This window comes from Pseudoalteromonas haloplanktis ATCC 14393, from assembly GCF_000238355.1.
GTDB classification, from domain to species: domain Bacteria; phylum Pseudomonadota; class Gammaproteobacteria; order Enterobacterales; family Alteromonadaceae; genus Pseudoalteromonas; species Pseudoalteromonas haloplanktis.
In genome coordinates, this window is the sequence record NZ_AHCA01000004.1 from 288,357 (window position 1) to 346,027 (window position 57,671).

58 protein-coding genes and 1 riboswitch (2 of these 59 cut by a window edge) are annotated in these 57,671 nt (G+C 40.2%); of the genes, 18 read left to right on the top strand and 40 right to left on the bottom strand.

Annotated elements, in window-relative coordinates; genetic code table 11:
- Together PHAL_RS0110235 and msrA are read left to right on the top strand one after the other, a co-directional pair.
- Positions 1–326, top strand: the final stretch of a protein-coding gene (locus tag PHAL_RS0110235; protein WP_016708310.1) for an efflux RND transporter permease subunit. Its footprint begins 2,773 nt before the window's first position; 326 of the gene's 3,099 nt are visible here — the last part of the coding sequence; its start codon lies off the left edge, out of view; the stop codon is at positions 324–326.
- A 138-nt stretch (positions 327–464) separates the two neighbouring features.
- Positions 465–1,001: a peptide-methionine (S)-S-oxide reductase MsrA gene (gene msrA / locus PHAL_RS0110240; protein WP_016708311.1), complete on the top strand. Its 537-nt coding sequence runs from the start codon at positions 465–467 to the stop codon at positions 999–1,001.
- Positions 1,002–1,093: 92 nt separating this feature from the next.
- On the opposite strand, the gene PHAL_RS0110245 is transcribed toward msrA, so the two are convergent.
- Together PHAL_RS0110245 and PHAL_RS0110250 are read right to left on the bottom strand one after the other, a co-directional pair.
- Positions 1,094–2,941, bottom strand: coding sequence for a TonB-dependent receptor domain-containing protein (locus PHAL_RS0110245; protein WP_016708312.1), 1,848 nt, complete (start codon positions 2,939–2,941; stop codon positions 1,094–1,096).
- Positions 2,942–2,975: 34 nt separating this feature from the next.
- Positions 2,976–3,142, bottom strand: a riboswitch (cobalamin riboswitch).
- A 211-nt stretch (positions 3,143–3,353) separates the two neighbouring features.
- Entirely contained in the window at positions 3,354–3,836 is a 483-nt protein-coding gene (locus PHAL_RS0110250; RefSeq protein WP_016708313.1) for a YajQ family cyclic di-GMP-binding protein, read from the bottom strand.
- A 154-nt stretch (positions 3,837–3,990) separates the two neighbouring features.
- Here PHAL_RS0110250 and PHAL_RS0110255 point away from each other — a divergent pair, with 154 nt between their 5' ends.
- Positions 3,991–4,341 (top strand): VanZ family protein, encoded by a 351-nt coding sequence (locus tag PHAL_RS0110255; RefSeq protein ID WP_016708314.1) that lies wholly within the window; start codon positions 3,991–3,993, stop codon positions 4,339–4,341.
- Entirely contained in the window at positions 4,334–5,242 is a 909-nt protein-coding gene (locus PHAL_RS0110260; protein WP_016708315.1) for a ketopantoate reductase family protein, read from the top strand. The genes PHAL_RS0110255 and PHAL_RS0110260 overlap by 8 nt, the downstream gene beginning before the upstream one ends.
- A 31-nt stretch (positions 5,243–5,273) precedes the next feature.
- Here PHAL_RS0110260 and thiI read toward each other — a convergent pair whose 3' ends face one another.
- Together thiI and PHAL_RS0110270 are read right to left on the bottom strand one after the other, a co-directional pair.
- Complete coding sequence (thiI, locus tag PHAL_RS0110265) at positions 5,274–6,731, bottom strand: tRNA uracil 4-sulfurtransferase ThiI (RefSeq protein ID WP_016708316.1); 1,458 nt, start codon at positions 6,729–6,731, stop codon at positions 5,274–5,276.
- A 102-nt stretch (positions 6,732–6,833) separates the two neighbouring features.
- Positions 6,834–7,487 carry a TetR/AcrR family transcriptional regulator gene (locus PHAL_RS0110270; protein ID WP_016708317.1) on the bottom strand — a complete coding sequence of 218 codons (654 nt, stop codon included), beginning with the start codon at positions 7,485–7,487 and terminating at the stop codon, positions 6,834–6,836.
- A gap of 249 nt (positions 7,488–7,736) precedes the next feature.
- Here PHAL_RS0110270 and coaD point away from each other — a divergent pair, with 249 nt between their 5' ends.
- Both coaD and PHAL_RS0110280 read left to right on the top strand, forming a co-directional pair.
- Positions 7,737–8,219, top strand: a complete 483-nt coding sequence (gene coaD, locus PHAL_RS0110275) for a pantetheine-phosphate adenylyltransferase (RefSeq protein ID WP_016708318.1) — start codon at positions 7,737–7,739, stop codon at positions 8,217–8,219.
- The gene (locus PHAL_RS0110280) at positions 8,216–9,610 is read left to right on the top strand and encodes a capsule assembly Wzi family protein (protein WP_016708319.1); all 1,395 of its coding nucleotides are present in this window, start codon (positions 8,216–8,218) and stop codon (positions 9,608–9,610) included. The genes coaD and PHAL_RS0110280 overlap by 4 nt, the downstream gene beginning before the upstream one ends.
- A gap of 25 nt (positions 9,611–9,635) precedes the next feature.
- Here the strand turns inward: PHAL_RS0110280 and PHAL_RS0110285 are convergent, their stop codons facing one another.
- From PHAL_RS0110285 to argC, 8 genes are all read right to left on the bottom strand, one after another.
- Positions 9,636–10,127 carry a hypothetical protein gene (locus PHAL_RS0110285; protein WP_016708320.1) on the bottom strand — a complete coding sequence of 164 codons (492 nt, stop codon included), beginning with the start codon at positions 10,125–10,127 and terminating at the stop codon, positions 9,636–9,638.
- Between the two features lie 5 nt (positions 10,128–10,132).
- On the bottom strand, positions 10,133–10,666 hold the full coding sequence (locus tag PHAL_RS0110290) for a hypothetical protein (RefSeq protein WP_016708321.1): 534 nt from the start codon (positions 10,664–10,666) through the stop codon (positions 10,133–10,135).
- A gap of 16 nt (positions 10,667–10,682) precedes the next feature.
- Complete coding sequence (locus PHAL_RS0110295) at positions 10,683–10,892, bottom strand: hypothetical protein (RefSeq protein WP_016708322.1); 210 nt, start codon at positions 10,890–10,892, stop codon at positions 10,683–10,685.
- Positions 10,893–11,162: 270 nt separating this feature from the next.
- Positions 11,163–13,028: an argininosuccinate lyase gene (gene argH / locus PHAL_RS22950; RefSeq protein WP_016708323.1), complete on the bottom strand. Its 1,866-nt coding sequence runs from the start codon at positions 13,026–13,028 to the stop codon at positions 11,163–11,165.
- Between the two features lie 54 nt (positions 13,029–13,082).
- Positions 13,083–14,285, bottom strand: a complete 1,203-nt coding sequence (locus PHAL_RS0110305) for an argininosuccinate synthase (RefSeq protein WP_016708324.1) — start codon at positions 14,283–14,285, stop codon at positions 13,083–13,085.
- Between the two features lie 10 nt (positions 14,286–14,295).
- A complete protein-coding gene (locus PHAL_RS0110310) occupies positions 14,296–15,216 on the bottom strand; it encodes an ornithine carbamoyltransferase (RefSeq protein WP_016708325.1) in 921 nt (306 codons plus the stop codon).
- 7 nt (positions 15,217–15,223) lie between these two features.
- A complete protein-coding gene (argB, locus tag PHAL_RS0110315; protein ID WP_016708326.1) occupies positions 15,224–15,985 on the bottom strand; it encodes an acetylglutamate kinase in 762 nt (253 codons plus the stop codon).
- A gap of 6 nt (positions 15,986–15,991) precedes the next feature.
- Positions 15,992–16,996 carry an N-acetyl-gamma-glutamyl-phosphate reductase gene (gene argC / locus PHAL_RS0110320; RefSeq protein WP_016708327.1) on the bottom strand — a complete coding sequence of 335 codons (1,005 nt, stop codon included), beginning with the start codon at positions 16,994–16,996 and terminating at the stop codon, positions 15,992–15,994.
- Between the two features lie 213 nt (positions 16,997–17,209).
- Here argC and argE point away from each other — a divergent pair, with 213 nt between their 5' ends.
- Positions 17,210–18,358 carry an acetylornithine deacetylase gene (gene argE / locus PHAL_RS0110325; RefSeq protein ID WP_016708328.1) on the top strand — a complete coding sequence of 383 codons (1,149 nt, stop codon included), beginning with the start codon at positions 17,210–17,212 and terminating at the stop codon, positions 18,356–18,358.
- 49 nt (positions 18,359–18,407) lie between these two features.
- Here argE and panP read toward each other — a convergent pair whose 3' ends face one another.
- Positions 18,408–20,036 carry a pyridoxal-dependent aspartate 1-decarboxylase PanP gene (gene panP, locus PHAL_RS0110330; RefSeq protein ID WP_016708329.1) on the bottom strand — a complete coding sequence of 543 codons (1,629 nt, stop codon included), beginning with the start codon at positions 20,034–20,036 and terminating at the stop codon, positions 18,408–18,410.
- A 257-nt stretch (positions 20,037–20,293) separates the two neighbouring features.
- Between panP and PHAL_RS0110335 the strand changes: the two genes are divergently transcribed.
- Complete coding sequence (locus tag PHAL_RS0110335; protein WP_016708330.1) at positions 20,294–22,231, top strand: EAL domain-containing protein; 1,938 nt, start codon at positions 20,294–20,296, stop codon at positions 22,229–22,231.
- Here PHAL_RS0110335 and trmB read toward each other — a convergent pair.
- Genes trmB through mpl form a run of 5 tightly spaced genes read right to left on the bottom strand, consistent with a single transcriptional unit; the run spans position 22,152 to position 26,511 of the window.
- A complete protein-coding gene (trmB, locus tag PHAL_RS0110340) occupies positions 22,152–22,829 on the bottom strand; it encodes a tRNA (guanine(46)-N(7))-methyltransferase TrmB (protein WP_016708331.1) in 678 nt (225 codons plus the stop codon). The two genes, PHAL_RS0110335 and trmB, sit on opposite strands and share 80 nt — an antisense overlap.
- Positions 22,829–23,596, bottom strand: a complete 768-nt coding sequence (locus tag PHAL_RS0110345) for an ABC transporter permease (RefSeq protein WP_016708332.1) — start codon at positions 23,594–23,596, stop codon at positions 22,829–22,831. Before PHAL_RS0110345 ends, trmB begins: the two co-directional genes overlap by 1 nt.
- A complete protein-coding gene (locus PHAL_RS0110350; RefSeq protein WP_016708333.1) occupies positions 23,597–24,523 on the bottom strand; it encodes an ABC transporter ATP-binding protein in 927 nt (308 codons plus the stop codon). It abuts the gene before it with no gap.
- Positions 24,520–25,143, bottom strand: a complete 624-nt coding sequence (locus tag PHAL_RS0110355; protein ID WP_016708334.1) for a flavin prenyltransferase UbiX — start codon at positions 25,141–25,143, stop codon at positions 24,520–24,522. The genes PHAL_RS0110350 and PHAL_RS0110355 overlap by 4 nt, the downstream gene beginning before the upstream one ends.
- Positions 25,144–25,158: 15 nt before the next feature.
- Positions 25,159–26,511 carry a UDP-N-acetylmuramate:L-alanyl-gamma-D-glutamyl-meso-diaminopimelate ligase gene (mpl, locus tag PHAL_RS0110360; protein ID WP_016708335.1) on the bottom strand — a complete coding sequence of 451 codons (1,353 nt, stop codon included), beginning with the start codon at positions 26,509–26,511 and terminating at the stop codon, positions 25,159–25,161.
- A gap of 573 nt (positions 26,512–27,084) precedes the next feature.
- Here mpl and PHAL_RS0110365 point away from each other — a divergent pair.
- On the top strand, positions 27,085–29,994 hold the full coding sequence (locus tag PHAL_RS0110365; RefSeq protein WP_016708336.1) for a TonB-dependent receptor domain-containing protein: 2,910 nt from the start codon (positions 27,085–27,087) through the stop codon (positions 29,992–29,994).
- Between the two features lie 69 nt (positions 29,995–30,063).
- On the opposite strand, the gene PHAL_RS0110370 is transcribed toward PHAL_RS0110365, so the two are convergent.
- The 5 genes from PHAL_RS0110370 to folB form a co-directional block, all read right to left on the bottom strand.
- A complete protein-coding gene (locus PHAL_RS0110370) occupies positions 30,064–31,149 on the bottom strand; it encodes a hypothetical protein (protein ID WP_016708337.1) in 1,086 nt (361 codons plus the stop codon).
- Positions 31,150–31,206: 57 nt separating this feature from the next.
- Positions 31,207–34,854, bottom strand: coding sequence for a hypothetical protein (locus PHAL_RS0110375; RefSeq protein WP_016708338.1), 3,648 nt, complete (start codon positions 34,852–34,854; stop codon positions 31,207–31,209).
- Positions 34,855–34,976: 122 nt separating this feature from the next.
- Entirely contained in the window at positions 34,977–35,777 is an 801-nt protein-coding gene (locus tag PHAL_RS0110380; protein WP_016708339.1) for an undecaprenyl-diphosphate phosphatase, read from the bottom strand.
- Entirely contained in the window at positions 35,774–36,262 is a 489-nt protein-coding gene (gene folK / locus PHAL_RS0110385; protein WP_016708340.1) for a 2-amino-4-hydroxy-6-hydroxymethyldihydropteridine diphosphokinase, read from the bottom strand. Before folK ends, PHAL_RS0110380 begins: the two co-directional genes overlap by 4 nt.
- A gap of 1 nt (position 36,263) precedes the next feature.
- Entirely contained in the window at positions 36,264–36,620 is a 357-nt protein-coding gene (gene folB, locus PHAL_RS0110390; RefSeq protein WP_016708341.1) for a dihydroneopterin aldolase, read from the bottom strand.
- Positions 36,621–36,872: 252 nt separating this feature from the next.
- Here folB and plsY point away from each other — a divergent pair, with 252 nt between their 5' ends.
- Positions 36,873–37,478, top strand: coding sequence for a glycerol-3-phosphate 1-O-acyltransferase PlsY (gene plsY, locus PHAL_RS0110395; protein ID WP_016708342.1), 606 nt, complete (start codon positions 36,873–36,875; stop codon positions 37,476–37,478).
- Positions 37,479–37,480: 2 nt separating this feature from the next.
- On the opposite strand, the gene tsaD is transcribed toward plsY, so the two are convergent.
- Genes tsaD through PHAL_RS0110410 form a run of 3 tightly spaced genes read right to left on the bottom strand, consistent with a single transcriptional unit; the run spans position 37,481 to position 39,481 of the window.
- A complete protein-coding gene (gene tsaD, locus PHAL_RS0110400; RefSeq protein ID WP_016708343.1) occupies positions 37,481–38,494 on the bottom strand; it encodes a tRNA (adenosine(37)-N6)-threonylcarbamoyltransferase complex transferase subunit TsaD in 1,014 nt (337 codons plus the stop codon).
- Positions 38,495–38,544: 50 nt separating this feature from the next.
- The gene (locus tag PHAL_RS0110405) at positions 38,545–39,135 is read right to left on the bottom strand and encodes a YjaG family protein (protein WP_016708344.1); all 591 of its coding nucleotides are present in this window, start codon (positions 39,133–39,135) and stop codon (positions 38,545–38,547) included.
- Positions 39,128–39,481, bottom strand: a complete 354-nt coding sequence (locus PHAL_RS0110410) for a putative signal transducing protein (RefSeq protein WP_016708345.1) — start codon at positions 39,479–39,481, stop codon at positions 39,128–39,130. Before PHAL_RS0110410 ends, PHAL_RS0110405 begins: the two co-directional genes overlap by 8 nt.
- Before the next feature lie 76 nt (positions 39,482–39,557).
- Here PHAL_RS0110410 and PHAL_RS0110415 point away from each other — a divergent pair, with 76 nt between their 5' ends.
- The 4 genes from PHAL_RS0110415 to PHAL_RS0110435 all read left to right on the top strand — a co-directional run bounded on the left by PHAL_RS0110415 (position 39,558) and on the right by PHAL_RS0110435 (position 43,232).
- The gene (locus PHAL_RS0110415; RefSeq protein ID WP_016708346.1) at positions 39,558–39,965 is read left to right on the top strand and encodes a DUF2721 domain-containing protein; all 408 of its coding nucleotides are present in this window, start codon (positions 39,558–39,560) and stop codon (positions 39,963–39,965) included.
- A 50-nt stretch (positions 39,966–40,015) separates the two neighbouring features.
- The gene (locus PHAL_RS0110420; RefSeq protein ID WP_016708347.1) at positions 40,016–41,539 is read left to right on the top strand and encodes a DUF3369 domain-containing protein; all 1,524 of its coding nucleotides are present in this window, start codon (positions 40,016–40,018) and stop codon (positions 41,537–41,539) included.
- 120 nt (positions 41,540–41,659) lie between these two features.
- Positions 41,660–42,493 (top strand): LysR family transcriptional regulator, encoded by an 834-nt coding sequence (locus PHAL_RS0110425; RefSeq protein WP_016708348.1) that lies wholly within the window; start codon positions 41,660–41,662, stop codon positions 42,491–42,493.
- 118 nt (positions 42,494–42,611) lie between these two features.
- Positions 42,612–43,232, top strand: coding sequence for a 2OG-Fe(II) oxygenase (locus PHAL_RS0110435; RefSeq protein ID WP_016708350.1), 621 nt, complete (start codon positions 42,612–42,614; stop codon positions 43,230–43,232).
- A 2-nt stretch (positions 43,233–43,234) separates the two neighbouring features.
- Here the strand turns inward: PHAL_RS0110435 and ubiA are convergent, their stop codons facing one another.
- Both ubiA and PHAL_RS0110445 read right to left on the bottom strand, forming a co-directional pair.
- The gene (ubiA, locus tag PHAL_RS0110440) at positions 43,235–44,113 is read right to left on the bottom strand and encodes a 4-hydroxybenzoate octaprenyltransferase (RefSeq protein ID WP_016708351.1); all 879 of its coding nucleotides are present in this window, start codon (positions 44,111–44,113) and stop codon (positions 43,235–43,237) included.
- Positions 44,110–44,655, bottom strand: a complete 546-nt coding sequence (locus PHAL_RS0110445; protein WP_016708352.1) for a chorismate--pyruvate lyase family protein — start codon at positions 44,653–44,655, stop codon at positions 44,110–44,112. The genes ubiA and PHAL_RS0110445 overlap by 4 nt, the downstream gene beginning before the upstream one ends.
- Positions 44,656–44,809: 154 nt before the next feature.
- Here PHAL_RS0110445 and PHAL_RS0110455 point away from each other — a divergent pair, with 154 nt between their 5' ends.
- The gene (locus PHAL_RS0110455) at positions 44,810–45,217 is read left to right on the top strand and encodes a flagellar basal body-associated protein FliL (protein WP_016708354.1); all 408 of its coding nucleotides are present in this window, start codon (positions 44,810–44,812) and stop codon (positions 45,215–45,217) included.
- Here the strand turns inward: PHAL_RS0110455 and glpG are convergent.
- The 6 genes from glpG to PHAL_RS0110485 all read right to left on the bottom strand — a co-directional run bounded on the left by glpG (position 45,211) and on the right by PHAL_RS0110485 (position 50,453).
- On the bottom strand, positions 45,211–46,041 hold the full coding sequence (gene glpG / locus PHAL_RS0110460) for a rhomboid family intramembrane serine protease GlpG (RefSeq protein ID WP_016708355.1): 831 nt from the start codon (positions 46,039–46,041) through the stop codon (positions 45,211–45,213). The two genes, PHAL_RS0110455 and glpG, sit on opposite strands and share 7 nt — an antisense overlap.
- On the bottom strand, positions 46,038–46,355 hold the full coding sequence (gene glpE / locus PHAL_RS0110465) for a thiosulfate sulfurtransferase GlpE (protein WP_016708356.1): 318 nt from the start codon (positions 46,353–46,355) through the stop codon (positions 46,038–46,040). The genes glpG and glpE overlap by 4 nt, the downstream gene beginning before the upstream one ends.
- A gap of 57 nt (positions 46,356–46,412) precedes the next feature.
- Complete coding sequence (gene tdh, locus PHAL_RS0110470) at positions 46,413–47,438, bottom strand: L-threonine 3-dehydrogenase (protein ID WP_016708357.1); 1,026 nt, start codon at positions 47,436–47,438, stop codon at positions 46,413–46,415.
- Between the two features lie 54 nt (positions 47,439–47,492).
- On the bottom strand, positions 47,493–48,689 hold the full coding sequence (locus PHAL_RS0110475; RefSeq protein WP_016708358.1) for a glycine C-acetyltransferase: 1,197 nt from the start codon (positions 48,687–48,689) through the stop codon (positions 47,493–47,495).
- A 154-nt stretch (positions 48,690–48,843) separates the two neighbouring features.
- Positions 48,844–49,398 (bottom strand): D-glycero-beta-D-manno-heptose 1,7-bisphosphate 7-phosphatase, encoded by a 555-nt coding sequence (gene gmhB / locus PHAL_RS0110480; RefSeq protein WP_016708359.1) that lies wholly within the window; start codon positions 49,396–49,398, stop codon positions 48,844–48,846.
- Positions 49,395–50,453 carry a glycosyltransferase family 9 protein gene (locus PHAL_RS0110485; protein ID WP_016708360.1) on the bottom strand — a complete coding sequence of 353 codons (1,059 nt, stop codon included), beginning with the start codon at positions 50,451–50,453 and terminating at the stop codon, positions 49,395–49,397. Before PHAL_RS0110485 ends, gmhB begins: the two co-directional genes overlap by 4 nt.
- Before the next feature lie 127 nt (positions 50,454–50,580).
- On the opposite strand from PHAL_RS0110485, the gene PHAL_RS0110490 reads away from it, so the two are divergent.
- The gene (locus tag PHAL_RS0110490; RefSeq protein WP_016708361.1) at positions 50,581–51,309 is read left to right on the top strand and encodes a 3-deoxy-D-manno-octulosonic acid kinase; all 729 of its coding nucleotides are present in this window, start codon (positions 50,581–50,583) and stop codon (positions 51,307–51,309) included.
- On the opposite strand, the gene hldE is transcribed toward PHAL_RS0110490, so the two are convergent.
- The 3 genes from hldE to PHAL_RS0110505 are packed head-to-tail and all read right to left on the bottom strand — an operon-like array spanning position 51,306 to position 54,823.
- The gene (gene hldE / locus PHAL_RS0110495; protein ID WP_016708362.1) at positions 51,306–52,745 is read right to left on the bottom strand and encodes a bifunctional D-glycero-beta-D-manno-heptose-7-phosphate kinase/D-glycero-beta-D-manno-heptose 1-phosphate adenylyltransferase HldE; all 1,440 of its coding nucleotides are present in this window, start codon (positions 52,743–52,745) and stop codon (positions 51,306–51,308) included. The genes PHAL_RS0110490 and hldE overlap by 4 nt on opposite strands.
- Positions 52,745–53,335, bottom strand: coding sequence for an SIS domain-containing protein (locus PHAL_RS0110500; RefSeq protein ID WP_016708363.1), 591 nt, complete (start codon positions 53,333–53,335; stop codon positions 52,745–52,747). Before PHAL_RS0110500 ends, hldE begins: the two co-directional genes overlap by 1 nt.
- Before the next feature lie 33 nt (positions 53,336–53,368).
- Entirely contained in the window at positions 53,369–54,823 is a 1,455-nt protein-coding gene (locus PHAL_RS0110505; protein WP_016708364.1) for a capsule assembly Wzi family protein, read from the bottom strand.
- Positions 54,824–54,976: 153 nt separating this feature from the next.
- On the opposite strand from PHAL_RS0110505, the gene waaA reads away from it, so the two are divergent.
- Positions 54,977–56,248, top strand: coding sequence for a lipid IV(A) 3-deoxy-D-manno-octulosonic acid transferase (waaA, locus tag PHAL_RS0110510; RefSeq protein WP_016708365.1), 1,272 nt, complete (start codon positions 54,977–54,979; stop codon positions 56,246–56,248).
- Complete coding sequence (locus tag PHAL_RS0110515; RefSeq protein ID WP_016708366.1) at positions 56,241–56,804, top strand: DUF1415 domain-containing protein; 564 nt, start codon at positions 56,241–56,243, stop codon at positions 56,802–56,804. Before waaA ends, PHAL_RS0110515 begins: the two co-directional genes overlap by 8 nt.
- A gap of 25 nt (positions 56,805–56,829) precedes the next feature.
- On the opposite strand, the gene PHAL_RS0110520 is transcribed toward PHAL_RS0110515, so the two are convergent.
- The 3 genes in view from PHAL_RS0110520 to PHAL_RS0110530 are tightly spaced (at most 9 nt apart) and all read right to left on the bottom strand, a layout consistent with a single transcriptional unit that may run on beyond the window.
- A complete protein-coding gene (locus tag PHAL_RS0110520; RefSeq protein WP_016708367.1) occupies positions 56,830–57,165 on the bottom strand; it encodes a YdbL family protein in 336 nt (111 codons plus the stop codon).
- Between the two features lie 9 nt (positions 57,166–57,174).
- Positions 57,175–57,357, bottom strand: coding sequence for a YnbE family lipoprotein (locus PHAL_RS0110525; protein WP_016708368.1), 183 nt, complete (start codon positions 57,355–57,357; stop codon positions 57,175–57,177).
- A protein-coding gene (locus PHAL_RS0110530; protein ID WP_016708369.1) for a YdbH domain-containing protein crosses the window boundary here: on the bottom strand, positions 57,350–57,671 show its end. It continues 2,120 nt past the right edge of the window; only the last 322 of its 2,442 coding nucleotides appear in the window; its start codon lies beyond the right edge, outside the window — the gene reads right to left on this strand; the stop codon is at positions 57,350–57,352. Before PHAL_RS0110530 ends, PHAL_RS0110525 begins: the two co-directional genes overlap by 8 nt.

The following is a 57,671-nucleotide window of genomic DNA, read 5'->3' on the forward strand; positions in this document are numbered from 1 at the left end:
AATTTACCAATCAGCTGCGAGACCAAGGTGTTGAGTTTAGTGAAGCAATACTACAAGCGGCAACAATGCGACTGCGCCCTATTATTATGACTTCATTAACCACGGTAATGAGCGCCGTGCCGCTAGTATTAGCATCAGGCCCTGGTGCTGAAAGCCGAATGGTAATCGGTGTAGTTGTATTTACCGGCGTGATTGTTGCGACCATACTCACACTATTTGTGGTGCCTGCCGCCTACTATGCGCTCGCTCGCAACACCCAATCACCTGAGTTTTTACAACAAAAACTTAATCAGCAAGAAGCTGAAAAACCACTTAAAGAGCTTTAAGCAACTTTTAGCGTTGCTGCACTATGCAGCAACGCTTTTCCCTTTCCTCATTCTGATCCGTGAAATAAAACACCGTCTTAGCCGTTCTTCTGCTAGGCTAGAACATCTGCGTAATTTAACGTTTTTAGGAGTACATATATGAGCAAAGCAATTGAAACTGCTACCTTTGGTGGCGGCTGTTTTTGGTGTATTGATGCCGCATTTAGACGGGTAAAAGGCGTTACCCATGTAAGCTCTGGTTACACCGGTGGCGAAACAACAGATCCAACCTATAAACAAATATGTACAGGGCTTACTGGCCATGCCGAAGTAGTTAATATCGAGTTTGATAGCAGCCAGATAAGCTTTGAGACCTTGCTCGCAATGTTTTTTACACTACACGATGCCACACAGCTTAATCGCCAAGGCAACGACGTGGGGACGCAATACCGCAGCGTAGTTTATTACCATAATACTGAGCAACAGACGCAAACAACTGACTACATTGCTAAATTACAAAGCCAAATACGCGAAAAAATCGTCACAGAAGTGAGCCCTGCAACCACCTATTACCCGGCAGAGCAATACCATCAAGACTATTACAACGAAAATCCAGAGCAGCGTTATTGCAGTTTATTGATTGCACCTAAGCTGCAGAAATTTGCTAAAGACTACAAAGCGTTTTTAATAAGTTAAATAAAACTCAGCCCACATAATATTTTCATATCAGTACGAAAAAGCCCGACGCACAAAAGGTGTCGGGCTTTTTTATTTAGGTTGAAACGCGATTAAAACTGGTAACTGGCGCCAACAAAGAACTGCCTACCAGCTGCATTGTAACCAAGTAAGTCACCGTTAGCGGCAAACCCAGTACCTGCCGTAAAGTATTCTTTATCTGTAATATTCTCAATTCGAGCCTGAAATGATAACTCATCCAGTAATTGATAATTTGCGGCTATATTGAACACTGTATAAGCAGCCAACTCAGTATCATAATAAGCGATTGATGGACGTGAAGAGCGATATTGCATTGCGATATTAGCGTCAAAATCACCCCAGCTTTTGCCAAGGGTGTAATTAAATGTTTCAGATGGTCTGCGCGGTAAATCTGTATTGGTTGTTTCATCTTTAGCGTCTAAGAAGCTAAGGTTGATGTTATGTTGAAATCCCAAACCTTCAAAATCAGCAGATAACTCAACACCTTGCATAGAGACTTTATCAATATTCGTTGCTACATACTTACCAATTTCAGCATCATATTTATTATCAATTAAGTTATCAATGTTGTTGTCGAAAATAGCGATATCGTAACGCCCCCACTTTGTATCTAAAGTAACACCAAACTCATTATTAACTGACTCTTCAGGTTTAATATCACTATTAGGGGCATACCAAAGACTATCCGTGACAAAGGCATTGATCAGCGATGGTGCTCTAAATGCGGTTCCGTGGCTAAGGCGTACACTAAGATATTGATTTGCCTTATAGCCTACACCTGTTGTATAAGTATTTGCGCGGCCATGAAATTCGTAATCATCTGTTCTAACAACTGCGTTACCAAGCCAAGTTTCATCATCATAAAATACACCAACGAACACTGCATTATTATCGCGCTCTTCTTCAGATGAAGAAGCTGATGATGCAGATAAGTCTTCATTTAAGTAATTAAACCCACCAGTAAGATCTAACGATTTTGTTACTGTATAAAGTCCACTGTATTCAAACTCAACACGCTCTGTGCTATAAATTTGTTGATCATCAGTCCCTGTTTGAATATTTTCTTCTTGGGATACACTCACTGATGCGCTTTGCGTATATACGTCCGAGCTTTTTTTCCAGCCAAGTTTTGCAATATAGTTTTCAAAATCGTACGCGTCATTACCCCATGCATTATCATACTCACCTTGGCCTTCGCTATACTGGCTAAGTAAGCTAAATTCACCTGCATTCAATGTTCTATATGCCAAATTAAAGCCAATGTTTTTATTAGTGTAACCGTCATCATCATGATCTTTTGTCACTGCTAATGATGGATCTTTACCTGTTACATCATAACCATCAGTATCTTCATAACCTAAGTTATAATTAAAAGTGATAGCATCTTTTACAAGCCCGCCAGCTATTTGGTAGTTAGAATAATTATCACTACCTAATGTGGCTGACACAGTATTTTTACTTGCTTGGCGGGTAATTATATTGATAACCCCAGCCACTGCATCTGAACCATAAATTGCCGCTCTTGCGCCTTTGACAATTTCAACGCGTTCAATACTATTAACTGGAATATTGGTTAATGATACACTACCGGAACTTGCATCACTTACACGCACGCCATCAACTAACACTAGTGTATGCTTTGCACTGGCCCCACGAACAAATACATCAGCTTTTTGACCAAAGCCACCATTGCGAACAACATCGACACCAGCAATAGTGTTTAGAAGCGATGGTAAATCTCGATAATTATTCTTTTCGATTTCTATACGATCAATAACATCAACAGTCGCTAGCGTATCAGTAATTGATTGCTCAAATTTGTTAGCTGTTATCGTAAGACGCTCAATTGATTGCTCTGCAGACACAGAAAAAGATAACGCAGCAGCGATTGCTACGCCTAAAGTAGATTTGTTTAACATGATATCCCCTGACCCGCGCCCACCGCACAAGTGATAGTAAATTGACTTCAAGGCCGGTCTCCGGACTTAACAAATATACGTGTATATATTATGTATCACCGTTGCGGGGGCAGTGTTGGACTGTATTTGTATCCTACAAATATCACCAACTTCCCGATTATCTTGCTGTACCTATCAACAACCTTGAAAAGTAACTACAAGCACCTTAAAAATAGGTGGTTATTGTGATTATTTTAGGGATAAAAGTCAATGGACGGCTATACATCTAAATATTCGAACTTCGAGCAAGCATAAGTGCCAAAATACAAAAGCCAAACAACAAAAAGTCATTTGGCTTCAATAATATCTTCAAAAATAAAGAGTGCAGCTGGATAAACTCGGGGCTCGCAGCTCGTTACTCGCAGCTTAGTTTTTAATCGCGGAAGTTTTTGAACTGAAATGGCTGGCCAAGGTCAGCATTACGCACAACTTGCATTGCTTCTTGTAAGTCATCACGCTTTTTACCTGTCACGCGTACTTCTTCACCTTGAATTGCTGCCTGTACTTTTACTTTAGAGTCTTTAATGGCTTTAACTACTTTTTTCGCTACGTCTTTTTCGATACCTTGCTTTAATGCAACATTACGAAATACATTTTTACCTGCACGAGAAATATCTTGTAGCTCTAAGCTAGCTACATCCATACCGCGTTTTGATATTTTACTTGCTAAAATATCAAACAACTGCATAACCTGTGAATCAGCTTCTGCCTTTAATTTAATCGTTTTGTCGTTAAGTTCAATCGATGCATCTACACCTCTAAAGTCAAAACGGGTTTCTAATTCACGGTTAGCATTATCTACCGCATTCTTTGCTTCGTTCATTTCCACTTCTGAAACAATATCAAATGAAGGCATGGGTCTCTCCTAACAAGATTTTTTAAAATTAATATGAGGGAGATTATAACGCCTATTTTAAAAATCTTTACATTTTTATGCACTTTGTTCAGGTGCGATACGAAATTTGTTTGATATACTGCGGCTCTGTTTTTAAACGATTTTAGGATTTATCGTGACTCGGCGTGTTTACCAAGCACTATTTTTAGTGAGTATAGTGGCGTTTACTTTTTTGTTTGCCAAGGAAATTAAAGGTGCTGCGAACTTATTTCCGCATGTTGATAAAGTAGCACATTTTGGTATTTTCTTTATTCTTGCCGTGGTGATGGATAAAGCATTCAAAATCCCGCTACTTATGCAAATTTTGTTGCTAGCAAGCTACGGCGCTGCAATTGAAATAATGCAAGATATGCTACCGTATCGCCAAGCATCCGTTGCCGACTTTATTGCTGATTTTGCCGGTGCTGCGAGCTACTTTGCCATTAAGTTAATGTTCCATATTGGTACAAAACCAAATCATGGCTAATATTGTTATTGTTGGTGATGGGGCAATTGGCCTACTATATAGCCACTTTTTAAGTACAGGTAATCAACTTACTATTGTCACTAGACGTGGCTGCCGCCAAAACAAATATTATTACCAACAAAATCAGCAACAACACCGTATAACAGCAAAGGTATTAACCACTCAACAATTACCTGAATTAGCTCATCAACCGATTGATATGGTGATTTTTGCAGTTAAAGCCTACCAAGTAAGCGATGCTTTTAAGCAGCTGAAACCTTACTTTTCTGCGCAGTGTAGTATTGTATTATCTCATAACGGCTTGAGTAACCTTGCACCACTACAACGCCAATTACAAAGCCAGCAAGCCCTGTTTTTTTTAACAACTCGATTAGCTGGCTTTAAAATCACACCGACTACTGTCACTCATACCGGCAATGGTGAAAGTGTCTTGGGCAGTTGTAATGCAGTAGCTGCTGCTCGCTACCAAGATGTAATGCAACAACTACAAGGTTTACCCAATATCAGCTTTAGTGAGCACATTACTCTATTACGCTGGCAGAAGCTGTTAGTGAACATTGCAATCAACCCACTTACAGCTTTACATAATGTAAAAAATGGCGCACTTACAGCACCACAATTTAGTGGAAAAATTGTAAATGTCTTGAATGAAGCCTGTCATGTAGCCAATTTATTAGGGGTCAATGTGCAGCTAGCCGATGCATTAGCAAACGCCTACCAAGTAATGAGTGACACCAAAGACAATTATTCATCTATGCACCAAGATATCGCTCATAACCGTATGACTGAAATTGATGCTATGTGTGGTTATATTTGTCAACAAGGCCAGCACCTCGGTATCAGTACACCTCATAATCAATCGCTTGTTGATGCGATCAGGCATAAAAAAAGCGCGATTTAACTCGCGCTTTCCAATAATTCTATCAACTAATTTATGGGCGATATACTTTTACATTGGCAAAGCCATTTTCATGTAAAATAAGCGCCTGTAGCTGACTCATGACCCCTTTAGCACAATATAAGTAGTAATCCTTATCCTGCGGCAAATCACCAAACTTTGTGGCAAGGCGGAAAAACGGTAAATGCACAACTTCAATCCCGTCAATTTCAAGGGGGCTGGCGTCTTCTTCTTCTGGGGAGCGAATATCAACAACCACCGCATCAGCTGGTAAATCTGAAACCGATTCAGCTTCTTTAAGCTCTTGTTTTGCTTCAACGTCAATGTCACGTACATCCATAATACGCGCATTTTCAACTACCGTATCCAGCACATCAAAATCAAATTTTTGTTCTTCAGCTTCTACTACCGCAACTTTCGCTTTAACAGTAGGCTTTTTAGAGATCACACCACAATACTCAGGCATGGTTTCAGCCATTTCTGCCGTGCCAATTCTGCGGGCAATATCGATAATCTCTTGCTTATCATGCTGAATGAGCGGGCGTAATATCAGTGTTTCAGTAACACGGTCAATCACGCTTAAGTTGGCTAATGTTTGACTTGATACCTGACCAAGACTCTCACCGGTAACCAAGGCTTGGATCCCCATTTTTTCAGCAATTTTGCTACCAGCACGCATCATCATACGTTTTAAGATCACGCCCATTTGGCTGTTTTCAACATTCTCTAGGATTTCGGCAACAACGGGTTCAAAGTCAACACTGATAAATTTAACTTTGTGCGTTGAGCTAAACTGCTTCCAAATATAATAGCTGGCTTGTTTAACACCGATTTCGTGCGCCGCACCACCGAGGTTAAAAAACAAAAAGTGAGTACGTGCGCCTTTGCGGATCATTTGATAGCTGGCAACGCCTGAGTCAAAGCCACCTGACATTAACGAAAGTACATCTTCTTGAGTAGGTAATGGGAACCCCGCCATACCAAGATGAGTATGCGTGACGATATACGCTTTATCATCTTTTATTTCAAGACGAATAACGACTTCAGGATTTTTTAATCTGACGCTTGCACCTTCTACATGCTGATTCAAACCGCCGCCAACATAGCGCTCAACATCGGTAGAAGTAAAATCATGATTACCTTGGCGCTTACAACGCACACAAAATGTTTTCCCCACTACAGTGTGACCAATCATATCGAGCGCTTTTTCGTAAATATCATGCAGGTTTTCGTAACGAGTTTCGGTCACCTCAATAAATTGCACTATACCGGGGATGCGTTGCAGGCCATTAATAAAATCAAGGCGCGTTTGTGCGTCATCAGATTTAGTTACAACCGATATATTGTCCCAGTTGTTTTGTACTTGTACTTTTTCGTCAATCTTACGTAATACAATTTTAATGTTATTTTCTAACAACTTAGTAAAACGTTTACGCACAGAGCGGCTTTTAATGGCTATTTCAGGATGGAGTTTGACGATAAATTTAAGCATAGTTTACTCGTTAGACAATATTTAAGGATTCACGCACCCACGTGTTGGGCGCGCGATTATAGCAAAAAATCTAACGTCTAGGAAATAAACAAAAGCCAATGCTTAGCTGGCAGGCTCTGTCTGCGCAGCGAGCGCGCTATATTTCTCACGTAATAGGTTAATTTGTGGGATGCTTTGCTCTGTGCCAAACGCTTTAAAAAGTGCTAATACTTTCAAAATACCGTTATAAATATCTTGCTGCATGAGCTCACCGCTTAAGCGTCTCGCTTTAATATAAGGTGTCCAAAAGCTTACCGTGATTTTTAACATGTGAGCAAGTTCAATGGCATCCTCATCATCAATCGTGATCATGCCACCTTCACGTAAACCAATCACAATTTCACGAACTTGGCTTAGCAAAGCCGCTTGAAATTCAATGTAGTCTTTTTTCAGTACTTCATCACGAGATAAAATATCTCCCAAGTTGTCATAGAAAAAATGAAAACGCCACATCAATTCAAATAAGGCATCAAGGTACCCAGTTAAGTGTGTCAGTGCTTCATCATGCTTGGCCATAGGCACAAATTGAGTGTGTAAATGCTGGCTGTATAAAGCAAAAATATGACGAATAATGTCTTCTTTATTTTTAAAGTGGTAATAAAGATTACCGGGACTGATCCCCATATGAGAAGCGATATGGTTAGTCGTAATTGCACGCTCACCGTGTTGATTAAATAGCATGATGCTAGTTTTAATAATTTTATCCTTGGTACTCATATCCTGCTGCTCTGGTTGTTTTAGTTAAGTAAATGCTCAGAATTCACTCAGTATTATTAGCCGCGCAGTATATACAAATATAATCCAATAAAATACCACCTTGAAAATTTCTAACCCATAATTCGTAGTTGTTGCTTATAAATGAAATTAACTCATTTACAATCGAAGCTATGCAGTCGCAATTTGCAGGCTGATCTAGACAACAAAGACTGGTAATATGACAGCCCAAATAACACTAAGCCGATATTTATGAAAGTCACCGCAATTTACCCAGGCACCTTTGATCCATTAACCAATGGACACACAGATTTGATCCAGCGGGCAGCAAAAATGTTCGACACAGTAATTGTTGCAATCGCTCATAACCCTAGTAAACAACCTTGTTTTAGCTTAGATGAACGTGTCGCACTTGCTAATAGTTTACTGACCCACATAGATAACGTTAGTGTTATTGGCTTTTCCGGATTACTGGCTGATTTAGCACGCGATCATAATGCCAATGTACTGATAAGAGGTATTCGTGCGGTGTCTGATTTTGATTATGAATTTCAGCTTGCCAATATGAACCGCCGCCTTAACCCTGATTTAGAAAGTGTATTTTTAACCCCAGCTGAGAAAAATTCATTCATTTCTTCAACATTAGTGAAAGAAGTTGCTCGTCATAAAGGCGATGTCAGTGAGTTTGTACACCCCATTGTTGTAAAAGCATTACAGGAAAAGTTACACGGATGAAGTTAAATGCCTATCTAAGTCTGCTAGCTATCAGCGCTGCACCTGCATTTGCAACCCCTTGGATTGAAAGTGATGATCCATTACTACGCGCATCAATTGAAATGTTGTTTAATCAAGGCATCATTAAGCAACCAATTAATAGCTATCCATTGATGTGGCAAGGTATTGCTAGAGATTTAAATACAATTGAAGCCGGTTCGCTAGCAGCGCAAAGCCAATTTGCTTATCAGCATGTAAAGCACGCATTAGAGAATGCCAAACAAAGCACCAGTTCCGGTGTTAGGGTTAATTACAATAGCGATCCTGAGCTACAGCAGAGCTTTGGTAAACGCGATCAACAACAAAGTGGCATCAATAGCTATGGTGCCATAACTGGCAACCGCGTTAGCGCCAAAGTAAGTGTAAATTACGCTGATGACGCACTGGATGATGAGTACACAAATTATCACGGCAGTTATTTGGCTGTATTAATGGGTAATTGGTCTGTCAGTGCCGAGCAAGTCAGCCATTGGTGGGGGCCTAGCAACGATAATGCCTTGCTGCTTTCAAATAACGCATCACCAATGAAAGGTCTACGAATAAACCGCGCCAACACACACTATGTGGGGCCAAGCTGGCTATCCTTTATTGGCAACTGGCAATTAACTGGAATATACGCCAAACAAAAGCCATATTTAGATAGCAGTGAAAAAGGTGACTATTGGGCTTTACGCTTTGCCAGCACTCCACTTGCTGGGCTTGAGATTGCATTTAGCTCAGCGGGCTCTGACTATTTAACCAGCACAGTAAAAGACCCCAACTCGCTTGAACTAATAACAACTAAACAACGATTAACCAGTTTAGATGCTAAGTACTCGACCAGCATCGGCAATCAACCCGTTGCTTTTTATACTGAGCTAATGGGTAAAAATGACAGTGGTGTAGCACCCAGTGATCCTTTTTATACCCTAGGTATAGAAAGTTTTTTTGGTGATCAAAAACAGTTATTAAAAACTTATTTTGAATATTCAAATACCCAACAAGATTGTACAGCCCAACTTAGCTGTAATGAGGCTAATGAGAGCTTTACCAACTATGCCCAAGCCTATAATCATAAAGATCGCTTAATTGGCTCTGCAACGCCGCTGCAAAGTAAATCAGCCGTATTAGGTGCCCATTACCATACTATGAATGGTTATGCCGGTTATGCGAAGTTACGTTGGTCACAAAGTGACATGCTCGGCCTAATAGACACACCGCAAACATTTGATCGTCTGCAATTAGAACTTGGCTATCAACAGGCTATTTTTAATGGTTTGTGGAAAATCAGTGGCTCTGTGTATAAAGACGAATTGAGTGACGAATCTGAGACTAACAGCGCATTAAAAACCAGTTGGGAATATCGATTTTAAGCTCCACTAAAGGCTTAATATTTATTTAGGCCTTTAGTAAACCTGCTTTTCGTAACAACCTCATTAGCCCTAAGTAGTCTTTATTTAAGACTAAGGCCGTGATCATCATAATATCCACCAGATTGACACCAAAAGAATAAACAGGCCAAAGCCACCAATACTCTACATTTAAACGAATACACAAATCGTAATAAATAGCAGCCATTATCAAGGCATTTAAGCTTAGCCCACAAACAACATAGCAAATAGCTGGAAACGAGCTGATTCTTTTATGTTTGATCCATAAGCCTAGAGCCACAATGGTGAGAAGATCATATACCAGCCAGTTTAAATAATTTGGCGACACAACAGGAAAGAGATCGCTAATTACATAAGAAATAGCCATCATCATAGAAAGTATTACGATACTTTTATTTGGATTATTTATATACAACACTAGGTTGTACAAAAAAACCATTAGAAAGCCCCACTCGATAAAAACACCGATATAAGGGCCTATAATGTCGTTTATATACATAAACGCTAAAGAGAATGTCTTATTTGTTGTCCTTTAAATAATGCTTTAATTCCATTTTTAAGCCTAATCAAACCTAAAATATCCCGATCGACAATTAGAGCTACAATCATCGTAAAGTCGAGGAAATAAACACCAAAAGAATATATATCCCACAGCACCCATGGAGTAGTATTTCCTGCAATTCGCAAATCATAATACATCAAAGACGACAAGATTGTATTAACACTTAAAACAAAAATAACATAGAAAAATGCTGGGGGCTTGCAATTGTTTTTTACGAAATGAGCACTAATAGTTATTAGTGTTATTGTTATGATATCGTAAATAGCCCAATTAAGATAAACATTCGAATTAGCAAACCACGTGAATAAATGATCACTTATAAAGTAAGACAAGAATACAATAAAAGAAGAGAGCAACAGAACATTATTTCTTTTTAAATCTGCAATCCATAGAAAGAGATTAAAAAAGAAGGCCATCATCAACCCCCAAACAACCAGCGCTGATAACGAAAGTCCGAAATGTTCTGTTAAATACATCTATAACTCATTGCTATTATTTTGGGCGCTTATCTGGATCTAAGACAATAATCCCGCCACGTTGAATTTCAGCTTCGCCTTTTGATGCTAGCAAAGCCTCATTAGATATAGACACTGTATCAGATTGTAGGGTTTTATTACTAGCGCTTTGTTCAAGTGCTGGCTTTGATTGTTGCATAGAGTTGTATGCTTGCATTTGTAGCTGGCTGTTTGCAGTAATTTGCATGAGATTGATCCTTTCAATAAATGTTGAATTAGTAACTAGTTAGTAAGTTACAGTTGCTTTAGCGCTCTGATTATTTTTTGGCGCTTTTAAAGATGAACTCACGCTGAGCCACCTTACACTTTATATAAAGCAATTACCGATCCAACATTTTTATAAACGATCTATTTTGATCCTTATTCGTACAAAAAACAAACCAACAGGTCATACCAGATGAATTTGGACATAAAAAAACGCACAGGGGTAACCGTACGTTTTTTACATCCAGGGATTTTAAGCTACGTTTTTACACGGGATCTCCGTATTCCGACTTGGCTTCAAAATAAATTCCATTGCGACTTCATCACAATTGTCTCTGCGTAAACATAGTTCACAATCTTTCATTACCTTTTCAGGTAAGCTGTCTTTAGTACAGAATGTGAAACCTTGTTTTTCAAAGAAATCAGGTACTCGCGTCAAAACGATGATGCGATTAAGTGCCAATTTTTTGGCTTTAACTAATAAGTGTTCAACCAATTGGCGGCCTTGCCCAGTAATTCCTGTATCAGGATCTATACCAAGAGAACGAATTTCAGCAAGGCCAGTATCATAAATATAAAGCGACGCACAGCCTGAAACCTTTCCAGCAACTTCTGTCACAGCGAACTCATTAATTGAGTGCACCATATCACTTTTAGCTCGCGGTAAGTTTTCACCTACAGTAGCCCAGTGCTGGATTAGCTTAGCTATCGACTCAACATCATCAAGATTGGCGTCACGAACCGTTATTTGCTGTTTTTTTTTGGCATCTTTGACAGCAATAGTTACTTGCTCTAAAGATGTACCACCAAGTGCTTGACGTGCTTTTAGACACGCGTCTATTTCTAATACAGGATATACATCTTGTTCAAAAATACTATGCACAGACTTAAATTGTTCTAAACTTAAATCTTCTAAGTTATTCCCTTGCGCAATAGCCATTTGTACCAGTACGCCAACGATATGATGACCTTCTCTAAAAGGAATACCTTTAGCAACTAGATAGTCAGCCAATTCGGTCGCATTTGAATGACCACCTTTAGCTGCTGCAAGCGTACGTTCGCCATTAACTTTCACGCCTTTAATACATGCTTGCGCCATATGAATACAAGCAAGCCAAGTTGGCATAGCGTCAAACAAGCCTTCTTTATCTTCTTGCATATCTTTGTTATAGGCCAATGGCAAGGCTTTCAACGTCATCATCATAGCGCTAAATGAGCCAAATACTCGGCCCGTTTTGCCACGAATAAGCTCTAGTGCATCTGGGTTTTTCTTTTGCGGCATCAATGATGAGCCTGAAGTGACATTATCTGCCAATTCAATAAAACCAGCTTCACCCGAGTTATAAAAAATTAAATCTTCTGCCATGCGAGATAAATGAATCATGGAGATAGACGCACAACTTAATAGCTCAACAACAAAGTCACGATCTGATACGGCATCTAAACTATTTTTAGTTGCAGCGGTAAAACCTAGCCCAACGGCAAGTGCTTGCCGATCAATTGGGTACGCAGTGCCGGCAAGTGCACCACTGCCAAGCGGACAAAAATTCATCCGGGCTTTCGCATCCGCTAAGCGACTTTCATCACGCTCAAGCATTTCAACGTATGCCATACACCAGTGGCTAAATAATAATGGCTGTGCACGTTGCAAATGAGTATAACCTGGTAAAATTGTACCCAGCTCACGCTCTGCCAACGCAATAAACTCACCTTTTAATTGCCCTAACGCTTCTAAAAGATGATCCGCAGTATCACGACACCATAATCTAAAATCGGTTGCAACTTGGTCGTTACGGCTACGCCCTGTGTGTAATTTTTTAGCAAGATCGCCTACTTTTTCAATTAAAGCAGCTTCAACATGTGAATGAATATCTTCAGCGCCTGACGTCGCCACAGCTTGTGGGTCCGCTTTTACTTCATCGAGTAATTCATATAATGCAGCCACGAGCGATTGATGCTCATCACTTGTTAGTACATCAACTTGCTTAAGAGCACCTGCCCACGCAACAGAGCCAACAATGTCTTGCTCTGCGAGTTGATAATCGAAGGGAAGTGAGTCGTTAAATTGTTTAAACGCCTCATCTGGACCCGTAGAAAAACGTCCGCCCCATAATGCCATGAAATATCTCCAAACCCTGAAATTGCCCCGCTTGTTGACGGGGCTGTAGTAAAATTACTTCTTCGCTAGTGCTGAAATTCTGCTTGAAAGCGAGAATAAACGAATAAAGCCTTCAGCATGCGATTGGTCATACACATCATCTGCACCAAACGTTGCAAAATCTTCGCTGTATAAACTATTTGGTGATTTCTTCTGTACTGCTGTTACTTGACCTTTGTACAGCTTCAGCACAACTTCACCGGTCGCCACTGTTGATAGCGCTTCAGCACCTGCTAAAATTGAATCTTTAAGCGGTGTAAACCAGCGACCGTCATACACTAAGTGTGAGAACTCGCCGCCCAGTACTTCTTTCCATTTACGGCTGGCTTTATCAAGCACAAGCTCGTCAATTGCTTGTAATGCCGCCATGATCACTGTTCCACCTGGTGTTTCATAACAACCACGAGACTTCATACCCACTAAACGGTTTTCAACGATATCAACACGACCAACGCCATGCGGGGATGCAATATCATTAAGCTTAACTAAACAATCATACGGTTTAAGTTGCTCGCCATTAACAGCAACAACTTCACCTTCAACAACATTTAGGGTGACAAATTCTGGCTCATTAGGCGCTTGCTCTGGTGAGTTAGTCCATGTCCATACTTGATCACTTGGTTGACACCACGGATCTTCAAGCTCACCACCTTCGTGAGAAATATGCCATGCATTTGCATCACGGCTGTAGATTTTAGTTGCCGATGCTGAACATGGAATATTACGCTCAGCTAAGTAATCAAGTAACGATTCACGGCTTGATAAATCCCACTCACGCCACGGTGCAATCACTTGCAGATCAGGGGCAAGCGCGGCAAAACAAGACTCAAAACGTACTTGGTCATTACCTTTACCAGTACAACCATGAGACAGAGCATCGGCACCTACTTTACGGGCAATTTCAACTTGCGCCTTTGCGATAATAGGACGCGCCATTGATGTACCCAGTAAATAAGTACCTTCGTAGATTGAACCGGTTTTTAAGGTTGGGTAGATGTAATCACTGACCATTTCATCTTTTAGGTCAACAACATAACATTCTGATGCACCTGATGCGATAGCTTTTGCTTCAACGCCTTCAAGCTCTTCAGCGCCTTGACCTACATCGGCCACGAACGCAATAACTTCACAGCCGTAATTTTCTTTTAACCATGGCACGATGGCCGACGTATCTAAACCACCAGAATAGGCTAATACAACTTTTTTAATAGAACTCATTGGTGATACCTTACACAAAATTTGGATTTAATAATGAAACAAGCAACGCGTTTTGCGCATGCATACGGTTTTCTGCTTGTTGAATAATTTTTGACGCCGGGCCATCCATTACTTCTGAAGTAATTTCAAACTCACGGTGTGCAGGCTGACAATGCAAAACAGTATCTGCCCCTGTTTGTTTAAGTAATGCGGCATTTAATTGATACGGCATATACTTGTCTTTTACTTGTTCAAGCGGCGTGTCATCACCCATTGATACCCATGTATCTGCATACACGGCATTTGCACCAACAGCGGCTTCAACACGGTCGCTGACCATTACTGATGCGCCATTCATTGCTGCAATTTGCTCTGCTTGCTTCAGAATTTGCGAATCTGGTGAGCTGCCTTTTGGGCATACGGCAACAAAATCAGTTCCTAAGGTTGCAGCGAGTAACATCAGTGAATGTGTTACATTATTACCCTCACCTAAATAAGCTAACTTTAATTGGCTTACATCACCGTATACTTCTTGCAATGTTAAAAAGTCAGCCAAAGCTTGGCACGGGTGGTATAAATCACACAAACTGTTGACCACAGGAACGCTCGAAAATTCAGCAAGTGTGGTTAACGTTTTATGCTGATATACACGTGCAACAATACCATCTGCCCAACTTGCAATGTTTAAAGCAAAATCTTTTACAGATTCACGCGCGCCCATAGCGCCATTTTGTGAATCAAGATATACAGCATGGCCACCTAACTTATTGATACCTATATCAAACGATAAACGCGTACGTAAGCTTGGTTTTTCAAATAAAGTAACCACTGACTTACCAGCCAATGCTTGGCTAAAATCAATAGGGTTTGCTTTAATTTTTTGCGCTAAATTAAGTAATTTCAGTGCGCCTTGTTGGTCTAATTCTAGACCCGATAAAAAATGATTAAACATATAAAACCTATGGTGTAATTTTTGTTCCGACGTGCTCACCCGCAAGTAAAGCGACTAAATTCTCTGGCTTTTGCCAGCTCGAGATGTAAACGCCACGTCGTAAGTGCTGGGCAGCAAGAAGACTGGTCTTAACTTTGACCTCCATCCCACCCAAAATTACTCCTTCTGCGATCAACGTATTGATCTGATTTGTATCAAGCTGATGTAACGGCTGCTTATTTGCATCAAGTACAGCTTCTACATCAGTCATAAAAATAATTTCAGCATTTAGCTCTTTAGCAATGGCTGCTGCTGCTTCATCTGCATTTACGTTATACCAAAGCCCATCTTCACCAAAACCAATAGAACTAACTAAAGGAAGACGACCTAATTTTAACAATTGCGGTATTACACTTTGTACACCACCGTCACATTGTCCAACTTGACCAAGTGCTTTTAGCTTTTGTGATGAAATAATGCCCGCTTCATATAAACTAAGACCTACAGGTTTATGCCCTGCGACAATTGCCTGACTCATCAATTGTTTATTTGCACAGCCTGCTAATGCGCCGACTATATATGGCATTTGCTCTTTAGGGCTAATACGTAAGCCCTGATGTTTTGCACTGGCAAAGCCCGCTTCTTTTAGCCAGCTATCAACCAATGCGCCACCACCATGCACAATCACAAACTGTGCTTGAGTTTGTGATGCCAGCGCCTCAAATAACGCTTTTGCCGCGTCTTCCGTATTGAGTACTGCACCACCGAGTTTAATGACCCATGTTTGCATTACTAGTTACCCTTTTAAACCTTTGCTATGAGGTAAACCCATCGCTAAATTAATACATTGCAGCGCTTGCCCAGCGGCACCTTTTAACAAGTTATCAATAGCTGCCATTACAATTAGCTGAGAGCCTTGTTGTTGCCAAGCAATGTCCACATATGGCTGCTTTGCAACCCCTTTAATTGACGGGATTTTACTACCAAGCAATCTGATCAATGGCTCATCAGCAAGCACTTGATAGGCTTGAGTAACTTGCTCAGACGTAACATCAGCTTTTAATTGCACATAAATAGTTTCTAAAATACCGCGTGGGAAATTACCTAGGTGCGGTGTAAATAACACTTTGTGGCCTAAATGCTGCTCTATCTCAGGGCTATGTCTGTGATTGAACAATCCGTATGGTGCAAGCGACACTTCACAAAAATGCGTGCCTACGCTTGCTTTACGTCCAGCACCTGTGACACCCGATACCGCATTAATAATCACTGGCTGCTCCGCAAGCAAGCCTGCTTGCTGAAGTGGCTTTAACGCATTTAATGCAGCTGTTGGGTAGCAACCTGCCACAGCAATAAGTTGTGCTTTGGCAATAGCTTCGCTGTTCCATTCTGCCAAGCCATACGCAGCTTCATTTAGTAACTCAGTATGTTGGTGCTCAAAGCCATAATAAGTTTGATAATCTTCATTACTACTTAAGCGGTAGCCACCTGATAAATCAAAAACTTTTTTGCCCATGCTTAAAAAACGTGGCGCTAAATCAACACTCACTTTATGATCAGTGCACAAACAAACAAAATCAGCTGAATTTTCGATATCGCTATACGCACGTTCGCTTAGCGGTAATAAAGGAGTGTCAAGTAAACCAAGGTGCTCAGGATACAAGTCGCTTAATAGTTTGCCTTTATCTAAGCTTTGCTCAGATACATAGCATGCTGCTAAAGTTAACTGTGGATGTTTTACTACTAAACTTGCTAATTCTGCGCCGCTATAACCACTTGCGCCAATAATTACTACTTTCATTCGTTACTCTTTTTGGGTTTTATTACTACATTTACATTCAAATCGGGTTAAACAGCGTGAAACACACTGTTTGGGGAATGAAACTGAATTATCGTCGTTTTATATTCATTGCGTCGCTTTAATATATTTATGCTTAAAAAGTGAATTGATATTCATAATAAATACTTTTATATTGTTATGCAATTAGATTGAATAATTATTTTGGATTTTTTTATGTCTTTACCCTCTTTTTTGTCCATGTATCAGCAGTTAATTGCCGCCCCTTCCATTAGTGCTATGGATGAATCTTTAGCCATGAGTAATAAAGGCGTGATTGATCTACTTGCAAACTGGTGCACCAGCTTAGGTTTTGAATGTGAGATCACCGAATTATCAGGGCCTAAAGGTCGTTTTAATTTACTCGCCAAACGCGGCCACGGTGATGGCGGATTAATGCTTGCTGGCCACACTGACACCGTTCCTTTTGATGATAGCCGTTGGAATTATGATCCATTTAAATTAAGTGAATATGACAACAAATTATATGGTTTAGGCAGTATCGATATGAAAGGTTTTTTCGCTTTTGTACTGCAAGCAATTAGTGAACTTGATAAAAACGAACAAACTCAACCTATTTTGATTTTAGCCACCGCCGATGAAGAAACAACTATGGCCGGTGCGCAACAAATTTGTAAACATCCAAATTTAAAACCGGCGCGTTGTATCATAGGTGAACCCACTGATATGACACCAGTATTTACTCACAAAGGTCACATGAGTACAGCGATTCGAGTGGTTGGCCGTTCAGGTCACAGCTCCGATCCTGAGCGCGGTTTAAATGCCATTGAAGTCATGCATAAAATCATTGCGAAGTTATTACTGTTAAAAGAAGAGTTAAAGAATAAATATTCAGTAGAGCATTTTGTCATTCCCTACCCAACATTAAACCTCGGGCATATTCACGGTGGCGATAACGCTAACCGTATTTGCGGCTGTTGTGAAATGCACATTGATATGCGCCCATTACCGGGTTTGAGCGTACAAGAACTACAAATGATGCTGTTAAAAATAGCCGCTGAAATCAACAACCAATACCCAGATGCAGTGAGTGTAATGGATATGCACGAGCCTATTCCTGCGTTTACAGGGAGTACTGACACAGCATTAGTACAATTGGCAGAAAAGATATCAGGGGAGCAAGCCGTTGCGGTAAATTACTGCACCGAAGCACCGTTTATTCAGCAGCTTGGTTGTGAAACGATTGTTATGGGACCGGGCTCTATCAATCAAGCTCACCAACCAGATGAATTTTTAGCGATGGAAAAAATCAAACCATCACAACATATAATTAGTGAAATGATTAAAGCTAGTTGCTTTGGGTGATCACTAAAAGCGATGGCGCTTCTTTACGATAAGAAGCGCCACTGCGTTGCTAATCCATATATTTAGATAAGAATTTTTTAAATACAGGATCGGTTTTCGCGAGTGCCTTTTGCTCTGCCAAGATTTCTTGAAGAATACTCTCTGATGTCAGAGGGTTGGCAAGTACAACGCGAAAAACCACTGTTGGCTGATGAGCATATTGAGCTGGCGTCAATCGCGTACGTGATACAAATGAACGCCCAGCTTCACGTTGACGCTTTTGCATACTGGCGGTGAAACGGTTTAGTGAAGCAAATATATCCAAACGCGTTTGTTCATCCGCTTGCGCTATTTTTTGCTTAATTTGCTTTGGTACATAACGATAAGTTAAAAGGCACAGCTCAGGCTCTGAGATCAGTTCAAAGTCATCATCTGCTTTTATTAAGTCAGCAAAGTAACGGGCTTTTTCAATGCCTTTGTCGATTAAAATTTCATAGCCTTTACGGCCAATAACACGTAAGCAAGCATGCACTAACATTGCCATACCTGGGCGGCTACCTTCGAGAGTATGACTACCTAAATCTTTTGAGCCTTTACGCAAAATATATTCAGCATGATGCTCAATGGCATCTGTCGCTGCAGGATCTTTAAACAGTACAAGACCTGCCCCCATTGGCACGTACATTTGCTTATGTGCGTCAATGGTAATTGAATCAGCGCGCTCAATCCCTTTTAATAAAGGGCGGTAAGTATCAGAAAGTAGCGTTGCTCCTCCCCATGCAGCATCGACATGGAAATGACAATTAAGTTCCTGACTTAAATCAGCCATCTCATCAAGCGGGTCAATATTACCTGTTTCGGTCGTGCCAGCCACAGCAACAATTGCCATCACTTTGATCCCTTTAGCCGCTAATTGCTGCGCAGTTTCACGCATGGCTGCAATATCAACTTTATTATCATCGGTGGTTTTCACCGCAACAAAGTTATCACGGCCGATACCTAATAGGTCGGCTGTTTTACCTAAAGAATAATGACCGCGTTCTGATACTAAAACAGCTAAACCTTTATAGCCATAATGTAACATTGCACTGACAATGCCTTCAGCTGCAATGCCTTTAAAATTACCATCAGCTTTTAATAATCGGTTTCTGGCAATCCACAAAGCAGTAATATTCGCCACGGTGCCACCGGAGCAAAAAGCACCAAGTGAAGTTTTGGCACTGTGCATCCACTTACTATAAAAAGCGTCATCTTGGCCATAAGCTAAATGATGCATCATGCCCAAGACTTGGCGTTCAAGTGGCGTAAATGCTTTAGAGGTTTCAATCTTGACTAAGTTTTGGTTAAGACCCACCATCAACTTCGACAGTGGTAATACAAAATGCGGGAGCGCTGATGTCATATGGCCAATAAAACTTGGCGCGGCAGTGTGCACTGAATGAGCAACTAATTGCTCCATAATATCCTGCGCATAAGCTGAAACAAAAGTCGGATCTTCTGGGATCACTGCCGATTGAAAATCTTTCTCAATCTCATGCAATGGCTTTTCAATTGCCGCGATATTCTCATTCAGAAAACCAGCTAAATTGCTCGAGATCTCAAGTTCGATTTTACTCAAAGTTGAGTCAGGTGCTTCAGGCACAGTAAATATACGCATCAGAGTTTCTTTAGAGGCGACGGCACAACGCTTTTGATCCATCTTAATACCCAATAAATGTAGTTTTTTTGGCTAAAGCCCCTAAGCTGGGCTTCATTAACAATAACATCAACTACAATGATTCTACGAAATGCGTTAACTTTACTGCAATAGAGTAGAAATGTCTCGTATTAAGCCATAAAAGCACTCAATTGCATGACAGATTGATGATAGTTTGATTAAAAAATGCTTAACTATATTTTTATAGGTGATGTAGTCTTTTTTTGTATAATGGGGAGGATAATAAATAAAGGATGAGCATGATAAACACAAATTTACGGACGAATTGGATAATCGCAGGCTTCATACTGTTTTTTATCAGTTTATTAGGCTATATCTATTACACTTATCACAGTACCCGCAATGATATAATGCAAAGCGTTGATACTCGCTTACTTAATGCTGCATTAAGTGTTAAGCATATATTGGGAGATGACTACCATAAAAAAATTAATGCAGGCCTTCGCATATCACCATCTGCATATCAACAAACTAGTCGGCAACTTTCAGAGTTTGCTAATGCGTTAAATATCGCTTACGTTTATGCCATGGTACTAAAAGACGACAACGTATATTTTAGTGCTTCGAGCTATACACAAAACGATCAAAATAGTGGCAAAGTAACCCAGTTTCTCGATTTATATCCGGAAGCCACCGCTGCGAATATAGGTGCGTTTTACTCAACTGAACCGGTATTTGAAATATCAAGAGATCAATGGGGCCATTTTAAAACTATTTTTGTGCCCTTTGTTGATGCCAACGGCGTAACCTACTTAACCGGTGCCGATATTACAATCTACGATCTCAATCAGCGATTAGCTGAGAGTGTTTCGAAAGCAGCCGCCATGGCGGCATTCTTCTTTTTTATTGCTCTATTAGTTGCTGGTATTTATGTGTATTTGTTAAAACGCGCAATTTCTACCGACACCAGCAGCGGTTTTGCCAACCACATTGCGCTGGAATACTATATTAAAAAATCGTCGAATCATCATATGCAGTTAGCGGTTATTTGGGTCAATGAAATTGAAGATATTAGTAGTTTTTATGGTACTGAAATTAGTGATCGGGTGATGAACACCTTATTGCATTACTTTAGAAAAAATCGCCCAGCTGCAAGCCAAATATTTCGCTTAGCAACTAATAAAATTGTGCTTATAGCTCCTTTTAATGACGATGATATGAGCTTTAACGATGTGATCCAAGCTTATAATTACAGTACACCACTTCTTACTGATCCGTTTATTTACATCACTTTATGTGCGGGCATCGCCAGCGGCAATAAATCTATGTTACTTGAAAATGCCCATATTGCAGCACTGCAAGCGAAACAAGGACGCCACACTGTAGTTAATTATTCGAGCGCGCTTCATGATGTAAAAAATCAATACCAATACAATGTAGCGATGGCCAAGGAAGTACGAGAAGCATTTGAAAACAATAGAATTGTCCCATACTTCCAAGCTATTTATAATAGTGACAACAAGACGATTATTCAATATGAGTGCTTGGCTCGAATGATCACTTGTCATGGCGAAATTCTTAAGCCTGACTCTTTCTTGGACGTTGTAAACCGCTCTAGAATGGATGGCATGTTAACCCGAACTATGCTCACGCAATGTTTTGCGCGTTTTAGAAAAACCAGCATTTGCTGGAGTATTAATATTACCGTTCAAGATATGCTCGATCCTAGCTTAACTGAGTTTTTGGAAGATGAACTCAAGCGCTACCCCCTACCCGGTAATATCACCTTAGAGCTTTTAGAAACCGAGGCAATTGCTAATTTTTCTGAAGTTAAAGCATTTATCACCCTAGTAAAAAACCGAGGAGTACGAGTAGTTATTGATGATTTTGGTACGGGTTATTCAAATATATCTAATGTACTGAAATTAGAGGTAGATGGAATTAAACTTGATGGCTCCTTAATTCGTCAAATAGTTAATGACCAAGATATTTATTTATATATTGAGCACATCGCCAGTTTCGCAAAACAACTCAGTTTACAACTAATTGCAAAAAATGTGGAAAGCCGACCCGTCGTAAATGCGCTCCGTAAAGCGAATGTGGCGCTGATGCAAGGGAATCATTTTAGCGAAGCAGCGCCACACGTTAACCTCGACGTTAGGACTGCCCTGTCAAAGGGACCACTAACCGATGACTCTGTTGCCCACTCGCCCAATATTTTCGCTCAAAAGGAGTGATAGCAATATCACTTTCATAGTGCGCTACTTCGCAACTATATCCGGCTAAATTAAGTGCTTGCGCAAACTCTTTTACGTAGATATCCCAGTTACTGCGTACTTCTAGCAAGCCTCCCAGTTTAACGATGAATGGGAAAATAGCTGCACCGTGCCAACGCCGTTGAATATGCTTAGCTTTAGGCCATGGATTTGGGTATAACAAATAATGATGTGTTGGCTGCCAGTTAGCGGCCACAGCTAAACGCCAAAAATCATTCAAGTCGGCTTGCACTAAAATATACTGGCCTGAGTCAGTTTGTTTGTACTCGATATCATGTTTATCTAAACGGTGCGACGATTTATCAATGCCAATGACAAGTGCATCAGGATGACGCTTGGCTAAATTCGCCGTGCTTTCACCTACACCACAGCATGAATCTAAAATGATTGGCCCCGCAAAAGCCTGCACTTTTTCATTTACTTGGTCAAAAGCCGTTTGCGTGTGCGCTGCAATCGGCTTTTTAAATTCAGCAGTTAAATGCTTATTAACTATCTCATCCAGCTTTTCGTGTAAGCTTTGTTGATTCGATACAATACTACGTGAATTTGCATCACTCATCAGTGTCTTAACCCCACACCTTTTTTAATTAGCGTTAATGCTAACGTAAATAAGGCTGTAATAAATATTAACAACACGCCAAATGCGACTGACAAATCAACATCAGACACACCTAAGAAACCATACCTAAAGGCATTAACCATATAAATAATAGGATTAACCTGCGACACACCCTGCCAAAATTCAGGTAATAAGGTGATGGAATAAAACACCCCACCTAAATAAGTAAGTGGTGTTAATACAAAGGTCGGGATAATACTAATATCATCGAAGCTATTGGCGTAAATTGCATTGATCAACCCACCTAATGCAAATACCGCAGAGGTGAGTATTACCGTCGCAATGATCACAAAAATGTTATGAATTTGAATATCAACAAACAGTAACGATACGCAGGTTACAATTAAACCCACCAGCATACCGCGGGTCATCCCGCCGCCCATATAGCCAAGCACAATGATGTAGTTTGGTACTGGTGCAACTAATAATTCTTCAATGCTTTTTTGAAACTTGGTTGAATAAAAACTGGATGCAACATTGGAATAGGAGTTAGTAATCACCGACATCATAATAAGGCCAGGCACAATAAACTCCATGTAACTAAAGCCGCCCATATCGCCAATGCGCGAACCAATTAAGTTACCAAAAATCACAAAATACAAGCTCATGGTAATGGCAGGCGGTACTAACGTTTGCACCCAAATACGCAAAAAGCGAATACACTCTTTGATCCATAAACTTTTTAAGGCTACGCCATATTTAAACATCTACTTGCCCCGCCCTTGCTCTAATAAACCAACAAATAACTCTTCTAATCGGTTTGCTTTATTACGCATACTGAGTACTGTATTTCCCTGCTCAGTCAATGCTGTAAATACGGCATTTAAGCCTTGCGACTTTGCCACTTCCACTTCAATTGTATGATCATCAGCCATAGTAAACTTATAACCATCAAGCGTTACTGGCTGCACTGGCTGTTTTAAATCGAGAATAAAGGTTTCTTTATCTAATTTAGCCAATAAAGCCTTAATAGTGGTATTTTCAACGATAATACCAGAATCAATAATGGCGATATTTTTACACAGTAATTCAGCTTCTTCTAAATAATGGGTGGTGAGAATAATCGTTACACCCTGTTCGTTTATTTGTCGTAAGAAATCCCACATTGAACGACGTAGTTCAATATCAACACCTGCAGTAGGCTCATCTAAAATAAGCAGCTTTGGTTCATGCATTAACGCACGGGCAATCATTAAGCGGCGTTTCATGCCTCCGGATAACGTACGCGCTTGTTTATCTTTCTTTTCCAGCAAGCCTAACTGCGTTAAATATTTATCCGCACGCTGATGAGCCACTTTTCGTGGTACACCATAGTAACCCGCTTGGTTTACCAGTATTTGTGTCAGCGTTTCAAACTGGCTAAAGTTAAACTCTTGCGGTACCAGACCAAGCTGCGATTTAGCCGCTTCTAAGTCACTATCGATGTCGTGACCAAACACTTCGACTTTCCCTTGGCTTTTATTAACCAGTGACGAAATTACGCCGATAGTCGTTGATTTACCCGCACCATTAGGGCCAAGTAGGGCAAAAAAATCGCCTTCATAGACTTGAAGGTCAATGCCTTTAACGGCTTCAACGCCATTTTTATAAACCTTGGTAAGGCCTTCAATATTCAAAGCTACTGCTTTACTCATGATTTACCTTCTCCATAACCCCAACGTTTCGTTAGTGTATGTTCAATATTTAAGTGATCTAAAATGCGTGCAACCATAAAATCGACTAAATCATTGATGGTTTGCGGTTGATGATAAAACCCTGGTGCTGCAGGCATGATAGTCACCCCTAGCTTGGCCAGTTTAAGCATGTTCTCTAGATGTATTTCACTAAACGGGGTTTCTCGTGGTACTAAAATAAGCTGACCACGCTCTTTAATCACCACATCTGCAGCCCGCTCAAGTAGATTATCTGATGCCCCCACCGCAATGGCTGAGACTGATCCTGCACTGCACGGGCAGACGACCATTTTTTTCGGCGCTGCTGAGCCTGACGCAACTGGGCTAAACCAGTTATCTTTACCAAACACTTGTAGCTGACCTGCCGATGCATTAAACAAAGCACTCAACTGCTCGGTCGCCTTATCTTCATTGCCCGATAATTTTATATTTGACTCAGTATCAAGCACCACACGAGCTGCACTTGAAATCAACACATAGACACGAAATTGCTGCGCCAGTAATACTTCAAGCAGTCGTAAGCCATAAGGCGCACCTGACGCGCCACTAAAGGCAAGCGTAATGGTTTCTTTATATTGCACTGTCGCTCCGGTTTATTACGAGGTAAATTTATGCTGTAAAGCTGTGATTAACTTGTCATGAAGGCCATCAAAGCCCCCATTACTCATAATTAATATATGCTGCTGCGGTTTTGCATTTGCAACTACGCTTGCAATGATCTCATCGGTATTCGTTAGGCACTGCATACCCGCTTGTTTGGCTTGTTCACGTAATGACCAGCTTAAATTTTCTGGTTCAAATAGATAAACCTCATTAGCATCAACTAACGATGCTAATAACGTATGTTGATGTACGCCCATTTTCATCGTGTTTGAACGAGGCTCTAAAATCGCAATAATTTGTTCATCCCCCACTTTTGCACGCAGGCCAGCAAGGGTCGTTTTTATTGCTGTTGGGTGATGGGCAAAATCGTCATAGACATTGATGTTAGCGATATTTGCTTTAAGTTCCATGCGTCTTTTGGGGCTAATAAACTCAGCTAATGCCGCAATACTGTGCTCTATAGCAATACCTACATGGCGCGCCGCTGCAATCGCCATAATCGCGTTTTTAACATTATGCTCGCCAATAGCTTGCCACTTCACAGTACCTATAGCTACATCACTGAGCAATACCGTAAACTCACTGCCATCACTTTTATGTAAATCATAACGCCAATCACCACCGAGTGTTTCTTTATCGCTCCAACAACCTTGCTCAATCACCTCATTTAAGGCTGACTCGTTAGTTGGCCAAATAACCTTGCCGCTACTCGGTAGTGTACGCATCAAGTGATGAAATTGTTTTTTAATTGCGTTTAAATCGTCAAAAATATCCGCGTGATCAAATTCAAGGTTATTTAAAATAAGCGTGCGTGGTAAGTAGTGAACAAACTTACTACGCTTATCAAAAAATGCAGTGTCGTATTCATCGGCTTCAATAACAAAAAACGGCGTTTCACCAACCCGTGCAGACAAGCCAAAATTTTGTACTATGCCACCGATTAAAAAGCCCGGCTTTAAACCTGCGTACTCTAAAATCCACGCCAGCATACTTGCAGTAGTTGTTTTACCATGAGTCCCAGCCACTGCAAGTACCCAAGAGTTTTGCAGCAAATTATGCTTTAACCATTCAGGACCTGAGGTGTAAGGTAGCCCTTTATCTAACACATATTCAACACACGGATTGCCGCGGCTCATTGCATTACCAATGACAACCATATCAGGTGCAGGCTCTAGCTGTGTAACATCATAACCTTGAGTTAGCTTAATACCCAACTCTTCGAGTTGTGTGCTCATTGGCGGGTAAACGTTTAGATCTGATCCCGTTACAGTATGACCTAACGATTTAGCTATCGCTGCAATACCGCCCATAAAAGTGCCACAAATACCTAAAATATGAATATGCATATTATTCCTTTGCCGCTAAATAGCCTTTGCAGCGCTAAAAATCGATAATAAATAAAGTGACTATAATGCCAAAAATAGCCATCAGTTACCATCGCCATCTACTGATGAACACTAGCGAAAACATCGTGCATTACAACTTTTTCAGAAAAGTTCCTTAAACAGGGTTAACCGAGCAAATAACGAACATCAAAAAACATACAAAATTAACATTTTAGACTCATAAATAAACGATTTTATGTATTTATAATCACAATTTGGTTAATGACAACAGACCCACACTCACCAAAAAGCACCTCAAAAATGACAATGTAAACCTTTGAATACAATAAATTTTCACTTAAAACAACAAAGTACCCAAAAACACACCAAAATAAAACATAAAACACTTTTTAGCAACAAGCGTTACATTTAACAGGTACAAGACTCAATATATCTGCTGTGATAAAACATGCCGCTAAATTACATTTGGTTACATTACTGGTGATTTTTTTAACGCTAGAACTGTGACTAGATATTCGTGCAATCGACTTAAAATATTTTTTTGCATTTTAAGTTGTCGAAATTAAAGGTGTTATGTTGAAAAAATTAAATCTCATTACTGCTGGCATTCAAATCGCCATCATTACCGCTGCAGGCACTTCAGTAGCCTTTGCTAATACAACTGAAGATGTAAAACCAGTAGAGCGCATTCAAGTCACAGGTTCAAAAATAAAACGATTTAACCTTACTTCACCAACCCCCGTAACGGTGATCAGTGGTGTTGAGATGGAAAATGCTGGTGTCACTAACGTGAATGATCTACTTGCTGAACTGCCGCAAGCAACGGTTGGTTTATCACCTGAAACAACAACCAATTTCATTTATGCATCAGGACTAAACACCACTGATTTACGTGGTTTAGGATCTGAACGTACGCTGGTATTAGTCAATGGCCGCCGTTTTGTTGCAGGCTCTGTTGGCAGTACAGCTGTAGATTTAAACAATATTCCAACCACATTAATTGAGCGTGTCGAAATTGCCACAGGAGGTGCAGCTGCAGTCTATGGTGCAGACGCAGTGGCTGGTGTTGTCAATATCATTACAAAAAAATCATTCGATGGTATTGAAATTGATGCATCAACTATTCGTCCAGAGCAAAGTGGCGGCGAGCAAAGCTTCTTCTCTATTACCGGCGGTATGGAAGGTGACAAACTATCTTTTGTTACATCGTTGAACTACTCAAAAACAGATAGCTATAGTAAGTTAAGTCGTGACTTTTACCGCAACCCGGTAACCTCTTATGCAAATCCAGCAAATACCTCAGGTGCTGATGGTATTCCTGAGCGCATTATATTAGGTAAACCAAGTACGCTAAGTTATTACTCTGAGGGCGGTGATTTTTTTAGTAAAACAGGCTCACTTAGCGACGATCATTATAACAATCATCATTGGGCATTTGATGATAATGGTAATATTAAAGCATTTGACTATGGCTTAGGTCGTGTAGAAAACTCTGGTGTAGCGAATGCTTCTGCAAACAATCGTTATTATGCCGATGCCAATAACCCTGGCGATGGTATTTTTAGTCATGGTTACAAGAGCTATTTCCAAACGCCATTAGAGCGCGCTATTTTATCAACCTATGGCACATACGAAATCAACGATGATCACGCTGCAACATTTGATTTTACTTGGTCAGACTCAAAAGCAACAACAGAAAGCTCACCGGCATTCTTTGCTCATACAATCCGTCGTGACAATGCTTTCATCCGTGATGATATGGCTAAAATTATGGATGATAATAAACTAGACAAGGTAACTTTACGCCAAGCTAATGAAAATCTATGGGGCGATCGCGCCTATCAACAAGATCGCTCAGTGATCCGAACTTCAGTTGGCCTTGAAGGTATCTTGAGTGATGACTGGGGCTATAGCACCTACGTACAATATGGCCGTATCGAGCAAGATACTTTATGGCGCGGTGAAGTTTTAGAGCAGAACTTAGCCAATGCTATCGATGCTGTTAAACTAAATGGCCAGATTGTATGTGCACTTCGTGATGCTGATGGCAATGTAACCGGTGCACGCGAAGATTGTGTTGCTTTTAACCCTATGGGTGCACATAGCGCTTCACCAGCACAAATGAATTATATTGCTACTAATGCAACACGAACTGCAAAACAAGATCAACTGGTTGTTGCGGCTACATTTGATGGCTTATTGTTTGAATTACCTGCCGGTGCAGTAGCGGCTGCATTTACCGTAGAACACCGCCGTGAAAGCGCAGAAACCAACCCTGATCAAGCAATGCAAAATGGCCTTATTTTTGGTAATTCAAGCTTACCGATGAAAGGTGATATAGATGTAAATGAATTTTCAACAGAAATTTCTGTACCTTTACTTTCAGACCATTTCTTGGCAACTGACTTAACTTTTGAAACGGCCTATCGTTATATGGACTACTCAGTTACCGGTGGCGATGATGCATGGAAACTATCATTAAATTGGGGCGTAACAGATGAAGTACGTATTCGTTTAAACCGCTCTAAATCAGTACGTGCACCGAGTTTAAGTGACTTATTTACTCCAAGTTCGCAAACCTTTAGTTCAGGTCGTAAAGATCCTTGTCGCGCCGATGAAATTGCCAGCTCGGGTAGTGAATACAAAGCCAATGTCATTGCTAACTGCCAAGCTGATGGCTTACCTGAAGGCTGGATGCCGACCGCAGAATGGCAAGCCGCAGGTAGCTTACCAGGCTATGTACAAGGTAACCAAGACTTACAAAATGAAACTTCAAACGACTACACCATTGGTTTTATTTATACCCCAGAGTTTATTGAGGGGTTAGATTTAACCCTTGATTATTGGTCATTCGAAATTGAAGGAGCGATTGAATATTTTGGTCGTGATAGTGTTGAGCTATGTTATGAATCATCATCACTAAACAGCCCATTCTGCTCAAATTTCGTGCGTGATCAGCAAACCGGCGATATTATTAATTATTATCAACGCCCAATTAATGCTGCTGTAATCAATAAAAAAGGCTTAGATATTGAATCAGCCTATCGTACAGAGCTCGGTAATGGTGATTTAGCACTTAAATTAACAGCGACTTACCTTGAAGCGGATAGCGAAAACTCAACTGGCCGCGCGGAAGATTTTCGTTCTAACGTGGGAGAAATTGAAGATCCTCGCTGGAAAGGCCGCTTTAATGCTGTCTACTCTCACGATGATTCAAGCTATATTTTAACCGCGAACTATCGCCATAGTAGTGTCGAAAGTAATGAATGGAACATTGAAGATAACAACTACAATGATATCCCGTCTTACACAACTTTTGATTTCATGTACAAAACTTACCTGCTGGATGAATTACAGTTACGTGTAGGTGTTAACAACATTTTAGACCGTGAGCCACCACGTAATCCATTCACTTACGATGATGGTGAGTTTTATGATGTGAAAGGCCGTCGCTTATCGTTAGGTGCTAAGTACACTTTCTAATTAAAACTGTGTTTAACTGATAAAAAACGCCTCAGTTCATTGAACTGAGGCGTTTATTTTTTCCAACAACTAAAAAAGCCAATTCACCTGCATATTTAACGATAATTGCATCGCTTTATTTGGATTTAACTTATCCATCGCGATCTCCAGTTTAAAATAATCAATTTTATACCCTAGCTGAGGTGTCAAATTAATTGGGTCGAACATTAATTCAAACATACTTTTTTTGTAAGCAAATTGAGCGCCTATTTGCATAAAGTTAATATCACCTTGACGCAATAAGTGTAAAGCATAATCTACTTGTTCATGAACGTAAGTAAACGCTAAAGCTATTTGCTCAGGTATTTGATATTTATGCTCGCTTTGCCCTTCAAACCCTTTAAGTAAAGGCCTGAAACTACTAAATCCTTGGTTATCAACAAAACTGCCTTTAGTATTTATATTGGCGGAAGTATAGCCCAAGCTCTCGAGGCTAAAACGATTATAAACATCAATAAAATCGGCGCGTATAGTAAGGTTGTCAAATAAAGAAAACTCAGTAAAAACGTCCATAGAGTAACCATTACCATTGGTATCCCAATCACCTTCATTTGGACGCTTTAAAAAGTTATTGTGCGTGTAATATTCCTCATAATTAAGTTCCCCCAGCAAACTATTATCCTGACGTCCTTGCACATTTCCAGTCACAATTGAATGACGAAAATAATCAACATTCCAATAACTTCCTTTTATTTCGACAAGGAACTTATCCTTGAAGGTGTGGCTATAAGTCACGCCAAAACCCTTACTTTTATTGGCAAAGTAATCAAGCCTTACTCGGTAATTTTCTTTATCTAAGAGTGGGATCTCTTGTTGCTCTTGATAGTAACCTAAGGCGGTATCCGCATTACTCCTTACAAAATAATCAAGTCGTTGTTCTATATGAAATTCAAATTCTTCAAAACTTAAATGCTGATAACTTACGCCAAGCCTTGTTTGCGAAAAGCCTTTATCAGCATCAGATTTAGGAGGACTTTGCCAATCATCATCGACTAATTCCAGTACCGGTGAAATATTACTAAAACTATTTGAATCAATATAAAAAGACACTTGTTGCTGCGCATTACTATGCAGTGCCATTAAACCCAAACAGCCTAAAAGGATGTTTTTTATCATTTATTAATCTTTTTATAAAAAAGGCCTGCAAAGGCAGGCCTTAAATTTGATGCAAACTTATAATGTCTCAACAATGCCATTTTCATACACTATTAAAACAAGTGAATCGCGCTTAACAATTTCAGCGGCTTTTTCATCACCTACCATAATTGTCCCCAGCACTTGCTGTTCTGCGTCTTCATCTGCAGGTTCTGCTAATACCAGTTTAACATTTTCAGCATTTGTAGCTGATAATGTCTCAAGCTTAGTGTCATAACTCACAATAAAGCTGCGTTGTTTATCACTTTCAGGCAATAGATACTTCACATCGAGTGCTAGTTTACCTTGCTCTAGCTCAGTACGCTCACCGGTCAGGTTTAACTCTAGGTTATATTCACCCACCTTAACCTGCACATTTAGCGCGGCATTCACATCTAAGAAAGTTTCCTCATTTTCAACATTAGTCCCTAACTCAGGTTGTGTTAAATACATATCAATTTTATATGTACCATCTGCAGACCATTGCATGTGTTCAGGTTGCGTAAAATCAGCTCTTACTTCACCTAAACCACTCACAAAACTACGATAATAAACAGGTTCAAATGTTGGCTCTTCGCCAGGGATTGATGGAGGATTAATACTATATAAACGGCTCTTAAATGTATCTACGGCGGTAAAACTAGCAAGGTTTTCCCCATTTATACCAAAACGAGAAAACTGCCAGCTATAAGCAAATTCTGTAAAGTTAGCAAAATTACCACAGTTACCGCTTTGCTCATTAATATCAATTAAGTTCCCATCATAATCGTAATACAAACCATCTACTGTTTTACTATAAAAATCAAAGTTAACACAATTGAAAGAGTCCGTGATTTGATCATCATTACTATCAATTGCGGTCAACTTTTCATAGCGACCCCAACTATCATCAAGGTATCGATCAAAAAATTCAACGGTTATTGTTTGTGCTAAACCTTCGCCTTGAGTTTTTACCGTCAGCGTTTCACTTTGTACAAAGTCACCATTCTTAGAGACTGTAACATTATCTACTGAGAAATTAGTTTCTGAGGATCTTGCAACATTAATCGTCTGCACTTCTCCATCTTGAACGGATGCTTGTAAAGTTGCGGCTTCATCACTAACAGTAATAGTAAGCATATCTTCTAAATTTGGTGAAACTAAGTAACCATTCAGCTCTGTATTAAGGCCAGCTACAAGCGATGTATCATTATCGTCAAAGATTAAACGATACGAACCTTTATCCCCAACAACAACACTAAAGTCATTCGCGAATGCATCGTCAAAATAATCAGTAATTGTGGAGATTTGCTCAACTGGCGTTCGAATCCCAATATTCAACCCATTTAGCGCATCATCATAATCATGGTACTCACCATAATTATTAAACATGATATCAAGTACAGCTATACTGCTTCCGTCCTCAGTAATAAGCACACCATCATTATATTCTTTAAAATACTGATAATGCCTTTTAACTACAAATGGTTGATAATATTCATCAAACTCTACTTGTTCAATGAATTCAACATAACCATAATAATCATCATTTACCTCGTTATAGTAGTTGTATAAATAAAATTGCACACCTTGATAAGTAAACGCTTCTCTTGTAAAACTCCCTTGAAAGTACCCTTCAATATCAGTAGTTCGATTAGCAAACACTTTCCAGTTTCCAGCATCTGGCGCAGTCTTTACAAATGTATAAGCAGTCACTGTTTCATCGTCATTCACTGATAGATTTAACGCTGTATTGGCTTCATTTATAGTGATTTCAGCAATACCTTTATACATTTCACCAAAACCTTTAAGTTCTGGCGGTATATATGATTCAAGATCTTTAATGTTGACGGTTGCAGTAGCTTTTACTAATTCGCCTTCAAGAGATGAAAACTCACCGCTTAAGCTGGCCATTTTAGGGAGCACTAGCATATCTTGTTCAAGCGTATAGTCCCAAGCAGATTGATTCCAGCTGCCATGCGAATACTCAGCACTGTATACTTGAAGCGGGAGTAATTCTGCCGTTAAAGCACCGGTAAAACTTACAGGGTTTGTTACTGTCGTGGTCACCTTTTGTGCAAGTGCCACATTTAGTTTCAGCTCCCCTTTGGTAGGTTCGGCATTAACATCACCACTTTCAATTTGAGCTCGGGTAACTGCACTATCTAAAGTAAGTGTTGCGTGACTTCCTTCAGCAATTGTAAATTCAACAGCTGCATTTTCAGCCATACCCGACAATAACAACTGATACTGTGTATTTTCTGTTAATGCGTTAATAGCAACATCAAGGCTTAATTTCTCTTCCCCGGACTGTGCAGTAACACTAAATATCAGGTTTTCTTCATCTATGGTTACTCTACCTGTACCCGCTGTAGTTAAGTAATCCGCTAAATCAAAGACAGTGCCTGTTACTTCACCGTTTTCAAGCTGTTGATGAATCTCTGTAACAGCTTCAATAACATCACTTAAAAGTGCAAAACTATCCGCTTGCTCTGCAACCATGTCTCCAGCCGCTTCTACGAGGCTGACAAACTGCTCGCCCTGGGATTCAAAATCTGCCCCAGACGAATTCGTAACATCAAATAAATTTGCAAACAAGCGTATATCATTCACCATTGCGCTGGCTTTTGCTATCGCATCACCTTGTGTTTCATCACTTACTTTGCCTTTAATCCGCCCATCATCACCCGCCTGTGTGATTTTTACCTGAATTTCATTCGCAAGATTCGTCGCCGCCTGCTCTAAGTCATCTAAGTGCTCAATCAGTGCAGGATCATTAGCAATCACTTCAATGAGCTGCGCCAACGCTTGCTCTGAGCCTGTTAAAACGTCTTCCAGTGAAAATTCAAAATCATCGTCATCATCGCTTTTACTCGATGCTAAAAAGGCACCATTCGCTGCTACCATGTCCGCAACTGCTGACGATAACTTGGTACTAAGCGCGAGCTCTGGTTCTTCTAAGTACAAGCTATTGGCAATACCAGCGTTGATAAGCGCATAGCGCATCGCATTACTATTATTACTATCAAATAAAGATGACGGTGCTTCTAGCGCGCCGGGAGTCAATAAGTTCAACGCCCCTACTAAACCAAATGTATTGGCTATTTCTGACTGTGCATCTGCAATCGCTTGCTCCGATACACTCCCGCGACTTTCCGCTAGTGCTGTCGCCATATGTGTTAACGGAGTTATATTAGCGGTATCTTGTGTGTTAGTGTTTTCACTGCTAATAGATAAAATACTCGTTAGAGAAAACTCAGGATCTTGCAGGGTTAAATTTACGTCATCACCAAATTTTACCACTGTATCAGTATCGTCAACTCCACAACCTTTAGGGGCATCACAAACCATTAATGTAGGAGATTCAGCATCACTACTTGCTGACACTTGAACTTTAACGATCCCTTTCACATCATTTAATGTAACTTGATATTGACCATTTTCATCCGTTACAAGGGATGATTCACCAAGTTCATTAGCCGTAAGCTCAACCGCCTCACCTTCTACATATTTAAAAAATGTCAGTTGGGCATTTTTTAGCGTCCCTTTTGAAGCAACCCCCTGTACTAACGCTTCACTTACAACGGGTGTAACAGGATCCGTTACTATAGGGTCTTTGCCATCAACGGGTTTATCATCTGACGACCCCCCACACCCAGATAACACTGCAACAATACTCAATGCCAATAATGATTTTTTAAATTCCATCTCTATTCCTTAATCAATTTATTTACAAACGTTACCAAGTGTAGTCAAAAAGGCAAAAAAAAAACACCTACGAAATCTAAGTGTTTTTTTCTCATAATATTGCAAATTTAATTAAATTATTTTTAAAGGCTTAAGAAAATAATTAATCCTGCTCCCAAGAGTAAACGGTAAATGACAAATGGCATCATTCCCATCCGCTCAATTATTTTTAAGAAGAAGAAGATACATGCATAAGCAGAGATAAAAGATAAACCAGCACCTAGAATTAACGTGGTCCAATCAACGATATGATCACCTAATGCTAGTTCAATGGTGTAATAAAGACCCATCATAGAAATTACAGGAATGGCCAGTAAAAATGAAAAGCGTGCGGCGCTTTGCTTGTTCATGCCAAGCATTAAACCTGCCGTCATGGTGATCCCTGAACGAGATGTACCAGGGATCATAGCCATCGCTTGTGCCATGCCAATCATTAATGCTGATTTCCAGTTTAATTGATAAATGGTTTTAGTTTGTTTCCCTTTAACGTCTGCATACCAAAGCAAAAGACCAAAAAGAATTGTTGTTACAGCGATGACCCATGCACTGCGTAAATAAAGCTCAATTAAATCTTTAAAAACCAATCCTAATACCGCAGCTGGAACAGTACCTAAAATAATCCACCAGCCTAACTTACTATCATCTGTAGCGCCTTGTGCACCAAATGACTTAAACCAGGCTCCTAATATTTCAACGACCTCTTTGCGAAAGTAAATGACTACGGCAATCAAAGTACCAACATGCACAGCAACATCAAAGGCAAGACCTTGGTCTTGCCAACCGAGAATTTGTGAAGGGAGAATAAGATGCGCTGAGCTAGATATGGGTAAAAACTCAGTCAATCCTTGGATCAGGGCTAAAACGATAATTTCGATAATACTCATGGGTTAGTAAACTCCACCTTCCATAGTTTTTGCTTGGGGTTGTTGTAAGCATCCCACAGCTGGGCGATTGTTTGCTTAGCTGTAGGGTGGTAAAAATCCGGGGCTATTTCAGCTAATGGTTGTAGTACAAAAGCATTTTTGGTTATTTCATCGCGGGGCAACTGCGCAGGTGTGTCACAGATCACATCGTCATAAAATAATAAATCGAGATCAAGGGTCCGTGGGCTAAACTTTTTATCGTTATCAGTGCGGCCATTATCTCGTTCAATCAGCTTCAATAATTGGCAAAGCTCAGACAGCGGTATTTGTGTTTGCGCACCCACTACCGAATTATAAAAGTTATTGCCAGCAAAACCAACAGCTTCACTTTCAAATACACTAGAGTGCTCAAACTCAGTTAAGTGAACTTTTAGGGCAATTAGCGCTTGGCGAAGATAGTGCTCTTTATTAACATTGGAGCCAAGGCTAATATAAATTTGCGCCATCTTAACAGGCCTTACTTCTTGTAATTTCAACACCAACCGTGTTTGCTTGCGCCACAGCTGCGGGCTTACTAATGCGTATGGTCACTTGGGTGGTGGTAAACTCGGTTAAAATAATCGCTGCGAGTTGTTCAGCTAAAGTTTCTAATAACTCTACCGGTTTTGCTGTCGTGTGAGCAATTACTCGCTCGCTTACTTTTGCATAATCAAGCGCTAAAGCAATATCATCAGTTGCTGCAGCAGGTTTAATATCGCACAGCATTTCGATATCAAAATACAAACTTTGCTTAGTTTCTTTTTCAAAATCGTATACGCCTATGATAGTGTCAACATGTAGTTGTGATATAAAAACCTTATCCATAACTGCTCCAACTGGCAAAAGCTTAATCTCATTAATTTGAGTTTAGTTAAGCTATAATTTGTATTTATAGCCCTTATACACTGTAAGTGTGTTTTATTATGTAAAAATTACCCATACAATAGCGTATAGGTACACCATGTAAAATTAGTGTGTGGGTACATCACGTACTTGCATTTCAGTCATAAAAAGTATGAATGCAATTTTTGCGGCCAATGATAGCCGAAAAAGTGCGATATAAAAATAAGGAAGCGCGTGATAGCCGTTTTAATGTTAGTTTTAGCCTACTTACTAGGGTCGATTTCATCGGCTATTCTAGTGTCGCGGCTATTTAGACTACCCGATCCACGCAACCACGGCTCAAATAATCCTGGAGCGACCAACGTTTATCGCCTAGGAGGCGCTTTCCCAGCTTGCTTAGTATTGGTGTTTGATATTCTTAAAGGAACAATACCAGTGTGGGGCGCATACTTCTTGCAGCTTGATCCGCTGATGCTAGGGCTAATTGGTGTCGCCGCATGTTTAGGCCATATGTTCCCAGTATTTTTTCACTTTAAAGGCGGTAAAGCCGTTGCTACGGCTTTTGGGACATTACTACCCATTGGTTTATCACTTGGTGGGTTATTGATTTCGACTTGGGTTGTGGTGGTTGCGGTAACGCGCTATTCATCACTTGGCGCATTGATCGCTGTTTCATTAGCACCACTGTATACATGGTGGATCAAACCACTTTATACATTGCCAGTTACTTTTTTAACTATTTTGATAATCTTTCGTCACAATGCCAATATCAAACGTTTATTTAGTGGTAAAGAACCTAAAATTGGCGACAAAAAAACGCCGCCAACTGAAGATGAATAAAATTAAATTGCGTCTAAACTATCTATTGGCCAACGAGGCTTAGTTTTCATATCTAGGCTGGCAAACTGCCCTGCTTTTAAACGCTGCATACCAGCATAGGCAATCATCGCACCATTATCAGTACAAAACTCTGTACGTGGATAATAAACTTGGCCTTTCATCCCTTGCATTACACGTTCTAGCTGAGCACGCAACTGCACATTTGCACTCACCCCACCAGCAATCACTAAACGGTTAATACCCGTTTGTTTTAAAGCTCGTTTACATTTAATTACTAAAGTATCAATCACGGCAGTTTGAAATGCATGAGCGATATCAGCTTTAGTTTGCTCATCGTTTTCATTATCACGAATTGTAATTGCCGCTGCCGTTTTTAAACCACTAAAACTAAAATCAAGCCCCGGTTTATCCGTCATTGGCCGAGGGAAAATAAAGCGCTTAGGCACTCCTTGCTCTGCAAGTTTAGCCAGACGAGGACCTCCTGGGTAATCCAAACCAAGTAGTTTAGCTGTTTTATCAAACGCTTCACCTGCGGCGTCATCAACAGACTCGCCTAATACTTCGTATTGACCAATACCAGCAACTTTAACCATCATCGTATGGCCACCTGATACTAATAAGGCTATAAATGGGAACTCTGGGGTATTTTCTTCAAGCATTGGTGCCAGTAAATGCCCCTCCATATGATGCACCGCAACAGCGGGGATATTCCAACCATAGGCGAGAGAACGACCAATTGATGTCCCCACCAATAACGCCCCAACTAATCCTGGGCCTGCGGTATAAGCTATCCCATCAATATCTTCTGGGCCACAACCTGCCTGTGCAAAGGCAGCATCAATCAATGGCAAGGTCTTACGTACATGATCTCGTGATGCGAGCTCAGGTACCACACCTCCATAGTCCGCATGTACTTTTACTTGACTGTATAATTGATGCGCCAGTAAACCTTGCTCATCATCATAAATTGCAATTCCAGTTTCATCACACGACGATTCAATGCCTAAAATTCGCACTGCAGTTTTCTCCCATGCCTACTATGGCACTTTATAAAATAATCAAATAATTAAAGCGAAATACCAATATTTGTTTGCCCATCAGCGATAGCATGCTGCTTTAGTGCTTTAACATTTTCAGCCGTTACTCTGCCCATCTGCTCAACAAAATCAATGAGCTCACCTAACACTTCAATTTCATATTGCATTAATGGATGCTCACGTACCGCAGTATTATCAGCCAGCTCCCCTGTCACTGTTAATTGATACTCAATGAAACGTGCAACGGTTGCCTGCGATATTTTACTAATACTGATAAACTCTTGCTCATCTTTAGCAATTAGACCATGCATTAAACCTAACAGAGCAGTCGCAGCATCGATAGCAGGGTACGTTCCGAACATATCAAAATCAGCAAGTTCAGGGACATTCGGCTCAATTTTTTCAATTTGCTTTTCAAGGCTTATTTTACTTTTCGGCAGTAATATTTTTTCCCAGCAGAGGTTAAGTGCACTGCGCAAAACAGCTTCATCACCAAACCCTGTCGCTTCACTGAATAAACCATAATTAGGTAACATGCGTTCAATTAATGCTGCCGCAAGTACCGCTTGTTGCAAATAGTTAAGCTCTCGAATGCGCTGAAAATTATTCGCTTTAGTCATTATTAGGTGTCCTACAAGACCAACAAAAATCAAATGTTGGCCCATTATGCTCATTACAATTGGGGCATACCCAATCAGGAGCTGATTGTTGTACTTGAGTGTAGTTTACCAATATTTGTCGCGCCTGGCGCTCTTTAATCGCAAAAACCTGCACCCTAACCTGAGTTTGCTCTAAAGGTATTTCACCTACTGCTCCTTGTAATGACTCACCAAGTAATTGGCAGTCAATATTATTGTTAAGAAATAGTCCTTTCACAATATTTGCTTCTATCGCATTCGCAGCACAATAGATTGTTAACCATTCAAATGGCGCTTGCTGTGTATCGTTATTTATTTTATTTTGCAATGACAACCTCTTTTACTTTGCGAACTAATTACCCTAAGCTACTCTAAGCAAAGTAATTGTTATATAGGAAATAATCATGACCCTCACAACGCCTGGACTGCTTTTCCCTGCAATCTCTTTGTTGTTATTAGCGTATACCAACCGCTTTTTAGTACTCGCACAATTAATTCGTGAACTCAATGCCCGTGAAGGCGATACTATACGACCACTCGTCGTTGCACAAATCACTAATTTAAGAAAGCGCATTAAACTAATAAGAACCATGCAAGTGTATGGCGTTGCTTCTTTTTTGATGTGTACACTGTCCATGTTTGCACTCTTTATCGAGTTTAAAACTACGGGAGTGATTTTATTTGGTGTGAGTTTAGCGTGCCTTGCATTGTCATTATTAACATCTTTGTATGAGATTCATATTTCATGTGATGCAATTGAAATTGAACTTAAAAACATTGAAAAAAAACCACTGAGCAGTAAGGCAGACTAAAAAACAGACACTATACTCTTTAGTACAATGATAAAACTAAAGGTGTAAACGTGAACGACTTTTTATTTTCAGAAAATTCCCCTGAAGAGTCAGAAGCTCTTGCACCACAAGCTTTCTGGGATATTCTCGTCGTTGATGATGAAGATGATATTCATCAAGTTACCAAGCTTGTGTTATCAGGTTTTACCTTTGAAGATAAAGCGTTACGTTTTCATCATGCTTATTCAGCTCAAGCCGCAAAAGAATTATTACGCCAAAATCTGGACTTTTCAGTTGGCTTAATCGATGTTGTCATGGAAACCAGTCATGCTGGATTAGATCTAATAAAATTTATCCGCGATGATCTAAACAACCACGATATTCGACTTATCTTACGCACCGGCCAACCAGGTGAAGCCCCTGAAGAATCTGTGATCCGTGAATATGATATTAACGATTACAAAAATAAAACTGAATTGACTGCAATAAAAATGAAAACCTTATTGTATTCTGCTTTGCGTGCACACCGCGACATTCAAATTATAGAGCGACACAAAAAAGGCCTAGAAAAAATCATCAATGCCTCTAGCTCATTTTTAAAGTGTGATAGCGTGCATGAATTTGCATCAACTATTTTATCTCATGTAACCAATGTGATGGGCTTAGATGATACTGAAATTTATTGCGCGGCGGCGGTTAATCAACAAACCTCTCCAGCTACCGATTTTAAGCTACTGGCCGCATCCGGTGTAGAGCCTGAGGCTAATACCAACACACTACCTGATGATGTAAAACAGCTGTTTGTTGAAGCCCATAACCGAAAATCATCTCAAAAAACCACGCGTGACTATATTGGTTATTTTCCCACCCAAGCTGGTCTTGAAACCATGCTCTACGTACGTAAAGGTTCATTATTAGAAGCTACGGACTACCAACTTCTCGAATTTTTTGCCAATAACATTGCACTCGCTTACGATAACCTTAAACTGCGCGAAATGATGAAGGAGTCGCAAAAAGAGTTGTCCTATATCCTCGGCGAAGCCGTTGAGAAACGCTCAAAAGAAACCGGGTCGCATGTTAAAAGAGTCGCGCATTATAGTGAATTATTAGCTAAGCTATACGGATTAAATGGCTTTGAATGTGAAGTTATAAAACTCGCCTCTCCTTTGCATGACATTGGTAAAATCAGTATTCCTGATCATATTCTTAATAAACCCGGCAAACTTGATGCTCAAGAATGGGCTATTATGCAAACTCATGCCGAAATAGGCTACGACATTCTAAAAAATTCAAATAACGAAATTTTAAAGTGTGGTTCAATGATAGCTTACCTACACCATGAAAAATGGGATGGTACTGGCTATCCTAACCAACTGGCAGGTGAAGACATTCATATTGTTGGCCGCATTACCGCACTTGCAGATGTATTTGATGCATTGGGGAGCGATCGTTGTTATAAAAAAGCATGGCCTCTTGAAGATGTGCTTGATTTAATAAAAAGCGAAAGTGGTAAACAGTTTGAACCTAAACTTGTCGATTTATTTATCAATAATTTAGTACTTTTTTTGGAGATAAAAGAGCGTTATCCTAACTGATAGTTGTAACATTTGTGTAAAATGCACTTTTCAAATTAGGTACAATGAATTACTATCTATTAAGATAAAATCAATTATGTTCGCCACTAGTGCGGCTTACTTATACAAAGGACTATAAAAGTGAGATTTGAACAATTAGAGCAATTTGTAGCATTAGGTCAGCTACGCCATTTCCGCCAAGCGGCCGAAACAACCAAAATCAGCACCTCAGCATTAACACGCAGTATTCAAACCTTAGAAGATGAAGTTGGCTATGAACTGGTCAAACGCTCAACTCGTTCTGTGAAATTAACGCCAGAGGGCGAGCTTTTTTTAGAGTATGCACAAGACACACTCACCAAGCTTGAAGACACTAAAAAACGTTTATTCCAATCGCTTAATGGCTGCTCAAATGAAAAGCTAGTTATTGGTTATACCAACAACGCCAGTGCTATCGTACCTATTTCATGCGGGCAATTTTTAGCACAATATCCACATGTTAAAATCGAAATGCAATTACAAGAGCAAAGTGAACTTGTACGTAAACTACAATTAGGTGAAATTGATATTAGCGTGTGTTCACAAGCGGTAAATAGCATAGGTAATGATATACACTTACCTGATCAATTGATTTTGTTCGTTGCAAAAACCCACCCTCTTGCCAATAAGACTGATCTCTGCAAACAAGATTTAGCTGACTACCCTATGTATAGTTGCTTTTCACAATCAAAACAAGTCCAAACAATGCTAAATGAAGCTGTTGATAGCTTGAACAAAACGAGTAGCATTAAAGTAGGCAGCATTGAGCATGCCAGCTCGGTCTCTGAAAATAGTAACTTAGTACAGCTAAAGACCAATAAAAATTTAGCCCACGAGCAGTTGATCGTACAAACTAGTCAACAAGTTGCCGTTGGTGATCCAATAAATCAATTACTGTCACTAATAGAAAAGACAGCGCTATCAATAAACTCTTAAATGTATCAATTTAAAACCAAGTCAAAAGCATTAGTTTGGCTTGGTTTTAAATCTGCAGTAGTATCTTCTATTATTTTTAAGCTAAACTACGCACCTTCACTGCTATATAGTACAATTAATGAGCCTTAATTTTATCCCTGAACGTTATTTAACTGACATCGAAACTAATGGCTATGCTGTAGTTGAAAATATGTTTGACGCTGCACTGACAAACGCGTTGATGCATGACTGTTATCGCATTAACCCTAGTTTTAAATTAGCGGGAATTGGACGCCAACAAGATTTGCAGATAGACAAAAGCATACGTTCTGATAAAACATTTTGGTTTGACGGCAGCAGCCAAGCTCAGCTTGATTATCAAGCCGCGTTAGAAGATATTAGAATTAATTTAAACCGTTATTTCTTTTTAGGTTTATTTGATTATGAATGTCATTACGCTAAATATCAGCTTGGTGATTTCTATAAAAAACATTATGACGCATTTAAAGGTCGTTCTAACCGTGTATTTACCACGGTATTTTACTTAAATACAGTGCAATCAGGTGGTGAGTTAGTCATTTATAAACCTAAAAGTAAAGAAATAGAGGTAACGATCCAACCAAAAGCCGGTACTTTGGTGATGTTTGAAAGCGAACGTTTTATGCATGAAGTATTACCTACCGTAGATGTTCGTTATTCTATTGCAGGCTGGTTTCGTAAAAACACCTCTATCAGTGGTATTATTGATCCACCACGCTAACTCTATAAACTGAATGGTAAAGATGTCATTAAACCAACAAATATTACCATACCAACATAATGATTGTTTAAGAAGGCTTTAAAGCATTGCTCTCTATCACGGCTATGTATTAGCCATTGTTGATAAATTAAAAAACCACTCGCGACACATAAACTGAGCCAATAAGGCATGGTTAATTGGCTCATATATCCAATCAAAGCCAATAAACCAACAAAGATACCATTTAGCGCAAAAATAATGATTCTATCTGCGCTACCAAACAATATTGCTGTCGACTTTACACCAACCTTTAAATCATCATCTCTATCAACCATTGCGTACATAGTATCGTAAGCAACTGTCCAGGCGATATTAGCCGTAAACAGTAGCCAAGCCAGTAGAGGCACACTGCCAGTCACAGCCATAAAGGCCATCGGAATAGCCCAGCCAAATGCAGCCCCCAATACAACCTGCGGTAACTGAGTGTAACGTTTCATAAATGGGTAGCTAAATGCCAATAGTAATGCCCCAAATGAAAGCAAAATAGTTTGCCAACCTAAAAATAGCACCAGTATAAATGCGATGAGGATCAGTAAGAAAAATAAGCTCAGGGCTTCACCACTACTCACCATACCTGCTACGAGAGGCCTTTGAGCTGTGCGCTTTACAGCACCATCAATGTTACGATCAGCAAAATCATTGATGACACACCCAGCACTGCGCATTACAAATACACCTAAACTAAATACGATTAGGTAAAGTAAGCTTGGCATACCAGCACTTGCCAACCAAAGAGCCCAATAAGTAGGCCACAATAACAGTAAGGTGCCAATGGGCTTATCAATGCGCATTAGTTGCTTATAATAAGGTAGATGAGCGGTGTGTAATGCAACTAGTTTCATAAATATAAATAAGCCTCCGGCAAAAAAATCTCTGCAACTAAAAAACGGCTTTGAGCTAACGAAAAAACACTACGACGCCCCCATAGCGGCTTTGTCACTTCTGAATATTGACTTACAAGTTGCTGCACAGGATGCAGGCAATCAAACTGCGCGACTTCTATTTCAGTGCGTTTTAGGTCTGGATGCTGAAAAATCACATCGCCCAATGGCCTATCTCCCAGTGCCAATAACTGCTGTCGTTGCATAGCATCACTAACAGGCAGCCAACTTTGCGCATAAACCATAGGTTTAGCATCACAAAGTAATAAAACTTCACGGTTAATAGCTAACGACTGAGAACACGCTAATAATTGTTGTTGTTTGTGGGTGAGTGAAAAGGTTTGTTCATTTAATACCTGAACCGTAAATTCAGTACAATGTTGTTTTAATTTGGCAGTCAATGAATTGGGTTCAAGTAACCAGTCTTGCTCAATGCCTGACAAAGAATTGATTGATGTGCCTAACTGCCAATTTGCAGCTACAGAAACAGGAAAAGTGATCACGCTAACTCTATTTAATAACAACCTTATAAATGATACCACTGCCTGCGCTTAGGAAAAAGTGATGATTAATGAATATAATAGCTTCATCAACCTGTATCTTAGCTATTATTACGTATAGACTAATAAGTATTAATCGCATGGCCTATTACTGAATATGAAAAAAACCCTTTACGTTGGTATTTTAATTAGCACTTTGCTTGTTAGCTTATTTAGCAGTTTTATGAGCCGTGCAGAATCTACCGTCGGCTACTTTGGCTTTGAGCCCGATATTATTACTAATTACATCGGCCAAGGTAATAAAAAACTGGGGTATGTACGTATTACAGTTGATTTAATGCTCAGCGATATGTCAACTATTGCTATTGTTGAGCACCACACGCCATTACTACGTGATGCGTTAGTGGAAATTCTATCTAAAGAGCCTGAAGAAAAAATTAAATCACTGACTGGCCGAGAAGAGATCAGAAAACGTTGTGCGGATAAACTCAAAACCCTGCTCAAACAAGAAACAGGGCAAGAGATCATCCGCGAAGTATTATTTACTAAATACCTCTATCATTGAGGTTTAACTGTATTTTTAGTGAATAACTGAGCGGTAAACGCATAAGCCATACCGCTTAATAGCCCACCTAAGTGTGCCCAATTAGCCATACTTACAAACAACATATCGCCAAAGCCAAGTACCAACCAAATCAACATAAAGCCGATAATACCATTGGTTACTAAAGCTGGCTGTTGCGGATTTAGAACTCGATGGATCCAACAAAAACCAAGCAAGCCATAAACTACACCACTCAAGCCACCAAAGTTTGGACCTACCATAATAAACTCGGCCCAATTACTAAATAGTGCGGTCACTAAAAAAAGCCCCATTAAAGTACTTTTACCACTGAGCTTTTCAATGCCATCACCTAAAGTGATCCACCACATAATATTAAACACTAAGTGCACCGCAGTAAAATGCACAATTGCCGGTGTCAGCCAAGTTAACGGCTGGTCGGGTTTAAACTGTAATGCACTATAAATTGACTCGAAGCCACCCATTAAAAACGCCAAATAAATGCCTACACAAAGAAGGGTGACGGTTTGATTTAACCAGCTGAGTGCTTTAAAGCGTGTTTTTAAATTTAATCCTTGGCCTTGGTATGTGAGCGGCGACTCAGTACTGCCTACTTGCCATGATGCTTCTTGGTAACGTACATGGTTTGGATTTTCAACGAATGCTAACCAAAATGGTTGTGCTTGGTGAAAGTGCTCTGGGGCAACACAAATAATAACCGTGGTGCCATCCTCTGAGCGTAACTCGCCATGTATCCCTTGGCTTTTTATATAATCAATGAAACCTTGCGCAGCACGTGGGTTATTTATACTGCCAAGCTCTATCATTGTTCTACCTGCTCTGGTAGCTGAACTTCCCACTGGGTAAAGCCGCCATCCATACTATATACATCTTCAAAGCCCTGTTCAGATAAGTAATTAGCAGCACCTTGTGAACTCATACCGTGATAACACACAATAATAATTGGCTGGTCAAACTCTTTGTTCATCATAAATTCGCCAATATTAGCATTTGATAAATGTTCAGAGCCTGGAATATGTCCTGCTTGATACGAATTAGGATCGCGGATATCTGCAATAACGACATCTTCGCGGCCTAACATAGCTTGTGTTTGTGCAATTGAAATATGTTTAAATGCCATAATACTCTCTAAATATAAAAGGCGACCTAAGCCGCCCTTCTTAACGCCTAAATTGAATTAATCCCAATTTAGAATAACTTTACCCGATTGACCTGAAATCATCATATCAAAGCCAGCCTGGAAGTCATCTATTGAATATTGATGCGTAATGATTGGGTTTAGATCAAGCCCTGATTGAATAAGGCTGGCCATTTTGTACCAAGTTTCAAACATTTCGCGGCCGTAAATCCCTTTGATCACTAAGCCTTTAAAAATAACTTGGTTCCAATCAACTGCCATGTCTGATGGCGGAATACCTAGCATGGCAATTTTACCGCCATGGTTCATGTTATTTAACATACCATTAAATGCAACCGGCACACCTGACATTTCAAGTCCAATATCAAAGCCCTCTGTCATACCAAGCTCTTTCATTACATCTTCAAGCTTTTCATTTGCAACATTGACGGCACGAGTCGCCCCCATTTTACGGGCTAAATCTAGGCGATATTCATTAACGTCAGTAATAACAACGTGACGAGCCCCCACATGCTTAGCCACTGCCGCTGCCATAATACCAATTGGCCCTGCACCTGTGATCAATACATCTTCACCCACTAAATCAAACGACAATGCCGTGTGTACAGCATTACCAAACGGGTCAAAAATAGAGGCTAGCTCATCGCTAATATTGTCTGGAATTTTAAATGCATTAAATGCTGGGATCACTAAATATTCTGCAAATGCACCTTCACGATTTACACCTACACCCGTTGTATTTCGGCATAGATGAACTCGTCCTGCACGACAGTTACGACAGTGGCCACAAGTGATATGACCTTCGCCTGAGACCCGGTCACCTACACTAAAGCCACGTACTTCTTGGCCCATATCAACTACTTCACCTACATATTCATGGCCTACCACCATAGGGGTAGGAATGGTGTTTTGCGCCCATTCATCCCACTTGTAAATATGTACGTCAGTACCACAAATCGCAGTTTTGCGAATTTTAATTAATAAGTCGTTATGGCCAACTTCAGGTTTTGGCGCATCAGTCATCCAAATACCTGGCTCTGCTTTTAATTTAGATAATGCTTTCATGAATCACACTCAATAAAAAAACCGCTGCAAAGGCAACGGCTTAAAATAAATTAATTAAATAACACCCATTTCTTTACCAATACGGGTAAAGGCGTCAATTGCGATATCTAATTGTTCAATACTATGCGCAGCTGAAATTTGTGTACGAATACGTGCTTGGCCTTTTGGTACAACAGGGAAAGAAAAACCAGTCACGTAGATACCTTCTGCTAACAATTTATCTGCCATCGCTGATGCGATTTTAGCATCTCCTAACATTACTGGAATTATCGCGTGATCTTTACCAGCACAGGTAAAGCCAGCCGCTTCCATTTGCTCGCGGAAGTATTTTGCGTTTGACCATAACTTAGCACGTAACTCACCACCGTTTTCTAGCATTTCAAGCACTTTGATTGATGCAGTAACAATTGAAGGAGCCAATGAGTTAGAGAATAAATAAGGACGAGAACGTTGACGCAACCATTCAACAATTTCTTTTTTACCTGATGTATAGCCGCCCGATGCACCACCAAGCGCTTTACCTAAGGTGCCAGTAATAATATCGACACGGTCTAACACATTACAGTACTCAGGTGTGCCTTTACCATTTTCACCAACAAAACCTACTGCGTGAGAATCGTCAACCATAACAAGCGCATCATATTTATCAGCAAGATCACAAACTGCTTCTAAATTACAGATCACGCCATCCATAGAGAACACGCCATCGGTTGCAATAAGTTTTGTTTTTGCACCCGCTTCATCAGCGGCAATCAATTGCTTTTCTAGGTCAGCCATATCGTTATTTGCATAACGGAAACGTTTAGCTTTACATAAGCGCACACCATCAATGATCGATGCATGATTTAACGAGTCGGAAATAATCGCATCGTCTGCGCCTAAAATTGTTTCAAATAACCCCGTATTCGCATCAAAACACGATGAATATAAGATAGTGTCTTCAGTTTCTAAAAATGCACTGATTTTTTGCTCTAACGTTTTGTGAATGTCTTGCGTTCCACAAATAAAACGCACCGATGCAACACCAAAGCCATGCGCGTCTAAGCCTTGCTGTGCGGCTTGAATAAGCTCGGAGCTATTTGCCAAACCTAAGTAATTATTAGCACAAAAATTAATAACTTGGTCGCCAGAAGCCACTTGAATTTGAGCTTGCTGCTGTGATGTGATCACTCGCTCATTTTTATACAAACCTTCGGCTTTTACTTCATCAATTTGCTGCTGAAGCTGGCTAAAAAACGCAGATGCTCTCATCTGAAATCTCCAATTTATTGAACGGGGCGAGCGAACATGAATTAACACGGCTCATCTATGCGGCTATTGTAAAAGTTTAGTCAAACAAATGCACTGTTTGTAGTTCATCGCATAAATAAGGAACTGACAACTTATGCTGCCAGTTTACATTCGGTTATAGCAGTAATGCGGGTAAATCAGCTAACGAATCACAAACATAATCCGCCGAGTCGATAGCTAGGGCATCAAACTTTTGCCCTGACCGTACCAGCACCCGGGTGCCTATAGCAGCTTTACTTGCCGCTTGCATATCGCTGAGTTTATCACCCACCATAATACTTTGAGTGACATCAATATGATGTTCAGCAATACCTTGTAATAGCATGCCTGCTGCTGGCTTGCGACAATCACACAGTTTTAGATAAGCTGGTAAGGCTTTTTTTGGGTGGTGGGGGCAAAAATAAACATCCGCGACAGTGACTTGATGCTCAGCAAATTGACTTATCATCCAGTGTGTCAATATATGAAAATCAGCCTCAGAATAATAACCGCGGCCAATCCCTGATTGGTTAGTCACGATGATCAGTTTATAACCCGCATCGACAAACGCTTTACATGCGGCAAACACGCCAGGCACAAATTCAAACTTATCAGGCTCATAAACATAACCATGATCAATATTAACCACACCATCACGATCTAAAAATAAGGCTTTATTAAAACGACTCATAACTGCTCTTTTTTTACCACAAGGTCAAACATCAAGGTTACTTCATCAACTGTTATTTGACTCATTAAGTCACTGCCTTTAATTCGCGTGCCCCAAGGTAGTTGTTCAGCCGTTTTACCTGTTTGCTTGAGTAAGTTTTGATGGTAAACCTCAACAACATAGTTTTGATATAAATAAGGCCCTGTTCGCTTTGGGTTTGAATGAGCATATAAACCAATTACCGGTGTGCCCACGGTTACCGCCATATGCGCAGGACCAGTATCAGGAGCTAGAACTAATGCCGCTCGCTTTAATACACATAACAGTTGCTTAAGCTTTGTTTTACCCACAAGGTTAACAATAGGTGTGCTAGTGGCAGCGATAATCTCATTACTGAGTGTCACTTCAAGCTCAGTTGGACCGCCAGTGATCACCACATGAAAACCTTGGCTGTGCGCATGCTCGGCAAGCTTAGCGTAACGCTCAGCAAGCCAGTTACGCTCTTTTTTACTCGCGGCAGGTGAAATCACAAAAATGCGCCCGGCTAATCGCTCTGCGCCAAGTAATTCATCCGCTGTTATTTGGTCCTGCTCAGTGACGGGCATAGCCCAATTAGGCTGATAATCTGCAACACCTATCGCTTGTGCAAAACCTTTAAAGCCTTCTAACACATGAGCCTGCTGCTGCGCTGCTATACGTTTATTAATAAATAAACTATGTAATTCTTTAGAGCGAACCCAATCAAAGCCAATTTTAACTTTCGCAGGGATACAACGCGCGACTAAATTAGCCCTTAATGCTACTTGCATATGCAGTAACACATCAAACTTACGGCCTTTAAACTGCAGTTTTAGCTGTTGATAAGCCGCCTTCCCTTGCTTTTTATCAAACACCACCAGCTCAACACCGGGTAAATCTGCCAGCAACATGGCTTCAACTTTACCAATCACCCAGGTGATTTTTGCATTTGGGTGCGCTTTTTGAATCGCTTGCACCGCCGATACAGCATGACAAACATCACCAATTGCGGAGAGTCTTAAAATACAAATATCTGAATAGGTGATTGAGTCAGTCACAGAAATCCTTAGCTTATGCTTGGTAATAGTAATGATCTTAAATTAACTACTCGCTATTGCAAGTACTTATACTCAGCTTTAAAACAGGTTAAGATACCGTTATCGCCTGTAATCAAGTAAATACATTATGTTTAACCAACAAACCATTAATGAGCACATCATTTTAAGCCACCCTGAATACAGTGCTTTAATAAGCTTAAATTGGTTTGATGCTGAGTACTGGCAGCAGCAGGATAAGATCGTTGGTACCAAAAAAGGCCGCGCGACAGCATGGTTTTTTTGCCATAACGACCTAACAGCCGTGCTTAGACATTACTGGCGTGGCGGCTTAGTAGGTAAAGTATTAAGCGATCAATACCTTTACAGGGACGTTGCAAAAACCCGAGTATACCAAGAATTTGCGCTGATGATGCGATTGATCAAGCTTGGTTTAAACGTACCAATGCCAATTGCAGCAAAGATCAGTGTAAATGGTTTAATATACCGCGGTGATATTATTACTCAAGCCATTGCTGGCGCACAAAGCCTGTTAGATGTGCTAAAAATACGTAATTTAACTGAGCTGGAATTGCTAAAAATTGCCGAGACAATTGCTAAATTCCATAACAATGGGGTGTATCATGCTGATTTAAATATAAATAATATTTTATTTAATGAAGCGGGTGACGTATTTATTATCGACTTTGACCGAGGTGAATTAAGAACTCCACACCTTAATTGGCAACAAGCAAATATGGCTCGCCTTGCTCGCTCGTTTAATAAGGAGCAAGGACGAAATCATGTTATGCATTGGCAGCAAAGCGACTGGCAGCAGTTACACGCAGCATACCAGAGCGCCCTTAAACATAACCGTTAAGCCTTTATTTTACTGATTACTTTTGATGTAGAGCAGCCATTTAAAAACTCCAACACCTCGACTTTGCCACCATGGCGAAGTACATGTTCAGCACCCGCTATTTGCTCTACAGTGTAATCGCCTCCCTTCACTAAAATATCAGGGCTTATAAGCTCGATTAATTTAGCTGGTGTATCGTTTTCTTCTACGGCACCAAATGGGATAACCCAATCGACTGATGCCAAAGCGCTCAGCACCATAGCTCGCTCATCCAACGGATTAATAGGACGCTCAGGGCCTTTCAAACGGGTGATTGATTCATCGTTATTTAAGCCGACGACTAAACGATCTCCTCGTGCTTTAGCTTGCGCTAAATAGCGTACATGCCCAGCATGAAGAATATCAAAGCAACCATTTGTGAACACAATTGTTTCACCATTTTGCTTTGCAAACTCAATATGCTTTAGCACATCATCAAATGGCGTTTGATAATGCTCACCGGTCTTTTGTAAATATTGACCTAGTTTGCGGCTGAGCTCTTCTGGCGATACCGTTGCAGCACCTAATTTACTCACTGCAATACCGGCAGCTAGGTTGGCAATCTCAACGGCATCTTTAGGCTGCATGCCAGCACCTAACATTACCGCAAGAGTTGCAATAACAGTGTCGCCTGCTCCCGTTACATCACTTACTTCAAGCTGCTGTGCAGCAAAATCATGCTTTTCATCAGCACTGATAAGCGACATCCCTTGCTCTGAACGAGTTAAAAGCATTGCTGCAACACCGGCATCTTTAATGAGTACCCGTGCGCTATCAGTCAAGCTTTGTTCTGAATCAGTTTTACCACCAGCAAGTTTAAACTCATTCAAGTTGGGAGTAATATAGTCAGCACCATGATATAAATTTAAATCTGGTGATTTAGGATCAATTAATACAATTTTACCTGCTGCTTTTGCAACTTGGATCATCTGTTGAATTAAACTCAATGAGCCTTTCGCATAATCAGAAAACACCACGAAATCATATTGATCTAATACCAACTCTAACCGATTAAGTAGCAATTGACTGTGCTGGTCGGTAAATGTTTCTTCTAAATCTAACCGCACCACTTGTTGATGACGACTGATCACACGCATTTTTGAAATCGTTGGTAAATCACACACACTTACTAGTTGTGAGTCAATGCACTCATCGGCCAAAATATTTTCTAAAATTTGCCCACTTTCATCTTCACCAATAAGACCAAGTAAGCCAACCTTACCATCTAACCGAGCAATATTTTTTGCTACGTTTGCAGCACCACCCGCTTTGTCTTCAAACTTACTGACTTTGACAATCGGCACTGGCGCTTCAGGAGATATACGCCCAGAGTCGCCATGCCAATAACGGTCCAGCATTACATCACCAACCACTAAAATTCTTGCGTTAGAAAGGTTCTTAAATAACCCTAAATCCATTAATTTTGCCCCGCTACGACCATATCGATGGCTTCACACAACCAATGACCAATAAACATATGCGCTTCTTGAATCCGCGCTGTTTCATCATTTTTAATAATAATAGGTAATTTTGCGATGTCTTTAACTTTGCCGCCATCGCGACCAGTAAAAGCAACGGTAAAGGCACCAATTTCATTTGCTGCCGCAAGTGCTAAATTTATATTAGCGCTGGTGCCAGAGGTCGTTAAACCAATCACTAAATCTTCAGGTTTACACAATGCCTGTACTTGACGCTCAAATACCGTATCAAAGTGATAGTCGTTACTGTGCGCAGTTAAGATAGAAGTATCTGTTGTTAGCGCCATAGATGCTAATGGACCACGTTCTAATTTATAACGTACCACAAACTCCGCCGCTAAGTGCTGCGCATCTGCTGCGCTGCCACCATTACCAAACCAAATCACTTTACCACCCGCTTGTAAAGTACTGTGGCAAACCTCAAGTAATTGCATAACTTGAGGATGGTATGTTTCCATCGTTTCAAATAATACTTGGTGACGAGTTAAACTTTCAAGGTAGCTGGTCGCTACAGAATCAATTTTAGACATTTAAAGTCCCCTCAAAATAAGTCTGACTAATTACTACCAAAAAAGTGCCACGGATAACCACGTATAGTTATCACCGAACACATCTTCACCATAGGTCAACGTAGTTTCAATATTGTACTCTTGCCATTTGCGGTTATTACTAATTTGCAGCTCAATGGCTTGTTCATAATCATTGCTTACTATTCCAAACTCATCAACATAACCACTTTCATTATCAATTAAGGTAAATTTTACACGCCAAAACGAATCCGCTAGCGCAGCATAAGTTGCTTCTAAACTATGTGAAATTGATGGTACAGCATCATATAAATAGCGCTGATCTGCTAAATAATGTCCTATGACATAGCCATCCTTTGTATTACCATAAGTGGGGTATATATAGTTTCTATACCATTGAGCATGCATATTGGTATACTCATAGCGTAGTGATAGATCATTTGTAATTTGAGGTAAAAACACCCCATAGCTATAAACAATATTACCAAATTGATAGTTTTTATGCTCCTTTGTATCTTCACCGCCATATTCAAAATACAGTTCTGTTGGCATTCCCCAATTAAAGTTTATAACATTGGTTATTGACGCAAACTGATCACCAAGCTCATTATCTGGACCACCAGCAAGTTCACCATTATCATTTCCTGCAGGATCAAAAAACGCTTTTACTACATCGCTGAAGCCAACTTCACGGGGACCACCACCAAATTGCATCATGCGGTTTAAGCCAATTTTCCAGCCCAAAACTGGCTCAATACTAATATGTGTTCCTGCTAAACGAGGGGTGCCATCATGCAGCTCACCTTGATATAAAATCCCTTTTTCAACATGCTCAAGCTCGGAGTAATAGAGTTCAAAATCAAAGTTCCACCAATTATGCGCCGGTGCCACCATACCTAATGAAATCGACGGTGAAGTACGGGCATTGGTAGAAATGATTTGCGCTGATTGTTTAAATGGCGAAAACCAATGCTCCTTATAGCCGATATTTAGTTGTAGATCATCGCCAGCAAAACTTACAAAGCTATTATAGTTCACAAATTTATTTTGCTTAGCGCGGTAATCCACCCCAACTTGCATCAAGGTATAGTCATTCGGACGCCAAATACCTTCAAAAAATACCTGCCCCCATTCGTCAGAACTCACACCTCGTTGATTAGCAAGTTTAGTTGATTTGTCTCCATCAACTCTAAGTTTCACACCAACGCGAGTAATATTGTCACTACCTTGGTAAGGTTTGATTTTCGCACGTATAGCTGCAACTAAACTCGGTTGTGAATCTTGCAATTGAGTCAGTGCGGCTTCAACTTCAGTTAAACGATACGGTTTAGCCATCGGTGTGCCAGTGCTAATCGCAAATAAAGTATCGAGCTGATGATCAAGCTGTGCATCCATACCAATCGGTAGATACGCAGTAGGTGTTGCAAATAAAGGAAATGCGCAACTTATAAAACTGCTTAGAACCGCGGCTTTTATCAATTTTAATTTCATAACAACTATATTTTTCACAAAGGTGCTGAAATATTACCAAATTAGCCACAACTAAACACTCAAAACTCGCAACTGGAACGATTTTTAACAATTTCGCATTTTGCTCAGCAGATATCCGCGTTATCATTAACATTTATAATTTGAGGCTAGAAAATGGCTCGTTTTTTTTATTCGCTGATTCTTTATCTGCTAAGCCCACTTATTGTCTTTTATTTGTATCTGTTAAGAGGTAAAAAAAATCCTGGCTACCGAGAATATTTTGCAGAGCGGTTTGGCCTTATTAGCGAACAAAAAAATTCAACTATCGTCTTCCACTGCGCCTCTGTGGGTGAAGTGTTAGCTGCATCGCCATTAATTAAACAATTACAAAGTCAGCTGCCAACTTACTCCTTAATGATCACGTGTAATACACCGACAGGACGGGAGCAAATATATAACAACTTTAAAGACTCGGTACAATGCGTCTACTTACCACTTGACTTCCCATGTGCAACTGCGCGATTTTTAAAGCAAGTAAAACCCGCTATGCTGTGTATTTTAGAAACCGAGCTGTGGCCAAACTTACTTGCACAAAGTAAACAACGTAATATTCCGGTACTGGTACTTAATGCCCGCTTGTCAGAGAAATCTCAACGTGGTTACCAAAAAGTAGCGCCGCTGACGCGAGCACTGATGGCTTCTATCTCAGCACTGGCAAGTCACAACCAAGACGATGCCACTCGCTTTATCGAGCTAGGCCTTGATGCAGGAAAAGTACAAGTAACAGGGTCGATTAAGTTTGATATAAAACCAACCGATGAACAGTTATTAAAAGTTGAAACTTTAAAAGCACAATACAATAGTCAGCGTTTTATTTGGGTTGCTGGTTCCACCCACCCTATTGAGCATCAATTAATCTTAAACGCGCATCAACGCCTTTTAGAAGTAGCTCCAGATGCATTACTGGTTATTGCCCCGCGCCACCCAGAACAATTTGATAAAGTTGCGGAATTACTCCACGAGTCAACTCTGAGCTTTAGCCGTCGTAGTCAAAATGACTATCACAACGAGCATGTACTCCTTGGCGATACCTTGGGGGAACTGCAATGTTTATATGGTATGGCTAACATAAGCTATGTCGGCGGTAGTTTAATTGAGCGCGGTGGGCATAATCCGCTCGAATCAGCGGCTTTCTCTGTGGGAGTATTAACGGGCCCACATACTTATAACTTTAACCATGTTTACCCAGAGCTAATTGCCCTTGGTGGGGCTAAACAAGTAGCCAACACGGATGAATTAAGCTTGCAACTAATAGAGCTTTATCAACAACCCGTTCGTTGTAAAAAACTAGGCGAGCAAGCCGCAGTGTGTGTGGCTAATAACCAAGGTGCAATTGCGAAAACAATTGCTATTATTAACCACTATTTAGAGCCTAATCGTGACTGATCAAACATCATTAAGTTTACCAGAACAACAAACCCGCGAATGGGTTTCAAGTGTCATTGTTAAATACAATTTCTGTCCATTTGCCCGTAAAGAAGTGGAAAACAATTGTATTCACTATCAAACAAGCCAAGCCACCAGCATTGATGACGCCGTGATGGAGATGATTGAGCAGTGTATTGAACTTGACAGGCAGCCAACACGAGAAACGACATTATTAATGTTTGAACAAGGCTTCGCTGATTTTGAAGCGTTTTTAGATTTAGTGGATTTAGCAAATGTATTACTTGTTGCACAGGGCTTTGAGGGCAAGTACCAAATAGCTAACTTTCATCCTGATTATGTATTTGCCGATAGCGATGAAAGTGATGCCGCCAACTATACGAACCGAGCACCTTTTCCAACCTTGCATTTAATTCGTGAAGCCAGTATGAGTGCCGCATTAGATGAGTACAACGAGCCGGAATCTATCCCTGAACACAATATCAATTTAGCACGCCGTAAAGGCATCGACTTTTGGCAACAATTACTTGCTGGATGCAAAAAACCGAGCGCTTAACAGCTCGGTTCTCTCATAATATAGCTTACTTTTTAACCCACTCGCCGTTCACTTCAATAAAGTGACCAGATTGAGTTTTTTCAATCGTTTTCGCTGCCGCTAACGCTTCAACTTGAGCAAGCGACAGATTATTTTTTTTCGCCAGCTTTAAATATTGTGCTTTTCGTTTTTCATTGATTTCATCAACAACCGCTTTTGCCTCTGCATTTTGTACCACAAGGCCCAAATAACCCGAGCTATCCTCACCCACTAAACCTTGGTTTTTGGCATCATCTAAGCTAATTGCCCACGCCGAGAACGACAAGCAAAAGGCACTCAACAATGTGATTATATTTAATTTTTTATTTCTTACTCTGCTCATAATGGTTCCTTAGAATAATTCGCTGTCATCACTAAATAAATTATCCAGCTCTTTATCAACTTTTACGCGGATCTCATGATCAACTTTTACATTTAAGTTGATTGTTATTGGCTCTTTTGCTGCCACCTCAACACGATGCGTGCATGCACTGAGTAAACCCAGTGCTGTTATTATCACTAACCATTTAGTCATTATTACTTCCTTTTGTTGAATACTCTTGTTCAACCTTTTGTGTAATTTCATCACTTAAGCGTAATGCTCGTAATAGCGTAAACACATTTTCTTCATGATTGTAGTTAAAGTTAACTTGCTGCGCTTGTGGTTTATTATAACCTTGTAAATTAACGCCTAAGGTCATCCAACCATCTGGTTTTAAATTAACACTACTTTTAATACTTTGAATATCTAAATCTTCAAGCAAACCAAGTATAGGGCTAAGCTCTTGCTGCTGTGCTTTGACCGCATTAAAAGCGGCATTATTAGTAATAAGTAGCTTCGCTGCACCT

Bases quoted from the DNA above. Each gene is read 5' to 3' on its own strand.
- PHAL_RS0110435 (WP_016708350.1), top strand. From the start codon at position 42,612: ATGAGCCTTAATTTTATCCCTGAACGTTATTTAACTGACATCGAAACT.
- tdh (WP_016708357.1), bottom strand. From the start codon at position 47,438: ATGAAAGCATTATCTAAATTAAAAGCAGAGCCAGGTATTTGGATGACT.
- PHAL_RS0110345 (WP_016708332.1), bottom strand. From the start codon at position 23,596: ATGTTTAAATATGGCGTAGCCTTAAAAAGTTTATGGATCAAAGAGTGT.
- PHAL_RS0110500 (WP_016708363.1), bottom strand. From the start codon at position 53,335: ATGTCTAAAATTGATTCTGTAGCGACCAGCTACCTTGAAAGTTTAACT.
- argH (WP_016708323.1), bottom strand. From the start codon at position 13,028: ATGGCATTATGGGGCGGACGTTTTTCTACGGGTCCAGATGAGGCGTTT.
- PHAL_RS0110455 (WP_016708354.1), top strand. From the start codon at position 44,810: ATGAAAAAAACCCTTTACGTTGGTATTTTAATTAGCACTTTGCTTGTT.
- argC (WP_016708327.1), bottom strand. From the start codon at position 16,996: ATGAAAGTAGTAATTATTGGCGCAAGTGGTTATAGCGGCGCAGAATTA.
- PHAL_RS0110375 (WP_016708338.1), bottom strand. From the start codon at position 34,854: ATGGAATTTAAAAAATCATTATTGGCATTGAGTATTGTTGCAGTGTTA.
- PHAL_RS0110415 (WP_016708346.1), top strand. From the start codon at position 39,558: ATGACCCTCACAACGCCTGGACTGCTTTTCCCTGCAATCTCTTTGTTG.
- panP (WP_016708329.1), bottom strand. From the start codon at position 20,036: ATGGATCAAAAGCGTTGTGCCGTCGCCTCTAAAGAAACTCTGATGCGT.
- hldE (WP_016708362.1), bottom strand. From the start codon at position 52,745: ATGGATTTAGGGTTATTTAAGAACCTTTCTAACGCAAGAATTTTAGTG.
- PHAL_RS0110335 (WP_016708330.1), top strand. From the start codon at position 20,294: ATGATAAACACAAATTTACGGACGAATTGGATAATCGCAGGCTTCATA.
- folB (WP_016708341.1), bottom strand. From the start codon at position 36,620: ATGGATAAGGTTTTTATATCACAACTACATGTTGACACTATCATAGGC.
- ubiA (WP_016708351.1), bottom strand. From the start codon at position 44,113: ATGAAACTAGTTGCATTACACACCGCTCATCTACCTTATTATAAGCAA.
- argE (WP_016708328.1), top strand. From the start codon at position 17,210: ATGTCTTTACCCTCTTTTTTGTCCATGTATCAGCAGTTAATTGCCGCC.
- PHAL_RS0110280 (WP_016708319.1), top strand. From the start codon at position 8,216: ATGAAGTTAAATGCCTATCTAAGTCTGCTAGCTATCAGCGCTGCACCT.
- waaA (WP_016708365.1), top strand. From the start codon at position 54,977: ATGGCTCGTTTTTTTTATTCGCTGATTCTTTATCTGCTAAGCCCACTT.
- glpE (WP_016708356.1), bottom strand. From the start codon at position 46,355: ATGGCATTTAAACATATTTCAATTGCACAAACACAAGCTATGTTAGGC.
- argB (WP_016708326.1), bottom strand. From the start codon at position 15,985: ATGCAAACATGGGTCATTAAACTCGGTGGTGCAGTACTCAATACGGAA.
- gmhB (WP_016708359.1), bottom strand. From the start codon at position 49,398: ATGAGTCGTTTTAATAAAGCCTTATTTTTAGATCGTGATGGTGTGGTT.
- PHAL_RS0110380 (WP_016708339.1), bottom strand. From the start codon at position 35,777: ATGAGTATTATCGAAATTATCGTTTTAGCCCTGATCCAAGGATTGACT.
- PHAL_RS0110295 (WP_016708322.1), bottom strand. From the start codon at position 10,892: ATGCAAATTACTGCAAACAGCCAGCTACAAATGCAAGCATACAACTCT.
- glpG (WP_016708355.1), bottom strand. From the start codon at position 46,041: ATGATAGAGCTTGGCAGTATAAATAACCCACGTGCTGCGCAAGGTTTC.
- PHAL_RS0110260 (WP_016708315.1), top strand. From the start codon at position 4,334: ATGGCTAATATTGTTATTGTTGGTGATGGGGCAATTGGCCTACTATAT.
- PHAL_RS0110290 (WP_016708321.1), bottom strand. From the start codon at position 10,666: ATGTATTTAACAGAACATTTCGGACTTTCGTTATCAGCGCTGGTTGTT.
- PHAL_RS0110250 (WP_016708313.1), bottom strand. From the start codon at position 3,836: ATGCCTTCATTTGATATTGTTTCAGAAGTGGAAATGAACGAAGCAAAG.
- PHAL_RS0110245 (WP_016708312.1), bottom strand. From the start codon at position 2,941: ATGTTAAACAAATCTACTTTAGGCGTAGCAATCGCTGCTGCGTTATCT.
- trmB (WP_016708331.1), bottom strand. From the start codon at position 22,829: ATGAGTGATGCAAATTCACGTAGTATTGTATCGAATCAACAAAGCTTA.
- mpl (WP_016708335.1), bottom strand. From the start codon at position 26,511: ATGCATATTCATATTTTAGGTATTTGTGGCACTTTTATGGGCGGTATT.
- thiI (WP_016708316.1), bottom strand. From the start codon at position 6,731: ATGCTTAAATTTATCGTCAAACTCCATCCTGAAATAGCCATTAAAAGC.
- PHAL_RS0110305 (WP_016708324.1), bottom strand. From the start codon at position 14,285: ATGAGTTCTATTAAAAAAGTTGTATTAGCCTATTCTGGTGGTTTAGAT.
- PHAL_RS0110520 (WP_016708367.1), bottom strand. From the start codon at position 57,165: ATGAGCAGAGTAAGAAATAAAAAATTAAATATAATCACATTGTTGAGT.
- PHAL_RS0110490 (WP_016708361.1), top strand. From the start codon at position 50,581: ATGTTTAACCAACAAACCATTAATGAGCACATCATTTTAAGCCACCCT.
- PHAL_RS0110310 (WP_016708325.1), bottom strand. From the start codon at position 15,216: ATGTTTAATCATTTTTTATCGGGTCTAGAATTAGACCAACAAGGCGCA.
- PHAL_RS0110350 (WP_016708333.1), bottom strand. From the start codon at position 24,523: ATGAGTAAAGCAGTAGCTTTGAATATTGAAGGCCTTACCAAGGTTTAT.
- PHAL_RS0110365 (WP_016708336.1), top strand. From the start codon at position 27,085: ATGTTGAAAAAATTAAATCTCATTACTGCTGGCATTCAAATCGCCATC.
- PHAL_RS0110505 (WP_016708364.1), bottom strand. From the start codon at position 54,823: ATGAAATTAAAATTGATAAAAGCCGCGGTTCTAAGCAGTTTTATAAGT.
- PHAL_RS0110370 (WP_016708337.1), bottom strand. From the start codon at position 31,149: ATGATAAAAAACATCCTTTTAGGCTGTTTGGGTTTAATGGCACTGCAT.
- PHAL_RS0110405 (WP_016708344.1), bottom strand. From the start codon at position 39,135: ATGACTAAAGCGAATAATTTTCAGCGCATTCGAGAGCTTAACTATTTG.
- PHAL_RS0110285 (WP_016708320.1), bottom strand. From the start codon at position 10,127: ATGTATATAAACGACATTATAGGCCCTTATATCGGTGTTTTTATCGAG.
- folK (WP_016708340.1), bottom strand. From the start codon at position 36,262: ATGGCGCAAATTTATATTAGCCTTGGCTCCAATGTTAATAAAGAGCAC.
- PHAL_RS0110525 (WP_016708368.1), bottom strand. From the start codon at position 57,357: ATGACTAAATGGTTAGTGATAATAACAGCACTGGGTTTACTCAGTGCA.
- PHAL_RS0110475 (WP_016708358.1), bottom strand. From the start codon at position 48,689: ATGAGAGCATCTGCGTTTTTTAGCCAGCTTCAGCAGCAAATTGATGAA.
- coaD (WP_016708318.1), top strand. From the start codon at position 7,737: ATGAAAGTCACCGCAATTTACCCAGGCACCTTTGATCCATTAACCAAT.
- msrA (WP_016708311.1), top strand. From the start codon at position 465: ATGAGCAAAGCAATTGAAACTGCTACCTTTGGTGGCGGCTGTTTTTGG.
- PHAL_RS0110270 (WP_016708317.1), bottom strand. From the start codon at position 7,487: ATGAGTACCAAGGATAAAATTATTAAAACTAGCATCATGCTATTTAAT.